Consider the following 57,671-nt stretch of genomic DNA (forward strand, 5'->3'; position numbering starts at 1 on the left):
CGATACCGAACACGCAGCGGACTTGTTTGCGCTGCGGGAGTTGGGGAACGTTTATTCGCGGATCATGAATCCCACACATGACGTGCTCGAAAAGCGGGTGGCGGAGCTTGAAGGGGGCGTCGCCGGGTTGGCGGTTGCTTCGGGGACGAGCGCAATTTTTTACAGTGTGATCAACCTTTGCGGCATGGGCGATGAAATTGTGGCCGCCAACAATCTGTACGGCGGAACCTTCACACAGTTCAACGACATCTTGCCGCAGTTTGGCATCAAAACAAACTTTGTCGATCCTCGCGATCCGGAGAATTTTCGTGGAGCGATCACCGACAAGACAAAACTTCTGTTTTGTGAAACGATCGGCAATCCCGGTCTGGATGTGACGGACATCGAAGCCATCAGCCGCATCGCCCACGATCACGGACTGCCGCTGATTGTGGATGGAACGTTTTCAACGCCCGCCTTGCAGCGTCCTTTGCAGCAGGGGGCGGACATTGTGGTGCACTCACTGACCAAGTGGCTGGGTGGTCACGGCACGGGGATTGGCGGCATTGTGGTGGATGGCGGCAAGTTTGATTGGGCATCGGGAAAATTCCCGCTGATGTCCGAACCCGATGCGAGCTATCACAACATCCGCTGGGCCACCGACCTGGGTGATTTAACACCGATGGCCTACCTGTTGCGGATGCGGGTCGTGCCGCTGCGGAACCTGGGCGCCTGTATTTCCCCGGATAACGCGTGGATGTTCCTGCAGGGCATCGAAACGTTGCCGCTACGGATGGAACGTCACTGCGAAAACGCCGTAGCGGTCGCTAGCCATCTATCGCATCACGACTCCGTCGAATGGGTGACATATCCCGGCTTGGAATCGAATCCAAACTACGAAAAGGTGCAACGCTTGCTGGGCGGCAAGGGCGGAGCAATGGTCGTGTTCGGCATCAAAGGGGGCGGCGCTGCGGGAACGAAATTCATCGAAAGCCTCAAAATGTTCTCCCACCTCGCCAACGTCGGCGACGCCAAGAGCCTAGCGATCCACCCGGCAACCACCACGCATTCACAACTCACCGAAGACCAACAACGCGCCGCCGGCATCACCCCAGAAATGGTGCGACTGTCGGTGGGGATTGAGCACATTAATGATATTCTGGCGGATCTGGACCAGGCGCTGGCGTCGGCGGCGGGGTGATTGTTCGTTTTGGGAATTTTAATTTAGCCACAGATGGAACACGGATAAAACACGGATTGAAAAGGATTTGCGGGCCGCTTGGGTAGATTCTAAGGCCGCAAGTGGCCTGCAAGTGGTGAGCGGTAGTTTGCTGTCTTAAGACTCTGAGGACTGGATCGAATGAGGAGACGGGCTTATGAGCATACGGGCATTGTTGGTTCTTGCACTGGCCGTTTACAGTCCTCTCGAATTGCTCAGTGCGGATGAACCTCCGAAAGTACCGCCAAGTCCGACCGTGGGCAGCGTCTACGGTAAGGCTGTCACGGCGGCAGACATTGGCCTCACCGCGCCGATCGATCCCACCGTTCAATTCGACGCACGCGACACCGCTCGGTGGAAATTGATGGGGCGAATCATAACGGCCTTCGGTGTTCCCGTCGTCGAGCGGTTTGTCAAAAAGCAGAAAATCAATGCAACGGCCGCTGAAATAGAAAAATTTGAACTCAATTTACAAAAGTTTAACGAGCGAAGTCTGCGCCAGTGGGAGGCCCGATTGCTGGAATTGCAGAAAGAGCTTGCCGCGCCCAACCTGTCAAACGAAAACAAGGCGAAACTGAAGAAGGAGCAGGCCATGTACGAGACGATCGTGGCCTCCATTCGCGAACTTCCTAAGGCCGATAAGCCCAACAGTATTGCGAGACACTTCATAGTTGCTTGGAAGACCGAACGTGAGCTACACCGCATGTACGGCGGTCGTGTGATCTTTCAGCAGGCGGGCCTTGAGGCGCTTGACGGCCGCCGTCGATTGTTCGAGCAGGCCGAAAAGAATGGAGATATCAAGTTCGACGATGCTGGCGTGCGTCACCTTTTCTATTACTACTACGCGGATATGAAGCATACGGTTGTTGATGAGAAGGGTTTCGAGCAGCCGTGGTTTTTTGGTGACGGAGATTGAAGCGGGAGGCGAGCGGTCCTGATAAGATGAGGCTGGCCCAGTGAGGTCGATGTGCTCTGGGGCGATTTGATCGGCGGGCCGACAATTTACAAACCCCAGCGGCTGTGCTGCCTTGAAAGAATCTTTCGAGGTCACCCGCACGATAGACCGTCAGACAGACCAGTGACCCGTGTATGATCGACATGACATACAACACGATTTGCACCAACTGTGGAGAGGTCGGTACGTCATGCTACGAGACTCTTCACTTCCCAAGCATCTCAAACCACAACGTCAATAGCTCTTCGTACTGTTACTACTGTCCGATCTGCGGACTGCAAGTTCGCATCGATCAGAAGATCGATGGCCAAGTTCTGGAGCACATTCAAAAGCCGCCGCAATCTTCCAGTAGCTTTGTTGATCCGTACTACCACACGGTCGCGGATCGGCTCTACGCATTTTTTGATCCAGCACGGAAGTACTCTGTGATTTCAATTCCCCAGCTAGATTTGGAGTGCCCGCGTCACAATAAACCAATGCTGCTCTCGGCAAACTGGCTGGCCCAGCCGCCACTTGATTGCCAACACTGTGGTGGCACCCGATTCGTCGTTCCCTTCGATGATCCACCCAACATGTGATATAGCGGGAGAGCGAACTGTTGCATGGGAACCGTGGTCCGCACAATGCGTTACGTTGTCTAACAATGCAGAATCTCTCAATCCTTATCGCATTCGCCATACCACTTCTCGTCGGATGCGCTGACGAAGCGTCCGATCCAATTGCAAAAGACCCAATCGCACTTTCGCTCGTTGACCCACCCGATTTTCCCAGCCAAGCCGTGGTCTGCAAGGAATGGGCAAAGAAAGCGTGTGCGGTCTTTCTACAGACTGGCAAATTGGACGATTCATTGTCCTGGAAGCATTGGCGTTAAAAAAAAGAAGTGATCAGATCACTCTTCGCTGAGAAGCGTTTTCGTGGGTGACCTAGTCAGAATTGGCCGGGTGGCGCAGCGACAGGACGTTGCAGCACGTGTTAATCTAAAACGCTAATATACTTAGCTTCGCCAGTCAGGTCGTTGACACACACTGCACGGATATCCCCTCTCGGGTCTTTTACAACGTAATTTGGATCCGGTGGCGTTACGACTACAAGCTCTAGAACGAAGTTGCCGTGCTCGTGCGGTTCTCCAAGCTCCTCTTGATACATTTCCTTAGTCGCATGCGCTATGTGCGCGCATTCGATCACTGTGTGTCCATCATTTTCCAAAAACTCACGTCCAACCTCGATCGCCCTTGCTTTGTCGATTTGGCACATATCGTGTCTTCCGGCGTCATTGAGATGGTCAAGGAAACGGACGAGACGATGAGCTTCCATCCAGTACATTCCATAGTGACAGATCTCCCCCAACTTTCAATCGTATTTGCCTAAAGTGATTATCATTTTCGCGGACGGCTCATGAGAATTTCGAGGCCATCTACGTTCGCCGCCATCACGCCCGCAACTTCGCACCTTGTTTATCCAGGCGTTGTGGGGAGATGGTGATGCTTGTGCCGAGTTCTTGGACGAACAGTGAGACGCGGAATTCTTCGAGGCTCGGATAATTGTCTCCGCCATACATCACATCTGTGCGTAGCACGTATTTCTTCCCTTTCTCAACAACGGCTCCTTCGTGTAGCTGTGGATGATGAAACACGAGGGCTAATCCCGTTTTAGGTTTTACACAGATCAATTCTGGTTCAAAGAATCTCGTTTCACCGCCATCAAAGTCATCGTTCAAATAGACCAGGAACGTAAACTCGCTGCGTTGTCCATTGGTGCGGGCAAAAGAACCGTCGAAATGCGGTTTGAACGTTTGTCCAACTTCATAGCGGTAGAATCGGAATCTTTCGTTGAATCCGACAGGCTTACGATAGGACCAAGTCGGTACCATATGCTGTTCGGCACGTGACCAGAGGTCCTCCGCTAACGCAACATCATCAACCATCACACGACTGTTATTTCGGACGTCCTTCCGCATTTCGAATCCTGACGACGTGGTGATCGGGGCATCATTGAATCCTCGGATTTCACTCATTCGGATGAGTTCTTTGCATTCAGTGTGCGAAAGAAAATTCTGAATCACAAAAACAGAGTCACCGAGTAATTGCACTTTTTGCATCTCAATCACCTAATTAGGTCATCATCCCGATTTACAAGGGAGCCTAATATCAAGGACCACAGAAAACGTCAATTCCTTAGCGGAAGGAACGGGATGCGAAATTATACGCCCATTAGTGCACGCACATTAGCAGTGCGATCCGGCCAACCGGATCCGGCTACCTTCCGAATACCATTGAGACGAATCTGACGGGCACTAGGTTCATCGAATGCCATAGTTTTTGCAATTTTCTTCTACCGCCATCACGCCCGCACCTTTGCCCCTTGCTTATCCAACCGTTGTGGCGAGATCGTGATGCTGGTGCCGAGTTCTTGGACGAACAATGAAACGCGGAGCTCTTCGAGCATCCAGCGGTATTGGATCAGTTCTGGATCGTAGACGCCGCGCTGGTGATGTTCGGCGGCGCGGGTGCGGTAGGCGTTCCAGCGGGGTTGAATGATGGCGTGCTGCTCTTTGTCACGCGGGGCGCCACCCTGGGCGAGTTTGTGGAGGCGTCGGCGAATGCCTTCGAAATAGCGCGGGTATTGTTGCAACCAGTTCCACTGGGTGCGCGTTAAAAAACCGGCTGTGGTCAATTCCTGCAACTGCAATCGCATGTCCGCAACAGCCGCATCCCATCCCTTGCCGGCGGCCGATTCCACAGCAACGAGAGCCTTTTGATAGGCGGTGAGCATCGGTTCTAATAGACCGGCTACCTCTTGCACGGCCCGTCCAATCCGCTCGCTACCAGTGCGTTGCTGCTGTTCAAATTCTTCGGCCGAACGGGGGATGACATTCGTCGGTAAAAAGGCGCGGTCAGTGAGTAATTCGGCGATGCACTGCCGGAATATCGCAGAATCTGGCAGCGTTGCTGCGTTGAGCAAGATGCGATCGATGTTCGGTAGCCAATCGGCCTGCGCTTTCAATTCGCGGCGCTCCGCTAGATAAAACAACCGCCGCAATCCGCCACGGGTTTCGAAGGTCGCCTTGAGCGGACAATCCAACAACCGTAGATTCACTGCTTCGCCGGTATCGATCAGCGCGGGATACCCATTGAGCGCTAAGCCACCATGCTGAATGTCGACCCGTTTGGGAAGCTCGCCGAAGTCCCACGTCACGATGCCGTCGCGGTTCCAAGTGGGATCGTCGATGGCGGAGAAATTCGCGGCCGCGGCCGCGCCTAGGCTCTTGCGGATTTTCGTCAGGTCCCGCCCCTCGCCAAGCGCTTCGCCTTCGGAGTCGATCACGCGGACGTTCATCCGCAGATGATTGGGCAATTGCACCTGTTGAAACTCCGACGCAGCACAACGGGTGCCGGCGATCTCCGCCAACTTGTCCGCCACCGCCGTTGCGAAATCGCCTTCCCCAAAGGTAATTTCCGCCGCCACCTTGCGAGCTGTCTCGGCCAAGGGATTCAAACTTCGCCGCGAGGATTTGGGCAGCGATTTAATGAGCGCCAGAATCTTCTCTTCAATCAATCCCGGCACAAGCCATTCCAACCGGTGCGGCTGCAATTGATTCAGGCCGGCCTGCGGAATCGTCAACGTTACGCCATCTTCGTCGCTGCCCGGCTCGAGATGGTACTCGAGCGGTAATTGCATTGTGTCGATGGTGATCGCATCGGGGAAATCGGTATCGGTGACAGCTTCGGAATGGTCGACCAACAGATCCGCTTGCGTCATGTGCAAGATGTTTGGCGTGGTCTGCTCAACTTTACGGAGCCACTTCCGCAATCGTGCTCCATCATAGGCATGCGGAGGGATGCGGCTGTCGTAAAATTCGTAGCGGGCTTCCTCGCCCAACAAAAAATCGCGGCGGCGCGACTTGGCGGCCATCTCTTCGAGTTGTTCGATGAGTTGCTGGTTGTGCGCGAAAAACTTGACCGGGGTCTGCCAGTCGCCTTCGACCAGTCCATGTTGAATAAACATCTCTCGCGCCACCGGCGCATTGACGCTGCCGTAGGGAATCCGCCGGCGCGGAATGATCGGCAGGCCAAAGAGCGTCACTTTTTCATACGCCATTACCGATCCGGTTTCAGGAACCCAATGCGGTTCGCTGTGCGTGCGGACGACGAGGTGACCGGCCAGCGGTTCAATCCAATTCGGATTGATGCGGGCAACAACGCGGGCGTAGCGCCGTGTGGTTTCGACCAATTCGGCAGCGACAACCCACTTTGGTTTTTTCTCAAACGTCGCCGACCCGGGCCACAGGTTTAGCTTTTGTCCACCGGCACCGGTGTATTCATAGGTGTCGGTCCGGTTCGCGATCCCGGATAATAATCCGGTCAGCAGGGAGCGATGAATGGCATCGTAGTCATCACGGCGGGGCTGTTGCTTGAGTTTGTTCTGCTCGACGATTTGCAACAGTTGTCGGTGAATTTCCTGCCATTCCCGCATGCGGTTGTAGGAGAGAAAATTCTGCTGGCAGGCCTTGCGCAACCGATTCCGCGAAAGGTCATGTTTGAGACCTTCGTAGAAATCCCACAGTTTCAAGTAGCCCAGAAAGTCCGATTCTTCGTGGACAAATTGTTCATGGCACGTGTCGGCCGCCTGTTGTTTATCGACGGGGCGTTCGCGGGGGTCTTGCAGTTCCAATGCGGCGGCGATGATCAGCACTTCCCGCAAACAGTTTTCTTCGTGAGCGGCCAAGACCATCCGCCCCACGCGAGGATCGACAGGCAGACGGCTCAGTTTGCGGCCGATGTCGGTCAGTTGATCGCGGTCGTCAATCGCACCCAACTCAAACAGCGTGCTATAGCCTTCGCGAATGGCAATGGGTTTGGGCGGATCGAGGAATGGGTATTCTTCGATGGCGCCCAGTTTCAGCGACAACGTCTGCAAAATGACCGCTGCCAGGTTGGTCCGTTGAATCTCCGGCGAGGTGAATTCATCGCGCGTCAGGTAATCTTGCTCGCTGTAGAGACGAATACAAATCCCCGGTCCCAAGCGGCCGCAACGGCCTTTACGCTGGTCGGCCGACGCGCGGGAAATCGGTTCGATCGGCAGACGTTGAACCTTTGACCGGGCGGAGTACCGGCTGATGCGCGCAGTTCCCGCATCGATCACGGAACGAATCCCCGGCACGGTCAACGAAGACTCAGCGACATTGGTCGCGATCACAATACGGCGATGGTTGTGAGATTGAAAAACGCGGTTTTGCTCAGCAGTCGATAAGCGACCGTAGAGCGGAAGGATCTCGGTCCCTTTCCCCATCCGGCTGCCGGCGATTTGTCGTCCGCGCAATGCTTGTGCCGTTTCGCGGATGTCGCGTTCGGTCGGCATGAAGATCAACACGTCGCCATCATCTTCGGCGGTTAGCTCCTCGACCGCATTCAGTACGCCCCGCTGCAGATCGGCCTCGTCGCTGTCATTGTCTCCTTCGAGCGGGCGATAACGGACTTCGACGGGATAGGTCCGTCCCGAAACTTCGATCACCGGCGCCGGTCCCGTCGCCGTGGCAAAATGTTCGCTGAATCGCTGGGCATCGATCGTGGCTGACGTGATGATCAATCGTAGTTCCGGGCGTTTGGGCAACAACCGTTTGACGAAGCCCAGCAGAAAGTCGATATTCAACGACCGTTCGTGTGCTTCGTCGATAATGATCGTGTCGTACTGATTAAGAAATGTGTCCCCCTGCGATTCGGCCAACAAGATGCCGTCGGTCATCAGTTTGACATACGTGCGGGGGCTGGTCGCATCGGTGAAACGAATTTTAAAGCCCACCGACTGGCCGACCGTGCTGCCCAATTCTTCGGCGACGCGGGCGGCGACGGAACGGGCGGCGATGCGCCGCGGTTGGGTATGCCCGATCATGCCATCGATACCGCGTCCCATGTCGAGGCAGATTTTAGGCAATTGCGTCGATTTACCCGATCCGGTCTCGCCGCTGACAACCACAACTTGATGGTTGGCAATCGCATCGGCGATTTCCTGCCGCTTAGCGAAGATTGGCAGTTCTTCATCAAAAGTCACCGTCGGACGGCCTGCGAGCCGCGATTTCCTCAGCTGCACGCTCTGCTGGACCTCGTCCGCCAGCCGGGCCAGATTTTTATCAAACGGCTGTTTGCGCTGTTGGGCTTGGCGAATGGACCGTGCGCGACGGCGCAAGCGATGCCGATCCGCCGCCAGGGCATGCTGGATTTGCCGTTCAAGAGCGGCCAGTGAAGGTTCGGGGGGCGCGGAGGACATCGAATTGATTATTGCAAAAAACGGGGCCGTAGACGTGCGATATGTTAGCGAAGCAGCGCAAGGTAAACAATCAGATCCCGCGGTGGAATTGCAAAGCGGCAGCACAACCGATAGGACAGATGGTGTGGCAATCGTTGTCGACACGTAACGACCGAGAGTGGTTCGGGAGGTGAGGGGATTGTATGCCGATTCATGTGGAGTTATTTGGAATTCCGCGACAACGCGCCGGTGTGAAGGAATTGGACGTTACGGCCGGTGATTTGCAATCGCTGTTATTGGCCATCGGTCGCGAACTTCCGCAATTACTTGATGTTTGCCTGGACCACGACGGTCGCCTCAAATCGGGCTATCTGGCAAACATCAACGGCCGCGCCTTCGTCACCGCCGCCGAAACCCCACTAACCGACGGCGACAACGTCCTCATCCTCTCCGCCGACGCAGGGGGGTAGAACTCGAGGCGATGCGATTTATTTAGCCACAGATTGAACACAGATCAAACACAGATAAAAGAAAAAGATAAAAGCTATAGACGTCTAGTTGATAAATGTCTGCCAATGCATGTTGGCAAATCCCGACCACAAGGCAGCGGATGCACAGATCTGTGTTTGATCTGTGTTCAATCTGTGGCCAAGAGTTCTAATAAAATACGCGTAAAAGAAGAAATCATGCCCTCCACACCGCCCGGTTATCATGGTCGCTATTTGCGTGTGGATTTGTCTGCGCGTACGGCGGTTGCGGTGCCGATTCCGGGGGAGGTTTTGCGGCGGTTTGTGGGGGGGAGCGGGCTGGGGACTTGGATCTTGCTGCAGGAAAGCAGCGATGGGTTCGACCCGTTGGCGGCTGAGGCGCCGTTGTTGTTTGTGTTCAGCCCGTTGGTGGGGAGTCCGCTGACGACGTCGGCCAAGTTCGTGGTGATGGGCAAGTCGCCGCTCACACAGCGGATCAACGATTCGCTCTCGTCGTCGCACTTTGCGATCGCGGGGAAAAAAACGGGTTACGACGCACTAGTGATTGTGGGCGAAGCCGAACAACCGACTTGCTTGGTGATTGAGCCGGAAAGTGTGCGTTATGAGCCTGCCCAGGCGGCGTGGGGCCAGAGCAGTAGCGCTGCCTCGGAAACCTTGAGCCAACAACTCGGCCAGGGCTTTCGTTTTGCTGCGATCGGACCAGCCGGTGAAAACCTGGTGCGGTATGCCACGATTTCGCATGACGGTCGGCACGCGGGACGCGGCGGCATGGGGGCGGTGATGGGGGCTAAGCAACTCAAGGCGGTTGCGGTGCGCGGTGATCGGCTCACTCCGTTTCATGATGCGGAGGGGCTCGTTGCGCTGAGTAAAACGCTGTCGAAAAAATCATTCGGCCCGGCGACAGCCAAGTACCGTGAATTGGGGACAGCGGGAAACTTGTTGGCGTTCAACCGGCTGGCGGTATTACCGACGCGCAACTTTCAGACATCCACGTTCGAGGGCGCAGCCACGCTGGCGCCGGAGGCGATGGCGGTCTCGCACGAACGAACCCGCGCGTCGTGTGCCGCTTGTACCATCGGTTGTGAGCACATTTATCATCGCCACGACAACCAGGCCGGCGTGCGGATGGAATATGAAAACCTGTTCGCCTTGGGACCGCTGTGCGGCATCGCCGATCCTGAAGCGGTATTGGCCGCGTCGGCGCTGTGTGATGAACTGGGCATGGACACGATCAGCGCCGGCGCCACGATCGCTTTCGCCATGGAGTGCGCTGAACGGGGTTTCTTAAAAGCTGCGGACCTGCGTTTTGGAAATAGCGCCGCCGTGTTGTCGATGCTCAGGCAAATCGGAGCTCGGCAAGAGTTGGGGGATCTGTTGGCCGAAGGGTCGCGGATTGCTGCGGCGCAGATCGGACAAAACACGTCGGACTTTGCACCGCACGTGAAGGGACTCGAGTTGCCCGGTTATGAACCGCGGGCGCTACAAACGATGGCGTTGGGTTTTGCCGTCGGGACGCGCGGCGCGGATCATAATCGATCGGGGGCCTATGAAGTTGATTTCAGCGCGCAGTTTGACCGCCTGCATGCCGGTCCGGAGGTCGTCGCTCCGGCGATTGAAACCGAAGACCGTGCTGCGCTGATGGATTCTTTGATCCTCTGTAAATTTCTGCGGGGCGTTCTCGTTGATTATCATGAGGAGTTGGCCGAGATGTTGAATTTGATCACCGGATTCGGTGTCACGGCTGATGAATTGCGGACGACGGCGCAGCGGATTGTGACGGCCAAGAAACTGTACAACATCAAACAAGGCTGGACACCCGCCGAAGATACGCTGCCCGCGCGGTTTCTAACCGATCCGCTTCCGGAGGATTCCGGTCCGAGCGGCGGTGCGAATTTATCACCCAAACAGTTGAGTGAATTGGTGGCGGCGTATAATCTGGGGCGTGGTTGGGATCGCGACGGTTGGATTCCTGATTCACGACTGCTGGAGTTAGAAGTGGAGTAGGTCCTCGTTTTCGCGCAAGTTAGCGCAAGGCCTGTGGGAGACGCTCAGCAAATGTCGCTCAGTTTCGTTGTGGGAAATTTTACCATCTGGCTCTTTGCCGGCGGTTTTGCGCTGTTGCTGGTTGTGCTCGTCGTACAGCGGATCTTCAATCCATCCCGCGAGCTGGAAAAACAAAAATGCCCCGGCTGCAGCCGCGCGATTGCCCGCATCGCCGATTTCTGTCCCGACTGCGGCAAACCATGGCCGTTTGGAAAGACATGAACGCAGTCGTGGCTGCACTGCAGGCAGTCTAGGTTTGCGCGGCGTAAGCGAATTTTATGCAGGGGCTTCCGTTGAACCTCGCGGAATCACACGCGTTGGTCAATCACCCGCCAGCTCGAATCCCATTGGCATCGTTTCGCGAATCACACTCGCGCGTCGTCTGTCACGGAGCGCACAATGCGACCGCAAGCGGTCGGTTTGGGATTGGTGAGAATCTCGCTCAGAAATCTGTGTTTGATCTGTGTTCAATCTGTGGCTAAGAAAATCACGGCTACGTTTGACTGCGGCTCCGTCGCGCTGCGAACTTCTTTACAACGGCGTCTTGTGTAACTCGCCGGCGATTTCACGGACGAATTGCGGCACCGCGTAACCGGGCAGTCGTTTGCGCAATTCCGCTATGATGCCGCGCCCGGTTTGTTCCGGAACTTCAAAGTGAGCCGCGCCGCTCACGCGGTCGAGTTGGTGTAGGTAGTACGGAATGACTCCCAAATTGACCAGACGTTCGCACAGCTCGGCTTGGGACGCGGTCGTATCGTTGATGCCTCTGAGCAGTACGGCTTGATTCAGGACCGTCACACCGCCACGCACCAATTCGCGCAGCGCGGCTGCGCAGTCGCCTTGCAACTCGTGGGCATGATTGGCATGTACCACAACAATCGGTGTCAATCGCGTTGAGGTGATCATCTCCAACAATGTGCTAGTGACACGTTGCGGCAACACGATCGGCAGTCGGGTGTGAATCCGTAAGCGGCGCAAATGCTCGATACGATCCAACCGCTCGATAAACATCGCCAGCCGCGCATCGGTCAGCATCAGCGGATCGCCGCCGCTGAGGATAATTTCGTGCAAGGATGAATCGGCCGCGATATCGGCGAACGCTGGTTCCCAGTCCTCCATCGTTCGCGGTTCTTCGCCGTACGGAAATTCGCGGCGGAAGCAGTACCGGCAATGCACCGCACAGGCACCGGTCGTGATCAATAGCGCCCGCCCGGTATATTTTTGCAACAGCCCGGGCGAGCGATGTGCCTGGGCATCACCAACCGCGTCGGCAGAAAATCCATCGACGACCGTTTCCTCGGCCGCCAACGGCAGGACTTGCAACAACAGCGGATCGCGAGGATTCCCTGGTTCGATCCGCTCTAAGTAGTTTCGCGGGACCAACAGGGGGAATAACCGTGCGGCCCGGCGAGCCGGTTCGCGATAATCATCACCCAATCCCAGCAGGTCAACTAGTTCATCGGGATCACGCACGGCAGCGGCTAAGGCGAGATGCCAATTCGCTGTATCCTGTTGCAGTGAAAGTGTTTGGCGCGTGGTGGCGGGAGGTGTTGGCACGAGGATTCACCTTGCGGGAAAACGCCCAAGGTTTTGAAAATCAGAATGGGTCATGTCGCAGCACTGAAGTGTATGGCAGCATGATCACGGTAGGTCCTCACGGTAGCTAAGCGGAGAGGATTTTGCTATTCTCGCGGCGATTTGTACGACCAAAACAGGTCTTCGGACCGCTTGTTTTACTGATTTAAAAAACAGCGGCGGCACAGATTGCTGTGTTGCTTGGCTTTCATTCACCAGAGTTTTTCGAGTTCAATTCATGCCACAGATCAACGCCGGCGACTTTCGTAAAGGGGTTAAGGTCATCATCGAAGGTGAACCTTACAACATGCTGGAATGCAACTTCGTCAAGCCGGGCAAAGGGCAAGCCCTGTACAAAACGCGGTTGAAGCACCTCTTCAAGGGCACGATTCTGGATCGGACCTACAAGAGTGGTGATAGCCTGGAAGGCGCCGATGTTCGCCAAGGCGAAGGTCAGTTTACCTATCGCGATGGCGACAATCTGGTCTTCATGGACAACGAAACCTACGAGCAATACCCATTGGCCTTGGACGCTTGCGGAGACGCGGCGCAGTATCTGCAAGAAGGGATGACTTGTGGGCTGCTCTATTGGAATGAGCAATTGATCGACATCACGGCTCCTCCGCACGTCGTCTTGGAAGTCACCTATACCGAGCCAGCCGCGCGGGGAAATACTGCCAGCTCCTTGACCAAACCGGCCACGGTGGAGACAGGTGCCACGATCACAGTTCCGGCATTTGTCGAAACCGGCGAGAAGATCAAAATCGATACGCGAACCGGCGATTACATCGAACGCGCTCGCGAGTAATCGATCCGCCGTCTCAGGCGGCTTTGGCCGACGCGGCTTGTGGCGCCAATTTCGTGGTCGCGGCGACTGGTAAAGCCACACGCGGGAAGTGATAGACCACCATCAGCGCCAATCCCGCCGCAACGAACTCCGCGACTTCCTCGAAGCTCCGTCCGGCGAACGTGCTGTTCAACCAGGTGCGATCGGAGATCTGCGAAGCGGTCAATGTGGTGATCCATGCTAAGCCAAAAATGGCCCATGGCTCGGCTCGTTTTAAATCGCGCAGAGTCGGTCCCGCCATCCGCAATACAAATGTCGCAATGATGGCAATGACAGAAATCACAAACGCCCCGAAAAACAGCTTTTGCCACAGAGGGATCTCAGGCATCAGGTAAAATTTCAAAAGCGTATAGTGTTCGCTGAGAAACTCCAGCCGATGCAAGTCGTGCTCGCGACCGGCGTAAATTGCCAAACCACAGGCCAACAAGCCGAGGTTCACCCGATTTTGCGGACAACGAATCGCGAGCGTTGCAGCTGAAAGCGTTGCCACGACTAGAATCACCAATGTTCCCATCTGCACGAGTCCCTCGTCAGCGATATACGCTTCGCCGACCTCCGGTCCGGAATACGTGAGCGCTAGCAGCATCGCGGCGCCCATGACAAACCAGATGGTTATCAACTGCAGAATACGGTCGTATTGTTGTTTCTGTGGAGTTTTCAACTTCTAGAGTCTCGCAGAATTCTCGGTCAGCGGACGGAGTTGGAATTCACCAGCCTGGAGCAGAGGCTCGCGAATAAGGGGCGGGGATCATAATGAGGCGTCCCAACCCCGGCAAGGTGAATTTAACAGGTTCGCCCCATCTCAAAAGAGGCCGTTATCAGGTTGATTCTGCAGAAACGCACCCGCTCCGTATTCTTCCCAAAAAGTGTAGCGTCGCGGTTGAGTTGTTTCGCATTGTCGATTTGGGATAGGATGGCTGTCTTAAAACTCCAAGCCTACGAATTCCACCTGTGGCGCCGTTCGTCGCCACGGATTTACACCAATAAAACACCGATCGATCGAGTGTTGCAGCCTCGCTGAGCGACTAACGACGGCTGCCTGACGGGAAAGAGACAGACACCATGCCGACTGAATTAGAAGATGCCCAACAAAGCCCGGAACGGCAGATGCTCATCGAAGCAGCAGAGAAAGGCAGCGGAGCAAAACTTTGGACCTACCTGCGGCTCTCCGGTCCCGGTTGGTTGCAATCAGCGATCACACTCGGCGGCGGTTCGTTGGCGGGTAGTTTGTATCTGGGAGTGCTGGCCGGTTACAGCCTGATGTGGTTGCAAGTCATGGCCATGGTGATGGGCGTGATTATGCTCAGCGCCATTTCCTACGTGACCCTCTCCACCGGCAAACGGCCATTTCAGGCAATCAACGATCACATCAATCCGGTACTGGGCTGGGGGTGGGCCATCGCCACGTTGGTGGCAAACATCGTTTGGTGCCTCCCGCAATTCAGCCTCGGCACAGCCGCGGTGACTCAAAACCTGTTACCCAACATGACCTCAGATACGGACATCGCGATCATCTGCGCCGTGATGTTGACCATCGCCATCATCATTACGTGGTTCTACGATAGCGGAAGTTGGGGCATCCGTCTCTATGAAGGCATGTTGCGCTTGCTGGTCGGCGCGATCGTGATTTGCTTTTTTGGCGTGGTCATCAAAATCAGCCTCAGCGGCGAAGGTTTGCCGTGGGACGAAATCATGGCCGGGTTCGTTCCCAATCTCAATATGTTGAGCCAACCGGCAGCCACGTTCAAAGAAGCTTTGGCCGCCACGGGAGGCTCCTCTGATTTCTGGTCACAAATGATTGTGGACATGCAACGCGACGTGATGATCACCGCGGTGGCGACCGCTGTGGGGATCAACATGACGTTTCTGCTGCCGTACTCCATGTTGCGTCGCGGCTGGGATAAACATTTTCGTGGATTGGCCGTGTTCGACTTATCGACCGGCATGGCGATCCCGTTCATCATGGCCACCGGCTGCGTGGTGATCGCCTCAGCCAGTCAATTCCATGCCAAGCCGGCAGCGGGGTTACTGGATGATGGATCGGGCGTCACGGCCCCGGCGAAAATGGTGTCCGCCTATCAAGGGATTCTGCAATCCCGCGTTAGCAATCAAGCGGGTGCCGACTATGCCAATCTCAGCGACGACGAAAAACAAAAACTGGCCGATGCACTGCCCGAAGGGGACAAACGGATGGCAGCCATGCTGGTCAAACGCGACGCCTTCAATCTAGCGAATTCACTGGCACCGCTGATCGGTCGTGACTTTGCGAATTATGTCTTCGGGTTCGGCGTACTGGGCATGGCGCTCTCGACGATCACAATTTTGATGCTGATTTCCGGATTTACATTCTGCGAAATCCTGGGACTTCCCCCCGAGGGGCTGCCGCACCGTTTGGGGTGCATGGCGCCGGCGATCGGCGTGCTGGGGCCGTTTGTCTGGTCCGGAAAAGCCGCGTTTTGGCTGGCGGTACCCACCAGTGTGTTCGGCATGGTCCTGCTACCGATTGCCTACGGCACGTTCTTTTTAATGATGAATAGCCGCAGCATCCTGGGCAGTAATCTTCCGCAGGGCGGAAAACGTATCTTTTGGAACGTCCTGATGCTAATCGCCCTGTCGCTCTCCGCCTTCGGCGCAGGTTGGGCGATTTGGTCCAAGTCACAATGGTACGGCGTCGCCGGGGCGGCCGCATTTTTGGGGCTGGCACTGATCGTGCATTTCATCCGTCCGCCGAAACCAGGGCCGATTGCGACCGAAACGCCGTAAGGTGTCGCGAGCATCTCGCAATGGCGCGAGCAAATCGTTTCGGCCGATCGCTCAGCCCCGTGACTAAGCTCAAGAAGGTTGGGCTGCCAAGTCCGCCAACGGATGCGTGCGTGATTCTAAGGGCAGTTGTACGCGCTCGCCGTTTTTAACGTGCGAGGCAAACGCCGCATGAATCATCTCCACGATCGCGCGGCCATCTTCGGCGCTGGAGAGTGGTGGGCGGTCTTCCGATACAGCGGCCAGAAGATCGCGGGTTGCTAGAATGTGCTTCGAGACCAGTTTCCCAAGATTGTCAATCGGCTCCGGCTTGCCGATGCCGGCGCTGCTGATCGGGATCCAAGGTCGTGGCTTGTCCGTCGGTAAGAAAGGATTTCCCGGCACCAAGTGCGCCAAAGGTTCAATATCGATGCGGAAATCCATGAACCCTTTGTTGCCGATCAATTGCACTCCAAAATTGGCTTCCTTGACCCCTTGGTTTTTGATCGAGTCGAAGTACATGGGGATCCCGCTTTCCATTTCGTAACGGGCAAACAGACGATCCCCAGCCAACGGGCCTAGCCCTTCACCACCCTCGACAACATCCTCCTTTGTAACCGGCCGCGTCCCATTTAACAGCACAGCCGAACAGGCAGTCGCGTTTCCGCCGTAATAGTGGGCTAAATCCAACAGATGCGTGCCCAAGACCCAAATGTCCTGCGCGCCACCGCGGTGGTCCTCCTTGCCACGGCAACGAATCTCCAGCAAATCGCCGATCACTCCCTCCTTCAGAGCGGCCATCGCCACCGGAACAGCTGGGTGATAGCGATTGCGATGCGCCAGCCCCAAACGCGTTCCGGACTTTTCGCAGGCCGCCACGATTTCATCCGCCTCCTGCGGGGTACGGCAGAACGGCTTCTCGCAATAAATGCCCTGCGCGCCTGCGTCGATCGCGGCCAGAATCATGTCGCGATGTTCGTGAAGATGCCGCGGGCTGACTGCGACGATATTGGGCTGCGTCTGTTTGAGCATTTCGCGGTAGTCGGCAAAATCCGGAACCATGCCGATTTTGCGATTGCAAGCAGCACGGCCTTTGTCGTTGGCATCGGCCAAGCCGACAATCTCGGTTTCCGGCAGGCTTAGCCAGACAGTATCCAATCCGTGGCCGTAATTCCCCTGGCCGGTATGTCCGATGACGCCCACCCGCCATTTTTTCTCCGGAGCAGCCTGGGCAAAATTCGGAAGCATGGCCGTTGCCGCTGCTGCCGTGGCGGTGGAAAGGAACAGTCGCCGATCGACTCCAGGATCTTGGGCACAAGCTGCTGTGTGGATATCGTTCGTGTGGTTGCGACGGGACTGATCAGGACGCATGAGTCACTCTCCGGATGAACGTTCGAGACGGTGCTATACCGCCGTGAAGTAAGACAACAAGGAATACGCCCCCCCAACGGTCCCTGTTATGGGTTACGCATTGCGTCATGAAATCGTTGAGGTCAATTTCCATTAGCCATCTTTTTGCTGCAGAAAACAAGCGTCGTCGCAATTTTTTCCGGAGCAATTCACGCAACAAGCCGACGGAAATTCACTACGATTTCCGCCGGCTTGGGAAAATGCCAAAAACCTATTTTCGCGGCTTATTCTTTGTGGCCAATGACCGTCAACGATTCGCGGGGGAAGTAGCGGATCGAACCTTGCTCTTCACCGCACAGCAAATCGATCTTGCCGCGGCCGACATCGATCGGGACCGGGGAGCAGGAGTGAATCCCCAGCTTGATCCGTTCGCCGTCAAAGGCCAACTGTTGGATGTACTCGAATTTCGGGTGAGCATTATCTCCGACGTTGCGGAGGAACAAAATCGAAGCAGCACGCTCGTCGCCGTAATCGCTGGGCAAGTGGAACGACTTCGATGCCGGAAACGACAGTCCGCGTGACGTTCCAAGCAACAGATCGACGTCGCCATCGCCGTCCCAGTCATGGGCTACGAGTTTAGCGCGTCCGGTTTGACCAGCGGCTTCGTCGACGTTGGCGGGGATCGGCGAACCATCTTCAAAGGTCAATAACTCACCGCGATCAACGTTTTGATCGTCGACGCGCCAGAATTGACGGAGCAGGTTTTTCTCATCCAACGCAATCAAGCAGAGCGGACCATCGTTTCCCCAGTCCGTGACTGCCGGTTGGTTGCGCCAAGCCAAGTGAAGCTGAATACCGTCGCCATACATCGTCTTGGGGGCGGAAAAGACCGGAGCGTCACCGGACTTCGACTCCTCCTGCAGCAGCAACTTGTAGTCGCCCAGAGAACTATTGAGGATCACATCCTGTCGGCCATCGCCATTCCAGTCGCACACTGTGGGACAGGTATAACCCCACATCGCTTCGCCGGGACCTTGAATGGAACCGCGGTAACCAGGTTTGATATCCAACGGTTTTCCACCGACCATCACGGCCACAGGATTATCGAATTCCGCGCGCTGTTTGGTGCCGATGTTTTTCACGAACAGCAATTTCCCGGCATCATTTCCGGCCATAAGGTCCACGAGTCCATCGCCATCCATGTCTCCCGGACTGATGACCGGCAGTTGGCCCAATGCCAGCCGCAAACCTTCAGCTTTCACAGGCTGCGCTGCGCCATAAATCGGCGAACCGTTTTCGGCGAACTGACCCGTATGCGGATAAAACCAAACCAGACCGGTGTCGGTGACAATCAGATTCGACAGCCCCGTCTCAGGATCGGGAATCGCTTTCACAGCGGCGTTGATGACCGAATGCCGCAGGGCGACGTGGTCTTCGTTATTGACGTACTGTTTGGGGCCCAGTTCGCCAGTTGTGGGGTCGATGGGAAAAAATCGTAACACGCTTTGCTTTTCGGTCGTCACAACACCCGGAGCCCGTTCCTCACCAAGATTGAGGACGTCCATTCCATTCACGCTGAACAGGAACTCACCGGGACCTTCTCCGCTACGATGCACGGTCTCTGTCTTTTTCAAGCGGAGCGAATCAAATCGGGCGTGGTACATCATACGGCGAGGGATTTTTCCCCGCCAAAACCCGGCGCCGTCATAGGGGATGTACGCCGGGGAATGATGATGCGGTCCCGCTGGGCGGTAGGGGACGCCATCCGGAATCGAAAAATAAACGTCCAGCTTGCCATTGTCGTTGATCCGTGCAGCCATGCCGCCACCCACGCCACTGGGAACATTCAATTGTTTCGATTCGGCATAAGGTTGGAACTCTTTTTTGTTGCGGTCGAATTTGGAGACGCGGATTTTACGACGGTGCCCATTCACGCAATAGATCTCGTTGTCCGGACCGGTGAGGATCGCTCCCCCCATCGGTGCGTCATGGTTTTCCTTGATCTTCACCACTTTTCCATAATAGGGCGTCCCGTCTTCATCAAATCCTCGAATTGGAAAAATGCGATCGGGGTAGAGAAACAGGTCATAGGGGCCGTTGCCAAACACATCGGCCGTCCCGATGACACGTCCCATGATGACCGATTCGAATTCTTCGGTATTCCCGATTTGCGTCAGTTTTCGTTGGGGGGAGACGGGAATTGAAGCGCCGGGGGTGAAGACCTGACTCTCGCCGCTTGCGTTTGATTTCGCCGTTGCACGCGGTTTGGTTTTGTCAGCCCCGCTGGCGGGGAGGAGGATGAAACTCAATAGAATCAGTGGTATGGAAATAGAGAGCTGTTTCATTGGGTGGTCCTTATTCACTGCAAGATGAACGTGGGAGCGGCTCATTTAAAGAATTGAGCCCATGAAAACAAATACGAAGCAGATTCGTGCTGAAAGGTGAGATATCGCCCTGCTGTTTTGGCGAAAACTGCGAATTCCGCGACCCGCCTCAACGGCCGATCAGCAAGGTGGATTGCGTCAATCGTCGTGCAGGAAAGCATGAAAACCAACGCAATGTTGAAAGGCTGTGGGCGAGATGAACCACAAAACGGACTTCCCGTTCGTTCTCAAGCTACTGGTGATTTGCCGCTATTTCTATGGGAATTAAGAAAAAATTAAGGAAAATTCGGATAAAACTAAGAAAATCTTGTATTTCTTTTGCGGAAACGTTTATAAGTGTGGATGTTGTTTCAAATATTGCTGGGCATCTCCTGGCTGCGACACTTCCATCTTTCACCGTCGCTCAATCGTCGAAACATCGACAAGTCATGACGCTCAGCTCTACATCACCATTCTTACGGGAGGCACTTCACATGCAGACAAGAAACAGTCGGCGCGGATTCACTTTGATCGAGCTATTGGTGGTCATCGCCATCATTGCCATCTTAATTGCGTTGCTACTACCAGCTGTGCAACAAGCACGCGAAGCCGCCCGTAGAACCCAGTGCCGGAACAATCTCAAGCAAGTTGGCCTGGCGCTGCACAATTACCATGACTTATTCAGTTGTTTTCCCCCAGGATATCTTGGCGATCCTCCCAATGAATCAGCGACTGGTTGCAGCACGATCAATACGAACGCAGTCTCCGGAAACTATGCGAGAAAAGGCTGGGGTTGGGCTGTCATGATCATGCCCCACTTGGACCTGGGGAATTTGTACAAAGAACTCGATCCCGGCAATAACATCGTTGTCTGCGCTTCGGCGACGGGAGCCCAGGCAGCGGCTGGCAATGCCGCTCTTCAACGAACGGTCATCCCCGCTTTTATTTGTCCGTCAGCTGTTGATCCGGACCTGAATCCGTCACGTTGGGAACGCCCGCCCGCGACCCCAGGTGCGCACGGGAAATCAAACTACGCAGCTGTTGCGGGAATTTCCTGGACTGGCTCCGGCATCCATCCGGTGACCGGAAGACAAGTCGAGGCCATGTTCGTGGATGGTACTCAAGTTGGTCCTGTGCGGATGAAGCATATGACAGACGGTTCGAGCAATGTGTTCGCAATCGGCGAAAAAATCCGCATCGATGTCGACGACGATAAGACGCGGGCAGCGGGTGCCTTGTTCGAAAAATACGGAGCCTATTGGGTAGGAATCGCCCCCGACACACGATCTGCATCGTGCGCAATGCGACTGGAACCGGCGCCTTCGTCATTTGGAGTCAATGGTACGTCAGTGAATGCGTTTGCTAGCCAGCACACGGGTGGCTGCTTTTTCTTATTGGCTGACGGCCATGTCTTGTTCATCAGCGAAAATGCGGATCAAGACATGATCTCCAATATTGGTCTAAGAAACGATGGTGAAGTCATCGACGGCACTATTATTTCTAACTGATTTGTATCGGCCTGTATTGGCGTAATCAATCAAGTCTGTTTACGTCTCGCCCGCCAAAGGAGCTTTGGAGAATTCAATGTTCAGCGGTTTGAATCGATTGTTGTTGTCTTGCATTGCCATGATTCTGGTATCTGGTTGCGGTTCAAGTGATCAACCCGAGTTAGGTCAGGTCGATGGAACCATAACAATGGATAACGCGCCTTTGGCGGGTGTTGAGGTCTTGTTCGGTCCGAAGGGCGCCCGCTCTTCGGCCGGATACACAGACCAAGAAGGCCATTACACTTTGTACTATCTTGCCGGAGTGGAAGGGGCTGTGCTCGGTGAGCACAGAGTTGAGGTGCGGACTCCCATTGAGGACGAATCTGATCCCGAAACCGAAGCAAACTTCGTTGAAAATATCCCCCCGAAATACAATTCCCAATCGGAATTAACGGCTGTTGTAGAAGCCGGGGATAATACGTTTGACTTTAATTTGGAATCCCAATGACAATCCTTGGATTGTCCTGTCTGAAGTTGCACTCGTTGCTCGTATGGTGCTGCACTGAATTACTAGAGGAACGAATTCGTGAAAGAAACTGTCACGATTAGGACCGTCGCGGAAGCAGCGAATTGTGCCGTCAGTACTGTCAGCCGTGCCTTGCGCGATGACCCAGCGATTAGCGAAGCGTCCAAACAACGCATTCGTGAAGCGGCCGAAGCGCTGAATTACCGTCGTTTGCGGCGCCCCAGCGTTAAAGATTCGACCAATGGCAATGGCCATAGCCGCAACACGTTAGCCGACAAACGGCTCATCGTTGTTACCATGGGCTTGGACAGATCGCTGACGTCACTACCAGTTGTGAACGCCACTCTGTGCGGCCTGGAAGATGCGCTGTCCGGTTTTGGCCTGCGACTGCAAATGACGCATGTCCCCGACCTGGAAGAAATCCCCGACCATTTAGATTCCAACGAACTCGATGGAGTTTTTCTCATCGGTCCGTTGCAAGGTCGCATGTTGGCCGATTCCAATTGTCGGTTATTGCGAGAATTTCGGGAATTGCCCACCGTCTGGTTGCACGGACGCCCCGATGGATGTGACTGGGGTGACAGCGTTGGTGCTGACGACGTGTTGGTCGGAAAAATGGCTGCGGATTTCCTGGCCGATCATGGCCATCAATGTGTGGCCTTTGTGAGTCCCAAGCCGTACCAATTGCTGATGCTCAACCGGGAAACCGGATTTCTTGCGCAGGCTCATCGCCGCGGCTTACATGTCCAACGGTTTGTGGAACCGCCCACCGGCGGCTGGACGATGCCGATCAAACCGCCGCTCACGATCGAAACCGTGCAACACTTGGTCGATGCAGTGCTCGCTACCAATCCGCGGCCCACAGCCGTGTTCGCAGCCTGCGATGGTGTCGCCACAGGAATCTACGGTGCCCTCACAGCACGCGGCATTCAAGTCGGCAGTGAGATGAGCATCATCGCCGGCAACAACGATTGGGCGTTGATTTCGGGACTCCATCCAGCACTCACTACGTTCGATATTCAGGCGCACGAAATCGGACAATTGGCTGTACGGCAAATGGAATCGCTGCTGCGTACGAAAGAGCAACTGCCCAATGCCTGTCTTTCCATCGAGCCGCGCTTCGTGCGGGGCGAGTCGGTCGGTCATCTTTGAAAGCTCCCACGCATGCGGGGATCTTCGCTGACGTTCGACTTCGTCACCGTGGTGATTGGGCAAAAAGAATGGGCTGCGGTACTTGACGCGAACGTTCCCATTCGCCCAAACTAAAGACCATGAACGAACTCGTAGGTGGAATTGAAGCTGGTGGAACAAAGTTTGTGTGCGCCATCGGGACCGGACCCGATGATGTCCGTGCCATCGAACGTTTTCCGACGACCAGTCCCGAAGAGACGCTGCAAAGAACGATTCAGTTCTTCAAAGACCAGTCCACGGAATTGGGCCCGGTCGCTGCGATCGGCGTCGGCTCGTTTGGACCGGTCGATCCTCACTTAAACTCCTCGACATTCGGCTACGTCACATCCACGCCTAAGCCGGGTTGGAAAGACACCGACGTCGTTGGCCCGCTGTGTAATGCGCTGGGGGTCCCGGTTGCCTTCGATACCGATGTGAACGCGGCCGCTCTCGGCGAATGGCGGTGGGGAGCGGCAAAAAAACTGGATTGTTTCATTTACTTAACCATCGGAACGGGCATCGGTGGCGGCGGGATGATCAACGGCCATTTGATGCACGGTCTGATCCATCCGGAAATGGGACACGTCCGCATCCCGCATGACCTCAGCCGCGACCCGTACCCCGGCCACTGCCCATTCCACGGTGATTGCTTGGAAGGCCTAGCAGCCGGCCCGGCGATCGGCGAGCGTTGGGGACAGCCTGCCGAAGAGTTTCCCGATGACCATCCCGCCTGGGAGCTCGAAGCGGAATACTTAGCGTTGGCACTGGTGAACTTCCTCTGCACCGTGTCGCCTCAACGAATCATCATCGGCGGCGGCGTCATGCGACCGCATCTATTTGAGCCGGTTCGCAAGAAAGTGCAGGAACTTCTCGCCGGTTACGTGGACTCGACCTCCATCACTGATGAGATCGACACGTTCATCGTCCCGCCCGGCCTCGGCAGCCAAGCCGGCGTGCTCGGCGCAATCGCCCTGGGGCAACGTCTCTGTAATTCATGATGAATTACGGTCAACGCAGCGAAGCGGGGATCGATTCCCGGTAGGGAGAATGGCGTTTGTGTTTCTGTAGCGCGAACTAACCTCTCATCCATCCCCATGTCATGCTGTGGAAGACGAAACAGCAGGACGCAGACGTTGTGGATTCAAGCGGGTGCCCATGCCGCGAACGCATACACGATGGTGAGGTAAAGAAACGCCACCGTCAGACCCTGATAGCCAATCTTCAGAAACGTCGTGCTGAGGTACGACGTGGCATCGAAGACAAAAAACTGCACGCCCAACCTCGCTCCCCAGAACATGGCGATGAACAGACAAACGCCTCGCGCCAGCGGTGTACCGCTGGCCAGTCCGCCCGCACAGAACAACGACAGCAACCCAAACCCGACAATCACCAGAACAATAAACGCACCATGCACCCACACCAATTGCCGCGACAGGCCGTCGAGTTTGGCCAGCGAGGATTTCCAATCCAAGACTTGCGGCACGAGCGCACTGGCAATCAGAATTCCAAAGTGCAAGATTCCGCCGCAAAAAATGAGTCGTTCCAGGTTCATTGCCTAACTCCAGTCCAAGCGGAGAATGGTGAGCATCGGTACGATAACGCGCTCTACAAATGGCGGATGGAATAACAAACCGACCGGTGCCAAAATCAGTACCGCACAATAAATTCGGCCGACCACGCCGTGCCGCAGCCCCAGACGTTTTCCCAGAGGGCTACGCTCAAACATCACCCCCGCGCCTTGAATCACGAAATACAAAGTCGGCAGGCCATACCCCGCCCGCGCGGGAAGGGAGATCACCAGATCATGGATCACGCCCGATACAACAAACACCGCCATGGTGGCGACAGCGATTCCCCAGCGGCCCACGCACGTTCGAAAGACATACGTATGCGCCAGATCTCGAAAGGCGAGGTTCCAGCGTTTGCCCCAGAAATCGTTAAGACATGTCGCCAGCAGCGGGGCGTCCATTAATGGGCGTGCGTCGACTCCCGCTTGTCTCCAAGCGGTCGAAAACAGATGAAATGTTCCGAAATGCAAAGCCAGCGTAATGCCCACCATTCCCGTCCAACCGGCCACCCACATCTGCCGATTCACAAGCGCAACCGCAATTCCGATCAACACACATCCAATAACCATTTTTGCGACGGCAGCGCGCCATTCCCACGGGTGAGGTGGTGCAAAGCTTGGGCTTGTACTTAGAAATGACTTCGCATCCATTCCCGGCCACGCGACCAGATAACCGATGGATCTCCGGACTGTGCAGAAATGGTTTTCAACGTATTCGGAGTAGCTCAGCCATTTGAGTCCCGCATAGATTGAAAACGCGAGCGCCCACATGCACAGCCAAGCCGCGCTGTTACGCGTCGACCACACAGCAACGACCGGCAAAACAAACAGTGGCAGCCATGCGGCAAGTTTTGCGTGGTGATTGGATCTCAAATTGGTGACGGATGCCATTCGAATTCCCCAGTGAAAAAAGACAACCACTGGGAGAGAAACCGCAACGCGATTCTAAGATTAACGCGAAACCGTCCAACTCCTTACTGATGCTCACCTTCCAATCCGCCGGGGTTGTCTGTGGCTTGCATCGAAGCCCGATTGCCGGGTTGGCACACGTCTTGACAGTCTTGCCAAGGCTGTATTACACGATTCCCGTTGCTCACCTGCTGCTGCGTCGCTCCGCATCTCATTTGTTCCCATCCGCGTACGCCGCACGGATTTGGTCAACCAACGCGTGAATCTAGTCCGATACTACCGATTGTAACGGCTGCTTCGATTCCGGGCGGCTGGATGCGCTGAGCTTGGGAATTGTTATCTCCTAACCGTACCGTTCGCTTTTCTGAGAGAAGTTGAGTCATCATGGCGACGCAAACATCGACCGGGAATAATCTCGACAACCTCACGCTCAAAAACCGAGGTTGGCTGGATACGATTTTCATGTCCCCCGTGCTCTGGGGAGCAGCGCTGACCGCCGGATTCTATGCGGTGTTGCCTTATCTACCCGTACAACAGGCGCTCGCCCGACGGTATTGCACGGGACATATTTTGTCCTATACAGAAACGACGTTGTTCTTTTTGGGCATCGCGATTTTGGCGATGAAAGCCCTTTCGCTCAGCACGCAACGACGGGCTTTGAAATTACAACAACTCTATGAGTTGCCGGGTGAAACCGACGACGCTGTTCAAAATGCCACGCGGATGATGGTCGTGGTTTGCGAACTCCCCCGGCGGATTCAACGTACATTTTTGGTACGCCGCATCGCCGAAGTCTGCCAAAACGTGCGGGGGTTGCGCTCGACAAAAAACTTGTACGAACATCAACAGTATCTTTCGGACATCGGGTCGGAACGCTTACACGAAAGCTACAGCCTGATCCGCACCATCACTTGGGCGATTCCCATTTTGGGATTTCTGGGTACGGTGATGGGGATCACGATCGCGATTGCCAATGTCAAACCGGAGCAACTCACCTCCTCGATGGACAAAGTCACCGGCGGTTTGGGAATTGCTTTCGATACCACCACACTCGGTTTGGGGCTGACGTTAGTGCTTGTGTTCTTGACCTTTTGGGTTGAGAAATCAGAACAGAACATTTTGCACGAAGTCGACGAACTCGCTTTCAATCACATTAGCAGTTGGTTCCCGGAGCCGGATACGACCAGTCCGTTGCTGCAAGCCGAACAACAGGCAGCTGCACAGTTGCTGACCCAAACAGAAGCAATCGTCGCCCAGCACGCGGACGCATGGCAAACGAATCTCGGGCAATTGCGTGAGCGGTGGTCGGAGACTATGGAGAAACAACAATCCTCCCTAGCCGCCTCGCTGCACGCCGGGACGGAGTCGACGTTGGCTGACCATGCCCGGCAATTGGCAACGGCTCGCGAAGAACTGCTCAGCGGGTACCAAGGGGTCTCGCAGCAGATTGCGAGCATGATGGATGCCCAGCGCGAAGCGATGACGGAACAACAACAAGCCGCGCAGGAATCGATGGATGAGCAACGACAAGTCTTGTTCAATCAAATTGCCACTGTGCGAGATGATCTCAAGGTGCAAACCGAACAGATCACCACTTCGATTTCTTCGACTGCTGAACACTGGAATTCAGAACTGAGCACCGCTTCGCAAGCGATGACGGCCCAGGTCGGACAATTGCAGCATCAAGGGGAGTTGTTGTCCCGCATCGTCGAACAGGAAGAAAACCTGGTGCGTCTGCAGGGAACGTTGGCCGAAAATCTCAGCGCCATTCGTTCCGTCGAAGCGTTCGACGAAACGCTGCACAACCTCAGTGCTGCGGTGCACTTGTTAACGGTCCGCAGCAAAGCGGCGTAGTGTTTCGAGTCTTGAAGTCGCGAATTGTCCCCAGCAGGTTGTCTCAGACTTTCAACATCGCTCACACAGCTTGCCTGCCAGAGTGATGTCCTCCCTCCATAGCGGAAACCGGAATGAGCCGCCGTTCATCACGCTCTAATTTGACCGTCTCGCTCTTTCCGTTTCTGGCGGTTTTAGTGTGCGCGATGGGAGCGCTGATCTTCCTGCTCATCGTCACCACGCAAATGATCGGTGACGAGTCGGCGCAGAAGAAGAAAGTTGTGGAGGTCAAAGCCCCGGAGCCCACCCCCGCACCCAATCCGTTTATCGAGGTCGCTCCGTATGAATCACCGGATCGCGAGACGCTCGACGCCGCGCCGGAGTTTGTTGTGGTCCTGCCCAAAGTCGAACCGCCGCCGGAACCCAAACCGATCCCGCCGCTCATCACCGTGCCGGATCCCAATATCAAACTCCGCCGCCAAATCGCGGATTTGAAAATTCAGCAACAGCGCCGTCGGCAACAACTGGCCGAACAGTCCGCGGAATTGTTAGAAGCTCAGCGCGCCTTGGATGCCGCGCGGCAGGATCTGAAGCAACAACAAGCAGCGCTGGACGAACTACAAGACGATCAAGCGAGCGTTGGCGAAAAGAGCCAGGAAATACAAGCGGAGCGGAAACGGCTGTTGTTGAAAATCCGCAAAACGGAAGAACAATTAGAGAAACTGGAAAACCGCCGCGCGACGATGCCCAGCAAATATGCGTTGATCCCCTACGATGGGCGTCAAGGAACGACACGGCGGCCTATTTTTGTCGAATGCACCAAAAAGGGTATGCGTTTTCTGCCGGAAAACGTCTATCTCGGACCGTCGCAATTAGAAGGATTCACCGATGGCTACAACCCATTGCTAGCCGGGGTCCAGGCGCTCAACGATTATTGGACCCAGGTAGCTAAGACGCCGAACGCTCTGAACGCGGACAAACCGTATGTCATGTTGATCGTGCGACCCGAAGGCAGCGTCACCTATTATATGGCCCGCAAATTCCTCACCGAATGGCAAGAGCCCTACGGTTATGAATTGATTGAAGATGACTTTGCCTGGGAATTGCCGCCCGCTGATCCTCAAGCACAGCAAGTTTTGCGACAAGCCATTGCGGAAGCACTCAAAAACCGTCGCGACGTGATTCGCAAATACGCGGTCCGCGGCAGCATGGATGCATTGTCCGAGTTTCCTAACGAGGAAGATATGGCCGACCCGGAACTGCCGTTCTCTCAAGGGACCTCCAACGCCTCACGCTTCGCGGCAAAAGCCCGTCGGCATCGTCGTCGCATTGCCGAACAGGGAAATGCTTCGGTCGGCCGAGGGTCAGCTGGTCGCGGGACTGAGGGGCGCGGACCAGGCGGAAGTCGCTTGCAGCCAACGCAACCGCAGCAGTCGACACGGAAATCGCAATCATCATTGCCAGGGTGGGATGAGGTTCCGTCGCAGTACGGGCAAAACGGCTCGAAGAATCCGGGCGGGGGCTCGTCCCCAGCAACCCGTGCCCCGGTGGAAGATCCGACCGACGCCTTCCAACATGCCGGTGAAATTCCGCGACGCTTTCTCTCCCCGTCCGATGCACAGACCTTGGAACCGGGGTGGAGTCGGGGAGCGGCGAACGAAGACCAAGCGGCGAGCCTCGCTGGAATGGGAACTAAGGGGAGTAATCCACAGGCCTCCGGCAGGAACCAGCAATTCCCCGGCGGGAATCCACAGTCCTCTGGGGGCAACCAACCACCCTCGGGTCGCGACAACGGCACCTCTTCGCTGTTCGATGATCTCGATCCCACGCAGGCGGGAACAGGCAATCCGCTGGAGCAGAAAGTAACCGGCAACAATAGCGGACAAACCGGCTCGGCCGAGCAGGGGGGGCAACCTGGAAGTCCGGCTCAAACCAGCACAGCGGCCAATGCGCGGGGACCGCAATCTCCTTCGAGCGATGGAAAACCGGGCCGCGGACAAGCTGGCCCTCAAGCACATCCCACCGGAAACGAATTGGCCAAAGCGCCCTACGTCGGCCGCTCGACTGGGTCGCCGGGGCAGAATTCTGCACGGAATTCCGCACAGAATTCTCCGCAAACCGGCGGAACGTCGTCGCAGTCGGCTATTGGAGAGCAAGGCCAACCTGCTTTGCCGCAGTTAAATATTAACCAACAACGGCAAATGGATCGGATGCAAAAAAATCTATCCAAACGAGGCTGGGGTTTATCACGCCGCGCGGGGATTGGTATCGAACGATCCGTCAACGTGGTGATTACGCCTGATCGTATCCAAGTCGGGAAGTTGGAGATGGCGATTGTTCTGGGGCATGGAGAAACAGAGCAACAAGTCGTGCGTGCGGTGATCGTGGACATTGATGAAAATGCCAAAACATGGGGCGATCCCCCTTCGGGATTTTATTGGGTCCCCTATGTCAGGTTTCGCGTGTCGCCCAATGCGGTCCATATTTCCAAGCCGATCGAACAGGCGCTCCGCAAGGGAGGACTTTCGACCAAGACGACTTACGGAGAGGCCACCGTTGTGAGTCCGAAACAGGAGGTCTCCCGATGAGTCGCCGTCGCAAAAAAAGTGATCTGGAATCGGGATCCGACTCGTTTCTGGATATCATTGCCAACATCGTTGGTATCTTGATTATCCTCATCGTGATCGCCGGGGTCCGCGTGAGCCAGATGCCGGCCACTCCGGAGACCGAAACGGCGGCGATCCCCGCCGACCCCGTGCCCGCGACGATTGTCGTGGAACCGCCACCCAAGATCGAAGTGGCTTTGGGGGCTGCCACAGAATTGCCCAGCGAGGAACTGCTGCCGCCCGAGCCGCCACCCCTTGTTGTTAAAGTCGAACCCAAGCCCGAACCGGAGCCGGTCCAGCCGCCGCAACCTTCTCCACAATTGCTGGCCGACATCACGCAATTGCAGCGAGACATCGACAAACTCGATCGCGACGTCGCTGAGGTCACGCCGCAGCTGGCCAGTGCCATTGCCTCGCAAGACGAAATTGCGGAAGCGGCAAAAGCAGCGCGGCAAGAGTCGGAAGAGGTCCGCACTCAACTGGCTCGGTTGAAAGCAGAGCTGGATGCACACAAGCAGGACGTTGCGGACGACATGACGCATTTGGCGATCTTGGCCGACGAAATCAAAACCCGCGACACCCAACGGCCGCCAGTCAAAGAAATCATCCACAAGCTGACGCCGGTCAGCCAAATTGTCGAGGGAGAGGAGTATCACTTTCGTCTCGAAAACAATCGTATTTCCTACGTTCCGCTCAAACAGTTAATCGATAGTTTGAAAACCCATCTCGGACACCGCCGCGCCTTGCTCTCGCGGACACGCACGCATCAGGGGTTCATCGGACCCATTGAAGGATACCGCATGCGCTACCTCGTCGAACGCAAGCCGTTGTCCATGGTGGATGAGTTAAAGCACGGCCCGGGAATGTTCCGTGTGGCAGTGACGGCGTGGCAGATGCAAGTCACCTCGGAGGTGGAAGCAGAAACTGCCGAGGAAGCACTGCGCGTCGGGTCGCGGTTTGTGGAGGTCCTCAAAGCCGCCCCGCCTGAAACGACCCTCACCATGTGGGTCTACCCCGACAGCTTCGGGTTGTTTCGCGAATTACAAACGGTTGTGCACGCCAACGGCTTCAACGTCGCCGCTCGCCCCTTGCCCGAGGGGATTCCTATCGCCGGTTCGCCCGACGGTAGCCGCTCCGCAGGGCAGTGACCGCTGGCGCGTTGTTCAGCGCAAGTGCAGCAACGTGGGCGTTCGATAAAAAAACAGCCACCGCAAGCGAATGGCTTACGGTGGCTGGAATCTGTCATTGCTGATCCGGCAGTTGCCTAGGCGTCGGCGGTTACCGGTTCGCCTTCGGCTTCAGCGTTTTGGAACTCTTGGCCGGGCAGGTCTTCCACAAACCCCTTGAGCTGATTGCTGCGGGTGTGGTGCTGCAATTTCCGCAATGCTTTGGATTCGATTTGCCGAATCCGTTCGCGGGTGACTTTGAAGATCCGGCCGGTTTCTTCCAACGTGTAGCTATAGCCGTCTCCCAGCCCGTAGCGGAGTTTGATAATCTCCCGCTCGCGGTAGGTCAAGCTTTTGAGGACGTGGCCAATTTTGTCCTTGAGCAATTCGTGCGTCGCCGAATCGAGCGGATTGACTTCGGCGCCATCTTCGAGGAAGTCGCCGAAGCTGCTGTCCTCGCTTTCCCCGACAGGAATGTCGAGGCTGATCGGATGCCGCCAGGTCTTCATGATCCGTTCGGTCTCTTCGGTCGACAGTCCGACCGCTTCGGCCAATTCTTCGCTCGTTGGTTCGCGACCGGTCCGCTGCCGCAACTCTTCGCTTTTGGCTTTGAGCGTCGAGATGCTTTGGAACATGTGCACGGGAATCCGAATCGTACGGGCATGGTCGGCAACCGCCCGCGTAATCGCTTGGCGAATCCACCATGTGGCGTACGTCGAGAATTTATAACCGCGACGGTATTCGTACTTTTCAACGCCACGCATCAACCCGGCATTGCCTTCTTGGATCAAGTCCAGGAAGCTCAAACCGCGGTTACGGTATTTCTTGGCAATGGAGACCACCAACCGCAAGTTTCCACCGGAAAGCTGCTGTTTGGCTTCGGTCCATGCTTCGAAGCGGCGATTGACCTCTTCGACCCGCTTGAGCATGCTGTCAGGCGTTTCGAGAGTCATTTCCATCAGCTCGTCCAATTCGCGTTGGGCGAGCTGCAATTCGGGATTGTGCCGCGTCTGTTTCCGCATGCGCACAACTTGCGATTGCAGATCAAGCATCCGATCGCAGATCTGTTTCATGCGTTTGGTGATCGGCTGCAGCCGTTGCGTCCGCAGGCTGAGTTCTTCAGCCAACGTGGCGGTTTTGCGGCGGCTGACAATCAATTCTTCGGCGAGTTCGCGCTGGCGTGAGGCGGATGCCGTGCCGGCTTGAATTTGGTGAAACGTATCGGCGTTTTGTTTCATCAACCGCGCCATCGTTTTCAGATTGTGCGGCATGCGGCCGAGGATTTGTTCCTTCTCGACGTTTTCGGTTTCCGATGTCCGCAAGGTGCGTTCGAAGGGGAGTTCCCCGTCGAAGACTTTTTGCAGTGTGTCGATGGCGATCCGCAACGAGAAGTCGCATTCGAGGATCGCGCGGCGGAACCGTCGACGGGTCAACTCGATTTTTTTCGCTAGAAAAATCTCGCGGGTCCGCGACAGGAGCGGAATGTCTCCCATTTGACTGAGGTACATCCGGATCGGATCGCGCGACGACAAAGACGCGGAGGGTTCTTCGGTAACGACCGGTGTCGAGTCCGACGGCGGCGGTTCCGACGGGGTCGGGCGAGCCTTGACGATCGTCGGGTCTTCGATGACCGAAATCTTCAATTCCTCAAGCGCTAACACAAGTTCATTCACGGTGTCGACACTACCCCCCTCGTCGGGTAGGTATTGATCGACCTCTTGAAAGGTGATGTAGCCCCGAGACAGCCCCTGTTCCATCAAGACCATTAGTTTGTCATTAAAATGATACACCGGTTGTCACTCCCTTTCTGGAAAGTGGTCTACGCACGTCCGTGTACGGCCCCTGGTGTGCGGCCTCACTCTTTGATACGTCGGTTCCCAAAGTTCCATTCAATCTGTTAGTTTCAGTCGTTTCCGATCCAACGACAACGTGCTGTTCACCTGTCAATTCGTTGTCAGGTGCGGCGCGTGGCCAGCGGTTGATCCCGTGGTCCAATCGCCATTATTGTCAGACAGAGTATTGTTCTGTTTGTTCATCCAGAGAGTCAGCCATGTCCCTTGAGGGGCTTGCGGAGCGCAATCAATCTGTTCTTATCGCACCTCGGATGTAGAAACTCTGCGCCTCCCCTTTGAGGAGCCGCTTAATTTCCTTCGCCTCCCCAGACGTGCGGCCACGTCGAGTGGGGCGGTTTTTGAAAGGGTCGCATCGTCGCTTGGATAGCGTCCATGTCTCTGTCGCGAAAACCGTATCACCCTTCTTTTTGATGTTGGGGGAAATCCAAAATACCCAGACTGTCGGACTACCATTCCGATCATAAATTCTGGGCATTTCCCGTCCAGACTCAGACCCGGCATCACATTCGGCGTGACGAATCTCAATAGTTGGTGCTCCAATCACCGGCCGGACATCCCAACTCTGCCGCATTCCATTATTCGCAATTTGCAACTCACAAGTCAACCGGCAGCATTAACAACTTTACCTGACCGTGCCCAATTCTTGAGGAATTGTCAACCGAATGGCTCGTTTTTCTGATCTTTTTCAACAGATCCTACGAGCCTAGGTGAATTGGCACCGTTGTGGAGGTTCTCTCCGGCAACATCGGCTACCGGCATCTCAATAAACCATTCTGGAGTTCTCTGCCGTAGCGTTCCCCGCCCCGATGCGCAATTCCGGGCTGTCGCCCAGTTATTGCTAAAGTTCTCAACGACACTTGGGGCTTTTCGAGTCCCATGGCAGCCTGCTGTTCAGTGAGCCTTTTTACGTAACGGCCCTTTCAGCGGATGGTCGCCCACGTGTGCCGAATCCTGCAAGTGCGGCGGGGTACGGGTCGTTCGACGGGGACCTGATGAACCGGCCGGTCCACGCCCCTCCTCGTCCGCTGCACCGTTATCCAGTGAGATTACGTTTTCTTCGCTGTAGCCGCCAACCACCTGCAGTGCGGTCCGCTGTTGAGACTGCACATGGTGCAACTTGCGATACAGCTCGCAATCCTGGAGCAGCTCCTCGTGCGTCCCCATCGCTGTCAATTGCCCGTGATCCATGACGGCAATCCGCGACACCAGATTCAACATGCTTTGCCCCAGGGAATGGGTGATGATGAACGTCGTCCGCCCCGTGGTGAATTCCTCCAGCGTCTCGTGGATTAACAATTCGCTGTGGGAATCGATGGCGCTGGTTGCTTCGTCTAAGATCAGAATCGACGGATTTCGCAAAATCGCACGTGCCAGGGCGATCCGCTGCCGTTGCCCACCAGAGAGCCGGCAACCTTTTTCTCCCACACGGGTCTGCATTCCATCGGGAAGCTTGGCTAGAAACTCCATCACGTGCGCTTGCCGCGCCGCTTGCTCTACCTCCGCATCGGTCGCCCCGGGGCAGCCGTAACGGATATTACTCTCGATCGTTTCGTCAAACAGCAACGTTTCCTGGGTGACGACGCCAATCTGGGCACGCAGGTCCGCCAGCCGCACATCGCGAATATCAATGCCGTCGATCATCACACTGCCGTGGTCTGGGTCAAAAAATCGCGGCAACAGATTGATCAAGGTCGATTTTCCCGATCCATTCGATCCCACCACAGCGATCGTTTCACCAGCCCTGACCGACATGTTGATCTCCCGTAGAGCCAACGGCGGTGTATGCTCCGCTTTGGAGTGATAGGCAAAATTCAAATCGTTGAACTCGATCGAAACGCTATGCCGGGGCAATTGTTTCGGTTGCCGCGTTTCCACGACAGCCGATCGCCGGTCCATGAATTCAAAAATACGGTCCGCCGCAGCTGAGGCGCGTTTTAATTTTGCGTAAATGCTCGACATTTTCCGCGCCGGGTCACTAATCCCCACTAAAAAGGAGTACAACACCGCCAATTGTGCGAGCGTCATCGGCCCGCTGGCCAGTCGTATTCCCCAAATCGATTCTTTGTTGCTGAGCACCAAATAGACAGCCGGAAACAAGCCGAGCGAAACCGCCACTAGGCCTAGAAACTCTGTGGTGGGACTGGTCAGCGCATCGATTTTGACCAGCTTCATCGATTTTTCAAAAAACGTCTTGTTCTCGTGGTGAAATCGCCGTCGCTGCGCGCGCTGTCCGTTGAACGCCATGACAACTTTCAGTGAGTCAAACGTCTCGCCGATGACCTTGTACATCCGCGCCATGCTCTCAATCGAGCGATGGCTGGCCTTTTTCAGCGTGCGGCCGAAACGATAAAACACGATGCCCGCCAGCGGCGCAATAATGAATGAAAGCACCGTCAACCGCCAATTGATCCACAACGCCCCGCTCAAACAGACGACAGCTTTAATCGGCTCACGGATCACCTTGCCCCCCAACAGGTACAAGCCGTTGGTCAGCACATCCATGTCATAGGTGAAGCGCGACGTCAATTCCGAGGTCCCTTCGGCCGAGAGAGACTGATAATCCATCGCCAATGTATTGCGAAACAGCCGTTTGCGGATGCTCATAATGCTCAATTGCACAACGCCGCCGACGAGATATTCCTGAATGAAGACGCAGATCCCTTTGAGGACCGTCGCGAATAATAACACCCCCATGATCGCCGCAAACGCACTGAAACGGTTCTCAGACAGATGTTTGTAGACATGCGCTAGCAGCCAGCGTTGCCAGGCCAGTTGGGTTTCCGTATCCGACAGTTTGTCCGTATGGTCTTTGATTTCGGACTCAATTTTTGATTGGGCTCGACTACTCCCCGCCAGTTCCATCTCCTCATGGAGTTCGGCAATATCTTGCCGATGCTTTTCTTTGTCCGCTTCCAGGTCCGCGATCTTCGACAGAGCATGCTGGTCCATATTTTGTTCACCCAGCAAGATTTCAAATGCTGGGTACACAACGGACAGATTGGCCCCCCAAAAGATGCCCACGGCAAAGGCAAAGACGACCGACACCAGCAAGCGGCGTCGGTAGGGCCAGATGTATGGAAACGTGCGGGCTATGCTGGTTAACACCGGTGAGTCGTCCTTGACTATGGCAAACCGAAGTCGAGGCGCGGCTTCGCTGCCGCGCGCATTTGAGATGGGGTTTTACTATGTCCGCCCAAACAGGGCAAGACGAGGTTTCCCCTAGACCCGCGACAGTGACGCGCCATGGCTGTGAAATCAGCAACCGTCTTACTCGGGAATCGATCGCCCCATTCACGGCTAACCCGGTCTGGACCCCTCCTCGACACTTGGCATACTATCCCGCCGCCTTGGTCCCGCCAACGATTTGGCGGTCAGCCTCCTATCTCAAAACTAAGCAACTTTAAAACGTGGAAACCAGCCTGCACCGACAACTCAAATCGCTTTATTGCGCCGACGAGTCACAACAAGAAGTGACGCTCGCCGGATATCGCATCGACGGCATCGTGGATGAGATGCTGATCGAAATCCAATGCGCATCGCTCGGCGCCATTCGCGACAAAATCCGCGCCCTGACGAAAAAACATGACGTGATCGTCGTCAAACCACTTGCCGCTCGCAAACAACTCGTCAAATACAATCGCAAGCGGGGCAAAATCATCTCCCGCCGCGCCAGTCCCAAACGCGAAACGTTCCATGACTTGTTTCTAGAACTGGTGCACTTCGTCAATGTCTTTCCGCATCCGCGATTGACGCTGGAAGTGCTGCTCACCGAACAACAGGAGCATCGCCTCCCTCCGCTCAAATCGCGGCGGACGCGCAAGAAATACCGTGTCCAGGACCGTTCGCTCGAACGCGTCGTCAGCAAACTCGTGCTGCGGACCAACAACGATCTGCTCACCATGCTCCCCCCCGACCTGCCGGCGGAGTTCACCACCGCCGACATCGCCCGCGGCAGCGAAATCCCCCGCTGGCTGGCGCAGAAAATGGCCTACTGCCTCCGCAAAACCGGCGCGGTCTCAACCATCGGCAAACAGGGCAACGCCATGGTTTATCAACGCCAGCAAACCAAACGCAAAGCCGCATAAAGTCGGGTGCGTCGCGACGCATCTTTGGAGCGTAGGACGACAGATTGTCTTTTCGCAATGTGGTGACGTTTGACAACTGTTGTGCGAAAACCCTCACCCCGGCCCTCTCCCAGAGGGAGAGGGAGCTTGTTGGTCCGTGCCTGTCACGGTTGCAAATAGGCTGGGTGGTTGGCGAAACGTTTTAGCCCGATCTCCAACCGTCCCACGCCACTGGGGACCAAATGGACCTGAAACGTCGGGGCGTCGACTTGGTAGAACTGGTGCGGGTAGTGCACGATTTGGCGGACGGTTGTGATCTGGTGTTCACCGTACGCGCCTCCTTGGATGATCACATTCCTCGCCTCAGTCGGATGCAGGTTGACCAGTTTGAGCGAGATTCCCGCATCGGTCACGCGATCTACCAACACCGCCACGTTGGGCGGAACTCCCGCGCGATGCCGGTCCGCATCGAAATACCGCACGCTGCAATTCACCAACCCGCCATGATAAATATGGTTCGGGCCGCCGAGCATCGTCTGCACCAAGCCCTCTAATACCACCGGGTTCAACTTTTGCCAGTGATGCACGTCTTGTTCGTGCGGCGTCGTGTGGTCGTTGCGGATTTCCTTTAATCGCCGCTGCGTCTCCAGCCAGGTGCTCTTGAGAATCTGCACGGGATAGTCGGGATTCTCACCACGGAGAAATCCCAGCCAGGGCACAATGTGTTCGGCATCCCCTTTGGCTTTGTGGTAGTTGAGCGTTTTGAAATCTTCCGGCTTTGTGAATTTTAGCAAACGTTGCCAGTCGTCCTCGTCACGCGACAAATACCACAACTGCGCCGGGTACTTGGGGTTGATCGGGCGGTAGTCATACCAACCATCATCCCCATGCCGATGCGGGACGACGATCTTGCCGTCTACTTCTTTGGCTTGTTGTTCCACGAGACGAAACACGTCGCGGGGCAATTCCAGATAATCGGCATTGCCGGTCACCAGATACGCATTGCCGCCGCCAATGATTGTCGCTTCCAGTTGGTTAAACAGTCCGTGCGGCCACCGCCAACCGTAATAGCCGCCCCACCATTTGCCCTGCATGTTCTCGCCAATTTTCCCCGACAGCCCGACGTTGTCCGGCAGGATGCCGTTGTTCTGTTTCGTTCGCTGTTGCCAAGCGGCGACGTAATCGGCGATCCACGTTTTGTATTTCTCATCGCCGGTGAGCATGTATGCATTGGCGATCAGGCTCGTCGAGGTCAGGTTCAGGGGCACGTCCCCTTGCATCATCCGTTTGTTGAGTGCTTCCAGAATGAATGGAAACTTCGCATCATCATCCCAGTCGGCGCTGCTGGAGATATTCGGGATGTCGTCGAAGGGCAGGGGGTACTCGGACAAAATCGGCCGATGCGTGACCCAATCCTCCGCCGTATTCACATGCCGCGGCCCCCGACTTCCGGTCAGCGGCGAACGAATCAGATGTTTGACCGGGTCATAGTTTTTCGCCTCAGCGTCTTCGCCAAGGTACAGTCCAGCAAACCGCGCCGCCCGTTCTCGCAGTTTCTTGTTCGTCGGATCGGACATGCTCAAGAAGTAAAAGTAGGTGTAACTTTCTCCATGATGCATCCAATCGTAGTAGGCGTCGAATTCGTTGTGGACTTGCCCGTACGTGGTGAACTGCCGGGTCACCGCATCCCACAATTTGTCCGAGAGGTCTCGGATTTCCGCAGGGCCGCCCAGTGCATAATACAGCGGAAAATTGTAGAAACTTTCGTACCCATCATCCGAGCCATCCATGCCGGGCCATTCGTCGCGCCAAATCAGCGTCCCGTCGGGCCGCGTGTATTTGTGGACGAACTCCATCGCTGCCGGCGCGAGTTTGTTAATCAACTGCCGCTGCCAAAATGCCCATTCGGGCGGCGCATCGGTCGTCCAGATCTCGACCTGTTTCAACGGTTGCCCAGTTGCCGGAGCTTCGTCGGCAAAAACATTCCTGGCCTGCACGACGCAGGTCAGTGCGGCAATAAAAGCAACGACAGCAAATCGTCTAATACGGCAAATCTTAGAAATACGAATCACGGTCGGCCTTCCTGCTACGGCGAGGTCTGATGAAGATCAAAGATGCAATTCTTCATCATACCCGCATTCACAGGCAACAGCACGCAAAAACGGAATGGTCGTCGAGAAGGTTCAGAGAGTGGGTGGCCGCGATAGCTCCGCTATCGGGGCGGGCGCAGCCCGCAAGAAGCCGCAATTCCCGCGCTCTGAAACGAGCAAAGTCTCATCGGCAGGGACAGCTGAAACTGCTGCTTCTTGTGCCTACGGCACACCGATTGCCGTTGGCAATCGCTGCCACCCGATGATTGGTTCCCCTTGTATAGATGCAATTTGTTGCTCTGGGAAAGGGGGAAACAAGCGGTAGCCTAAACTCTCCCCTCTCCCCCTGGGAGAGGGGCCGGGGGTGAGGGCCGGCGCAACGTGAGCCGCAAATCGCGCACTCACAGCGACCACGAATGCAAAAACCACAGATCCAGACAACAACCGCTGAACAGCGTTAGGGGCCAGCGTCAGTCTCCCGGATTCTCACTAACGCTCTACCCTCATTCATCATCCTTGTCGCGACGGCCGCGCTTGAAGGCTTCTCGCAGTTCCTCGATGGTGATCATATTGTCATCATCGAGGTCAATTTTCTTGAACCGGCCCCGCAATAACAGCGGGACTTCGCCGACCTCAATTTTTTCGTCCTGGTTGGCATCCAACTTAGCCATGATCGATTCCGGTGTCGGGCCGCGATTGCGCTTCGGGGGAGGGAAGGGCATCTCTTTTCCCGATTCCACCGGAAAGGCGACGTCGAAATAACCAATGAACATTTCGTCCCAGGTCTGATCGCCCCAGGCGACCGACTGAGTGGGGTCCGGATTATTGAGGTTTTGTTTCGAGTTATCGAAAGCCCCCACGCAATGGATCGTCGTACCGGCCGGGAGTTCCTTGTGATTCACCAATCGATACGAAGTCTGCCAGTTGAAATCGTAATGCGGTACGTCCAACAACGTTTCTGTTTTTCCATCGGGATATCGCACTTCATAACGGAATGATTTTCCGCGGAGGTGCATGTGCGGCATCATGTTGAGCAGTTGGCTGGCGAAGGATGACTTCGAGGTATCCGCTTCGACTTGATGGTTCGATGCACCGGGAGGAATCAAAAATTCGTTCGTGACCGCGCTGTGCGTACGGACTTCGTGCGTGACCGATTCAGGATCCGCAAAGATCATCCCCAGGGAACTCATGTCGAATTGTTCGGTGCCGATCGGTGTGTAGTGCATTTGAAACACGATCTCCGAACCGGCGGGAATCTTTTTGGCCATCCCCTCGGGAAACGGCTCCGCTCGCAAACCCGGGACATAGGCTGCTAAAAATCCAAGTGCCCCGCCACCCATACCGACGCGGCGTTGGCCCGGTTCGCGCGTCATGATCAAAATGTGATGCACGACCGCGCGGTTGCCCGGCGCTGCCTGGAAAGCGGACACCCATTTGTCTTCTTTAAAACCAGGGTCGACGGTGAAGTATTTGTATTCCACCGTCCCCGTGGCCGGCACGCGATACGGTTCTTCGCGCATGTTCACCACTAGGTCAGGCTCGCGGGGCAATTCCCAGCCCGACACGAATTCCCGCGGGGGAGGAAGTTGTTCCTTGTCCCCTTCCGGAGCTCCGTTTTTGACCCAGGTGAAGATCTGGTCTTTTTCTTCTTGGGTCAGCGCGCGGTCGTTTTTGAATTCGCCATGTTTGGGATTCGCATGCCAGGGGGGCATCCGTTGTTCATCCACGACCTCGGCAATCATCTCCGACCAACCCACGACCTCATCATAGTCGGTCAAGGCAAACGGGGCGATGTCCCCCTCGCGATGGCATTCGACACAACGATTTTGCAAAATGCGTGCGATCTGATTTGAATAGGTCACTTCGCTGTTTTCATTCGGCTGCTTGACGCGGCCAATGTGACAGCCGACGGCCGCGGTCACCGGCGTCGAGACCGGCTTGTCGGCGAGTAACTCTTGCAGCGCCAGTTCAAGATCGTTCCGTTCCGGTTTGTCGCGCTGATAGCCCACGCCGTATTGATCGTCAACGCGCCCCCAATACCGCACCGTCCGATCTTTGTCGAGCACGAACACTTCCGGCGTACGGACGGCATTCATCTGATCGGCGACTTTGTTTCCGGCATCTTTGAGCATCGGAAAATCAATTTTGTGCAGCCGTGCATAAGCGGCCATCTCGGTGATCGAATCTTGCGAGTTGGCATTTACGGCAATAAACGCGACGCCCTGATCGGCGAATTTTTTATTCAAGGCCACTAACCGCGGAGCGTACAGCTTGGCCAAAGGGCATTCGGTTCCGAGAAAAGCGACGACCACCACTTTATCTTTGCCAATCTCCGAGAGCGACTGCTCCTTACCTCGAAAATCGGCAAGCGTGAAGTCGGGGATGACCTTCCCGATCGGCGACTTGGCGGGTTGGGTCTCAGCAGAGAATGCGGAACTCGTCAGTGTCAATAAAACCGCCATTGCGGCAAACGGCAAATAATTCGAAGCGAGTCTCATCTGCAATTCTCTCAATTAGGCCATGGAATGCATGAGCGAATAACTCTGTACGATCAGCGTCAACGGTTAGTATGCGAATCAATGCGTGCGTTGGCGATAGGGAAAAATCGGATGCCGACCGTGGAATTTCGGCAAAACGCTGCTGGAGAACAATCGATACGCTAACCAGACTAACCGGTCGGATGGTTTTGGGGAAGCACGATTTTTTTACAGTTGTGTCTGGGTAAGCAGTGTCGCTCGTCTCGGCTGATCGCCGACCAATACTCTCTGGTTCGTGAGCCCAGCCGAAATCTTAAGCTAGATTTCTCAGATTTATCCTCACAGTCGCATGCCACTGACTTGGGCCATTCAAGGGATTCTCAACCGGCGATTGTGTCACGACGACGACACCGGCCGGGCATGTGACCCGACCGGTGTCTGCGTTTGCCAAATTGGAATTCCGAAATCGCTAGCCATGTGTCCATCAGATTCGACGGGTGGCATGCAATGGTGGTGGCGACGGATGACTATTCGTCGTTATTCTGTCGGTCTCGATTGCGGCGCGGCCGATCTCCGCGTTGTCGGTCTCCCCGCTGTCGATCTCCCCGTCCGCGACCACCAAACCGGGGTTGCGGCATGTCGAACTTCTCACCCTGCATGGCGGCAAACTGTGCTTGTTGTTCTTTGGTGAGAATCTCCAGCACGCTGCTTTCGGCCGATTTCCGCAATTCTTCCATCTTTTTCATCGCAGCTTCGCGATCTCCGCTATCGCGTCTCCCACGACGTCCTTGCATCGCTTCTCGCATTTTTTCGCGGTTGGCTTCTTCGGCCGCTTCGATCTTGCCCTGTTGTTCGTCCGTGATTTCCAACTTGGCTGCCACTTCGTCGTCACTCAGCGCGCGAACGCCCTCGACTTGGATTTTGATTTGGTTGAGCCGTTTCATTTGCTGTTCGTCCAGGACTCCGGCCAGCATTTTTTTTGCTTCGGCAGCGCGTTTTTCGGCGGCTTCGCGGCGTTCGGCACGCATTTTGGTCCGTTCTTCTTCGGAAAGATCACGGAGGTTTCGCCGGTCACCACGTTCACCGCGCTCGCCCCGCAGTTTCTTGGCGATTTCATCGACCGATTCCTCTTGCCCTTTTTCCAGCTTGATTTCCGTCCGGACTTCTTCAATCCGCAACAGCGAAAGCAAGTCGCCCCCGCCACGGGGACCAGCGCCGCCTCGTCCACCGCGACCTTCACGTTGTCCGCCGCGGTCACGCCTCCGCCGTTGCGGGCCTTCGTCTTGGGCTTCGACTAAGGTTGTGACAATGAACGTCGTAAACACCACACCTGCCAGCAAGGGAAACCAGCGTTTTTGCATTGTTCTGCTCCTGTATTAGATATGTCGCAGCCACATGACCGGTCGGAAAGAGCCGATTCCGTATAGGGGCCCGAGCGGGTTGAACATTCGCCAAGTCGGCACGATCACCAGACGTAGCAACCCCGCATCCAATAGAAACACCGCACCCGTAAAAAAGATTCGCCAGCAATAACAAAAAACAACGTTTTCCGTAGCTTTCCCAACAATTTCTTCCCACGCCGATTCAAGGCCGTCCTCACTCGAGCCCCAAACCACCAAAGGCTGCAAAACAACCCCTGGCCACCGGCCACTGACCACCGGCAACTTTTTCAGTACGGCCACGGCCCTTGCGACCAAAGCCCCCCATCCACATAGACGGTCTGCCCGGTGATAAAGTCCGCGCCGTCGCCGGCGAGATAAACCACCGCTTTGGCGACGTCGTCGACTTGGCCGACGCGGCGCATGGGCGTTAGTGGACTCCACGTTGCCGAATAATCACCACTTTCGAGTTTTGTCCGTTCGATTTCGATCGCACCGGGGGCAACGCAGTTCACGCGAATGCCGTGCGGACCTAACTCGACTGCCGAGACGCGCGTAAGATTCTCAACGCCTCCTTTCGAGGCGGAGTAGTCGACCAAATTGGGAAAGGGGGTTTTGTTCGCCCCCGAGCCGATGTTGATAATGCCCCCACCCCCTGAATCCTTCATTCGCAGCGCGGCTGCTTGGGTGCACAAAAACGTTCCTTTGAGATTCGTGCGAATCGTGCGGTCGAAATCCTCTTCGGTCAGTTCCAACAGCGGCGCCCAGGTTTGCACGCCGGCATTATTGACCAGCAGGTCGAGCGTCCCGGCTGCAGCTTCAAGTTCGGCAAACATGCTCTCGACTTGGTCGCGATAACCAATGTCTCCCTGGAGCACCCAAGCCTGTCGGCCCAGTTCACTGATGGCGGCCGCGGTTGCAGCGGCGCCATTGCGGTCCCCGTTGAAATTCACGGCCACATCCCAACCGTCGCGGGCCAATCCTAAGGCAATCCCCCGGCCGACCCCTTTGCTGGCCCCGGTAACGAGGGCGATTTTACGATCCGTATTCATGTTCGTCGTTCATGTCAATTTGTTGATTGAAGAGTTCGTTCTGCTGTCGGGCTGCAATCTATCGAAACGCATCCGCGCGGAATGATTTTACATTGCCAACAGTGATCCCGTCCACAAGGTGCCGCCGAACCGGATCGGTTAAAAAAATCAGGTGATCTGTAACACCTTCTCGGTCGAGCGGCACCGATCATTTGGTTTGCTCAGAAAGAAAAAGAAGAGGAACCATGTGGAAACTAAATCGCCAGTGCGGAGTTCACCCGCAATGGTAGAAAAAAATTTAACCACGAAAACGACGAAAGACACGAAAAAGAACTGACGTTGTTCACCCGACTTTTTTTCTTTGAGTTCAACAGAAACGACACAAGACGACGTCCCCGCCTCAGTCTTTATTTTCGTGTGTTTCGTGTCTTTCGTGGTTAGTTTTTTAAAAATAGGGTGAACACAAAATTGCCGACGTTGGCAGCACGAGTACAGCTGCGCTTAGTCCCAGTCCTCTGTGCCCGCATCAGCAAATTCGTCGAGAGTCGTTGTTCGCAAGATCTCTCGCCGCCAACCCGGTTCGTGCACTGGCCAGCATTGGACTTGGAGGCCGCTTTGGCTATGCGTGCGGGACTTTTGGATGTGGTGCACGTCTTGCCAACAATTCTTTTCCAACGTTTCCAATTGCGGCGGACTAAATCCGGTATTCGCGCGGCGACTGGTGATGTGCCCTTGGTCAAATATCGTAATCACCGTCGGTCGCGGCAGGTCCAATAACCGCCAGGCGATTGCTTCATGACTGCTGGTGCGATAGATCGTTTTCAATTCCAACACGTCTCCATTCAGTCGCGTTGCATCTTCAAAAAACCATTGTCGGGGCAACATCAACCGTGCGGCTAAGAGATTGGCCCATGTCTCTCGGTCCGCTGCGGACACCTCCTCGTCGGGCAGCATCAATTTTTCACAAACACGATAGGCGGTCGATTCCCCCAGTTCGTGTGCGACGGCCCACTGCAGGCGCTCCGGGCGGTTGTCCGGTCGGACGAAAATCGAGGAGCGTCCCGACAGCCGTTTGTGGACTCCCCGCGGTTGTAAGGAGCGATCGATTGCCACCGTAATCCGCAACCGCCGCGCGATGAGGGCCGCATCCACCGGCGGAGCGATGATTCCTGCTTCGTCCAGCAATTCTTCTGCGACAGCTTCCAATGCCGCATTCCACTCAGCGATCGTTGTCTCTGTTTGCATGGGTTTAGGGCTTTCGGGAAGGAGGATGAGTGTATGTATGTACACTATCTAGCGCGGGGTTGGATATCCAGTCGAAAACCAAGGATTTGGGTCATGATCATCGAAAACATTAATTGGACTGTGACGATTATGCGGATTATGCGCGATGGACCGACTCCGGAGTTCAAAACCCTTATAGGGCGCGCCACTTGGTTTCGTGTTGTGATTAGTCGATTTGTGCCGAATCTAATCAATCGAGGCGTCATTCCGGCCGATCCGAATGATGCTGTGGAATCGATTGCGATGTCGGGAATGCCGCCCGCTTTACGAATTCCGATATGTATGGGCCCAATGAGACGTAGCCGCAAAGACTTGAAACAGTAGGGTGCGCAAAGTTGACTGATAAGCAAAAAACACGGAGGCAACTCCAAATGCACAAACCCGTCATCGAAACCGAACAGGTTGTCCAAGAGGATGATCAACACCTGCATCCCCGCCGGCCGCTCTTGGTGCTGGCCTTGGTGCTCGCATCGATCGGAACCGGATCTGGATTGGCGCTCTGGGTGCAACGTCCCAGTGACGCCGAGTACGTGGGCTACCTACACGTGGTCTCAAAACCGGTGATCGCCGGACGCAATGCCCGTATTTCCGAAGTGTTGGTTAGCGAAGGCCAATGGATCGAAACCGGTGACCCGATGTTTGTGCTTTCCGATGCGCAGTTGGATGCGGATCGGCTCAAGGCGGAAAATGCCGTGGAACAACTTGACGCCGAGTTGTCCCAAGCTCAAGCGCGGGCCGTCGTCGAATTGCAGTGGCGGCTCGATGATCTCGATCAAGAGATTTTCGAATCACGTCTCAAATCGGCGCGGTATCTGCAGGACAAACTTTCGCGCGAAGTCGATCAGATCGCTCACAAACAATTGATGAAGAAGTTCCAAGATTCCAATCGCCAGCGGACCCCCGTCGGTCTTATCCGGCAGATTGGGCAGGACGAACTCTCCTTTGTCGACGAACAAGCCCGCGTTGCGACGATGCTCAAGGTGCATGAATCGGAAAACGCGATCGAAGTTGCCTCCGCTCAAATCGATTTGTGCGAAGCCCGCGTGGCGGAGTTAAAACGACTTCAAGCCGAGCTACCGGATAAAGTGCGGTTGTCGATGGGAATTCACGTCGCCGAAGCCCGCTTGGCCGAAGCACAGGACACCCTGCGGCGGTTGGAAGCCACGCAAGCGGATCTCACCGTGCGAGCCACCTTGCCCGGCACAATTGGCGTCGTCGCTGGAGAAGCAGGCGACACCGTCTCTGCCACCGAGCCGTTGGTCGAAATCTTGGATCCCGAGCAGCGATACCTCATCGTGAATATCCCCTCGACCCAAGTCAACAAATTCGAGAAGGGAAGCGAGCTCGATTTGGAATTCCCCAACGACGTGCACCGCGTCGGTCGTGTGGTGAAAACTTCGTCCCAGGCGCAGCATGCCGCCGGATCCAGATCGCGCAACAACTGCGTCACCGAAGTCGCTGTGCATGTCGAACAGGCCGGCAAACTGTGGCCGACCGTACCCTACCGCACCACGATCAAGGTCCGCCCGCAGGATTAATGGCCACGTTCTGGACTGTCTGCTGAAAACTGCCAAAACAGCTAGCGCTCAATGACCGCGCTAAGAATTCGGGTGCCATTGGCTTTGCCAGTGTTTTGTAAGTATCGCACTCATTTGAAGTTGCACTGGAAAAGTCAGTGGTACCCAACCGTAGAAATTAGCCGTGACGAAGCACGAGGGTCCCAAGTTTGGGGGTTTATTGATCCCAGAGCCGAATTGGGAATTAAACGTGCCCTCTTTTGAGGTCACTGCCTCCGCCGCTGCTGCAAACGTGGAAAACCTGGTAAGTTTCGCGGTGGATTCGCCAAATGGGCTGTCGCTGCGTAGAATACGCGGGTTAAGGTTTTCTAGGCTTCAGCGGAGCGAGTTTCACGGTGGTGGCAAAACGTGTTGTGTTGGCGATGAGTGGAGGCGTCGATAGTTCGGTCGCGGCGCACCTGTTGCGTAACGACGGCTACGAAGTGATCGGGCTGTTCATGCGGTCGGGTGTGCATGAAGAGACGACCTGTGCCGTGGGGAGCGATGCGCTGCCGATTGTAGCCAGCCACAAACAGGGCTGTTGTAGTGCCAGCGACGCCGCCGATGCGCGCCGCGTGGCCGATGCACTCGATATTCCCTTTCATGCGGTCAATTTTCGCGACGCGTTCGGGCGGATCAAGGACTATTTCGCCGACGAATATCTCTCCGGACGGACCCCCAACCCCTGCGTGATGTGCAACAACTGGCTGAAGTTTGGCAAGTTGTGGGACTATGCGCGGCAAGTCGGGGCTGAAAGCATCGCCACCGGGCATTACGCACGGCTCGTTTCCGCCGAGGGAGAAGAACGGCCCGCGTTAGTGCGTGGGGTGGATGACAGCAAGGATCAATCCTACGTGCTGTTTGGGTTGGATCGCGATTTGTTGTCGCGTGTTCAGTTTCCTGTGGGGGAATACAACAAAACCGAGATCCGCGATATCGCCCGCGAGGTGGGGTGCCGGTTAGCGGAGAAACCGGATAGTCAGGAGATCTGTTTCGTTCCCGATCAGGATTACGCCGGATTCATTCGCCGCTACCGTGGGGAATTTGAGACAGCCGGTGAGATTGTCGACACGGCGGGCAACGTCGTGGGCCAGCATGCGGGTTATGAACAATTCACGATTGGTCAACGCAAAGGATTGGGAATTGCTTTCGGCAGCCCGCGTTACGTGGTCTCCATCAATGCTGACTCAAAACAAGTGGTGATCGGCGAACGCGAAGACTTGGCCTGTCACGAGGTGGTCGCGGACCGGTTGAATTGGTTGATCGATGACCCGCCGGGCAAATTCCGTTGCCGGGCTAAGATCCGCTATCTGCATCAACCGGCCGAGGCCGAGGTGCAAATCACCGCGGCGGACCGCATGACCGTCCACTTCGACGAGCCGCAATATGGCGTTGCTCCCGGTCAAGCCGTTGTCTGTTACGACGACGATCGTGTTTTGGGCGGCGGTTGGATTGCGTAGCGCGCGTTATTTCAAAACGCGATCGCATTGCGATATCCGGTTCCCCAGTAAAATGATTGTGCCGCCCTTTCAGGGCTGGATTGTCGCCGGTCTCTCTACACCCAGGGCGGCGGTGCGTTCGCTTTGCTCACGTACCTTGCCCTGGGCTGGCTTGTTTGGCCCCTACGGGGCGGTGGTCTGGTCCCTCGATTGCCCCCCTCTATAGCATTCGTGTTTGACTGGTCTTGACCCGTTCTGCAACTGTGCGTATTCTCCCGCCACTTCTCACCTCTCTCTTTAGACATTTCACACAATTCCGATCTCAGTTTGCGACTTTTTCGGCGATGGCCGTGGTTGTGCGCTGAGCGGGCGGATGTGACATCGATTTGCGGTTTCGCGAAAACGATGGCCAATTCGCCGTGTATCTGGAATCAGGCTTACTCAAAATCGACGGAGCGATTTCGTGACCCGATCTACAAAAATGTTGTTGTGGGGCCTGTTGTTCTCAATCACGCTGACAGGCTGCGCCGAGATCATCAACTTTCGGTCTCAGACGCCTGAGGACGAAGAAAATATCGACCTCAACAACAATGCCGTCGAGACCGATTACCTCGCCAAAATGATTACCATTGCTGGAACGCAGGCGATGGAAGTCAAAGGGGTCGCGTTGGTGACCGGCTTGGACGGTACCGGCGGAGATCCGCCTCCGTCGATTTATCGCTCCTGGTTATTGGACGACATGCGTCGCCGCAAGGTGCGCAATCCCAATCAAATCCTACGTTCTCCCAACACAGCCTTGGTGCTCGTGCGGGCCTATATTCCGCCGGTCGTGAAGAAGGGAGACATTTTCGACGTCGAAATCGCATTGCCTCCCAACAGCGACGCCACGAGCTTGCGGGGTGGTTGGATGATGGAATGCTTTTTGACCGAACAAGCGATCGTTTCTGGTCGTGCCCCGATGAAGGGTCATACTTGGGCGACCGCCAAAGGCCCGGTTTTGGTCTCAGCCAGTTCGGTCGAGGATAGCGACGCTTCCACATTGCTCAAACGGGGACGCGTCCTGGCCGGCGGGAAGGCCCGCAAGGAACGGACACTCGGCGTTTATCTGCAAAGCAAGTACATCAGTTTTCGTAACGCACGCCGCGTGGAAAACCGCATCAACCAACGGTTCTTCGGCTACAAAAACAGCCAACGCAAAGGCCTGGCTACGGCCAAGACCGACGAATACATTCAATTGGATGTGCAGGAAAGTTACAAAAATAACCATTCACGGTACCTGCAAGTCATTCGCCAAATCGCTTTCCGTGAAAACGCCGTTCAACAGCGGGAACGGTTAGTGCGATTGCAAGAAAAAATGATGACCCCTTCTCTAGCAGCGATGTCGGCCTTGCGGTTCGAAGCGATCGGCAAGCCCTCCATTCCGTTTTTGAAGCAGGTTTTACAAGACAGCACGAGTCTGGAAGTTCGGTTCTATGCCGCGGAAGCATTGGCCTATTTGGGTGACAATAGCGGAGCGGAGACATTGGTCGAAGCGGCCCGCGAGGAACGCGCATTTCGCGTTTACGCCTTGGCAGCCTTATCAATCATCGACGATACGGTTTCCTATTATGGTCTGCGGCAATTGATCAACGAAGAGAGTGTCGAACTGCGTTACGGTGCTGTGCGAGCCTTATGGACGCTCAACAAAGACGACCCCTTTATTCGTGGGGAACATCTGAACGATCAGTTTACGCTTCGCGTACTACCTTCGTCGGGTGAGCCGATGGTGCATCTGACGCGTTCGCAACGCTCTGAAATCGTGGTGTTCGGCGATGAACAACGCATGCAGACTCCGGTCGCGTTGACAGCTGGACCGCACATCATGGTGAATGCACGATCCGGGGACGACACAATTATGGTCAGTAAGTTCAAATTGGGTGAACCTGATCAACGCAAAGAAGTCAGCACACGTGTTGCCGACGTCATTGCGGCAGTCGCCGATATGGGTGCGAGTTATCCCGATGTGGCTCAAATGTTGTCACAAGCCAGCGTGCAGTACAACTTGCCTGGCCGGTTAGAAGTGGATGCCTTGCCCCAAGGGGGACGTGTTTACATGCGTCCCGTCGCCGGGGGCGAATCGGGGTCCTCCAGCAGTCGCCGCAAGGCACGGGTTGGCGGCGTGAATCGCACACCAAACCTGTATCCGGTCATTCGTGACTCAAGCGGCGAAATCATTGTCGAAGAAAAAGAATCTAACGACGTCGAGGAATCGGACGAAGCCGGCGAGGCCTCGGTGACGGATGTACGTCCCGACGAGGACAAAGAACCGGAAGTTCTCAAAAAGCCGGGATTCTTTAGTGGAATTTTGAATTTAGACGACGAGTGATCGCCGTCATCATCGGACAAGCCTCTTGGTCAACGGGAGTGGCGAGGCTTTCGCGAAACTGTGGATGCACCAGACTGATGCAGAAACAGCAGATCGAGAACTTCGCCCATCCCCGTTTTTGTGCGGAAAACAATAGATCAACGCGCGACCAATCCTCGACCAAGTCACGTTGCATCTCTGATGCAGACGTTCTCAATCATGTTTCCAAGTGTTAAGGGCTGCAGATGTTGAAGTCGCTCGAGATGTTCGGCTTCAAAAGTTTTGCCGACCGGACCCGATTCGATTTCGCACCTGGTGTTACGTGCGTTGTCGGTCCCAACGGGAGCGGCAAGAGCAACGTCGTCGACTCGATTAAGTGGATTCTCGGCGACCAAAGCGCCAAAAGTCTGCGCGGCAAGGAGATGACAGACGTCATCTTCAACGGAGCCGCCGGCCGTAAACCCTCAGGATTCGCCGAAGCGACACTCAGCTTCGATAACTCCACGCGGTTCCTGGGGATCGAGGCGGATGAAGTCCAAGTCGGCCGCCGGTTGTATCGCAGCGGCGAATCGGAATATCTGATCAACAAGGCGCCCTCGCGCCTGAAAGATGTCCGTGACTTGTTGATGGGCACCGGCACCGGCGCTTATAGCATCATCGAACAAGGCCGCGTCGACCAGTTGCTGCAAGCCAGTAACGTCAACCGCCGCGCGGTCTTCGAAGAAGCCGCTGGAATCAGCCGTTTCAAGGCCCGCAAAGTCGATGCGCAACGCAAATTGGAACGGGTCGATCAAAACCTGTTGCGGTTAAAAGACATCGTGCAGGAGTTGGGCGGACGTCTCAATACGATGCGGCAACAGGCGAAAAAAGCTTCGCGGTATCGCAAGTACTCCTCGGAATTGCGTGAGTTGCGTGTCGGTTTTGCCGCCGACGAGTATCGTGACTTGACGGCGCGGCTGGGCGCGATTTCGCAAAGCCATGACGGTTGGCAATCTGAAATCGACGAGCTGAAAGCCAAATCGGCTGAAATTGAAAAACAACAAGCCGCGCTCGACATCCGACTGACCACGGTTGAAGATGCGCTGCAGGAGTCACAACAACGGACCGCCGCCAATCGAGAAGCCATCGCCGGTTTTCAGGCGACCTCTCGACATCAAAGCGGCCGTCGCGACGAACTCTCAGCTGAACTTGAGCGGTTGATGTCGCAACAATCCAATCTCACGCTTCGCGCTCGCGATATCGCCGGAGAATTGCAGCAGACGCTCGCCAGTTTGGAGGACTACGAGCAAAACTACGAAGCCCGCAATGCCGCTTTGATCGCCCGCGAGGAGGAGTTGTCACAGTTCGGTCAAACCTTGGCCGAACGGTTGCAGCAATTGGAAGCGGCTCGGGAACAAACATTAGAAGCAAAACAACGTGTCGCCGTGCTGGGCGGCCGGATGGCCACCAACGATGCGCGGATCAAAACCATTGAAGCTGCGTTGGCCGAGGACGAAAAACGCATCAGCGCCCGCCAACAGGAATTGACAGCGGCCAACTCAAAACTCGAAGTGCATCACCGCGAATTGCAAAAATCGCAAAACCGGCAAGCCGAATTGCGGACCCGGCTGACCGAAGAGCGGACGCGGCTTGAAGAATTGTCCCAAGCACGCATGGACGCCGAACATGCATTCAACACGCACCGTGAACAGCGGACTGGTTGGAAAGCACGACTACAGGTTCTGGAGGATTTGGAGTCACGCAACGAAGGCATCGGGGTCGGTGTCCGAGAGATTCTAACCCGTGCACGGGAAAGTCATCTCGCCCCGTGGAATCAAATCCGCGGAAGCGTGGCGGATCTGTTGCAAGTCGATTTGGAACATGCGGCCTTGATCGAAGTCGCCCTGGGAAGCCGCTCACAATTGATCGTGCTGGAAGATGCCGATCCGTTGTTGGAATATTTGCAAGGCACAGCCTGCCAGATTTCCGGGCGCGTCGGGTTCTTAGCGGTCACTGAAGGTACTGGACAAACTGCCGAAAACGGTCCCTTAGCGACGGTCGATCTGTCGGACCGACCCGGCGTGATTGCACGTGCGGACCAATTGGTCAAATCGGCCGCAACGGTTCCCACCTTGCCGGCGGCGTTGTTGCGAGATACGTGGATCGTCAATTCGCTCAAAGAAGCATTGGATTTAGCGGCCAGCGACGGTCGCGGTTGCCGGTTCGTCACGCTGCAGGGCGAATTGCTGGAAGCCGACGGACGCGTCTATGCCGGGACGTTTCAGGGAGAAACGACCGTGGTCTCGCGGCGCAGCGAATTGCGGCGTCTAAAAACCGATTTGCAACGTCTGGATAATCGGATTGAGGAAGCAGAGCAGGAATTCATACAAAAGCAGGCCGAACTGGAGGCTTGTACCGCGGAATTACGAGCACTCGAAGCGGAGCAGGAAACGCACGCCGAGACCTTGGCGGAAACCAAATCCGCCATGCTCAGCCAACAGATGGAATGCGAGCGTCTGGAGCGGAGCGTCTCCGATGCCCGTGAGTCGGTTGTGGAGAAAACCAAAGAACTCGAAACGTGCCGCGCGGAACGCGTGGCGGCCGCCGAAGCGCTGGCGCAAGTGGAGTCGCAACTGGCCGACGAGCAAAAGTTGATTCAGAACGGCGAACGTAAGGTCGAACAAATGGAACAGGAGTTGACCGCCCGCCGCGAGCAACTCAGTTCAGAAAAACTGGAAATGGCCAAGCAGGAAGAACGGTTAGAAAACCTGCAATCCGCGCGGTCTCGCCTGGGCGAAGAGCAATTCCAGCGCGATGCGCATCGTGAGGAAGCGGTGCGGCGGTTGCAAATTGTTCGTGAAAAACGAGACAACCTAACGTTAGGACTGCTCAATTCAACCGCGGCTCTGTCAGAGCATGCGTTGATTCAAGAGAGCCTGTCCGTGGATCTCGCGCAACGGGAACGCGAGCGGGAAGAGGTCCGCGCGATTCGCAGCCAGCTCTCAGCAGAGGAGCTGAAATATCGGCATGCGCTGCGCGAGTTAGAAGAACGCGCGCATGAACAGGAAATGAACCGCCGCGATTTACGGCACCAGATTTCAAATGTCGAGGAGCGGCTCCAAGAAGAATTCGGCGTCAGTGTCGCGGAAGTCGCCGAACAGGGCGTCTCCGCGATTCAGCTGTATGTGGACGAAGCCCGACACGAACAAGCTCCCGACACCGCCGCAGCGAGCGAAGCAGAGGCCGGCCACGACGTCGATTCAGAAGAAACCGTACCGGAGACAGATTCGGCCGACGAACCGGAACAACATCTGGATGAACCGGAACAGCATCCAGATCAAGCACAGCAGCATCTTGATGCCGATCAGGAGCAAACCGAGGAGACCACGAACCGCGAACCGAGCGAATCGTGGGAAGCACAGCCGCCGGAAGTGATTGCCGAGATTCGCAAAGCGATTGAATCTCGAATCTCCACGTTGCGCCGCAAACTCAAGTCAATCGGCAATGTCAGCGTCGACAGCCTGCAGGAACTGGAAGACTTAGAATCGCGTTACGGTAAGCTCAGCGAACAACTTCAGGACCTGACAGACGCCAAAAGTTCGTTGGAAGAGATCATCCGTCGCATCAATTCCGAAAGCCGGCGGTTGTTTAAGGAGACATTTGAAGAAATCCGCGGACATTTCCAAGGCTTGTTCCGCAAATTATTCGGCGGCGGCGATGGCGACATCATCTTGGAGGATGCCGAGGACATTCTAGAATGCGGCATCGATGTGGTTGCGCGACCGCCGGGTAAGGAGCTGCGGAGCATCTCGTTGTTGAGCGGTGGAGAAAAAACGCTCACTGCTGTCGCGATGTTGATGGCCTTATTTCAAAGTCGTCCCAGCCCGTTTTGTATTTTGGACGAAGTCGACGCGGCTTTGGACGATGCGAACATTGAACGCTATGTGGGTGTGATTGAGGAATTCCAAGACACAACCCAGTTCATTGTGATCACACACGCCAAACGGACCATGGTCGGGGCGGATGTGTTGTATGGGGTGACGATGGAAGAGTCGGGTGTCTCCAAACGGATGTCGGTTCGTTTCGACGATGTCAGCCCCGATGGCCATTTCAAGATTCGTCCGCATGGCGATATCGACGAATCCGAAACGAGCAGCGATGCCGCTTGAGGTGTGAACCTTGGTCGTCGTCGGGGTGTCTGACGAGCATCGGTACGTTGTGCGCGACTATTCGGCCCCGTTAGGGCCGTTGAAATTGATTCGCGCCTCAAAATCCGAACAAATTCCCAGACCTCTCTACCTTTGTGCGAGTTATCCGATTTGGTAGGGGAAACCGCCCCTGTTTCGAGTCGGAAAACCGCCGCTATCCTCGTTGCCGACAACACGTTGCGGTTATTCGGGCAAGCCGCGTCAATCGACAGGTCCCCGTCGATGGTTCCAGTGGAAAGCGTTGGTACTTTCGGTGTGGTCTTCAAAGAACCTAAAGTCGCACCCCCTCTTGGATCGAAAGTAGTACTCAGACGGTTTGGTTTTTCAACTCCTCGACTCAGTGCCAGAACGCGATTGGCGGCATGCAGGTCGAAGAGTCTGAAAAGGCAAGACGTCTGAAGGGGGGAAGTTTCAGTATGGCATACCAGTCCTACCGCAGCAGCCGTGCGCCTAGACCTTTAGGCATTCGGTCCCGCCTTCAATTTCCAACACACGACGTGTTTTACGAACACATTGCGTTCTACACCACGTAGAGCGTGCGTAGTGTGTGGAAATCCCACCTGACGGCACTGCCCGTCACCTTCCGACTACGTAATTTGTTCCCAATTGATTCCTTACCTCATTGAAGCGCAAGATTGGCCTGGCGAGAAACCTCAAGGCCGGTCTTTGACCAAGAAGCATGCCCCGACCCAGCCGTGACGGTTCGCCACTAGGACCCGAGGGCTAGGAAAGCCGGTCGTCATGGCGGAGTGTGATTCTGGAGGGCCCGCAAGACCCTCTGCGTTTGCATACATTGAACAAGTGATTGGAGAGCCGGCAATGAAGACGATCTTCACTACTGGACAGGTAGCCAAGATCTGTAAAGTTGCGCCCCGCACCGTCAGCAAGTGGTTCGACTCAGGTCGCCTTCGAGGTTATCGCATTCCCGGATCGCAAGACCGGCGAATTCCCCGCGAGCACCTCATTCGGTTCCTGAAAGAACACGGGATGCCCTTGGGCGAGCTAGAAGACGAAGCCGTTGGCAAAGTCTTGCTCGTCGGGTCTGACACGGTGATTCGCAACAACCTGACCGAACACATGCCCCCTGATGTGTTTAAACTCGAATACGCCAACAGCGGCTTTGAAGCGGGCATTCAAGCCGAATCGCTGCACCCTGACTGTGTCGTTATCGACTTTGTCATGGGACGTAACGATGCGATCATGATAGCACAGAACCTTAAAAAGAATAACGAGTACGCCGAAACGGTTTTGATCGGCCTACTCAACGATGAAGATAATTCGGCCGGATTCGACCGTACGATCTTCAACGAGACCTTCCGTAAGCCTTTCGACGCTGCCTTGCTCGCGGAACGTATCCGCACGCTGGTCGGTCGTCGCAAGCAACTTGCTTAGGCTCGACGACCAGACTCCAGCGTTGCAAGGAAACTGGGAACAACCGGGAATGCGGAAGTCGGAACGCCGGCTCTCAACCAACGGTGCTTCCAATCGCGACCTCCCGGAGCCGAACTGAAGATAATCGACAACGTGTCGCTATTCATATCCAAAAGCACGAAACTCCGGTTTCGTGCTTTTGGCGTTCTTTGCCAACAAGTTTCCCTAAGAGTTGCCCAGTGGGTGTCGGGTGCGTCGTGACGCACCTTTCTCTGTAGGACGAGAGATTGCCCCACTGGAAAGTGGGGATGATCGTCAACGGTAGCGCGAAAACCCTCACCCCGGCCCTCTCCCAGAGGGAGAGGGGGAAGAAATTCATCGTGCGCCTTACGGCATGGCGGCGATGGCGGCTTTGCGTTCTTTGATCACTGTGTCGTAACTTTTCGGTGTTTGCTCCGCGTCGACGTATTTAGCCAAGTCCCGCAGTGGAATCACCTTGTATTTGTGCAGGTGCAAATACTTCATGAATGCGCGGAAGTTCGCTTCCGGGGTGTGCACCCAGGGGTGTTCGTTGTCCGGCACGCCGTGAAATTGAAGCACTGCAATCTTACCGTCCCGTGCCTGTTCCACAGCACGGATTAAATCAGCCAATTGCCAATCGGGACGTGCATCGCCGGCAGAGGGAATCAACAGTGGATGGTCGCGTCCCGGTTCGTAGGCAAAGCCCCGTCCATGATCATAAGGATACTCCGGAGCGCCGCCGCGGCGGGCGAATTTGATGCCCGCCTTTTTCAACAGCGCAAAGCCGGCCGGGTCAAATGCATTGCCGGGATAAGCAAAGCTGACGGTCCGTGGAATGCCATGTTCTTTACAGCGAGCATTGATCGCTTCGAGTTGTTCCTGCACCTGATCCAGACTCTTGGCAGTCACCCCCTTGTGATCGCGGGTGTGATTGCCGATTTCAAATCCATCGCGATGCAACTGGGCGATCTCTTCCCACGTCATATAATCCCGTTTGTTTGTCTTAAACGTAAACCCTTCGGTGATGAAGAAAGTCGCGCCGAACCCATAATCCTTGAGAATTGGCCGCGCAATTGTGAAGTGCGATTTCACCGAATCGTCAAATGTTAAAACCACCAGCTTATCCGGGATCGGTTCCAAGGCGGCAGCATCGTTCGCTAATGCGCAGACGATCGCTGCTCCCCAAATGACCGCCGACAACCAACGCTGTTGGATTCGTTGTCCGTTATTGCCAGACATCTATTCCTCCTCCCCCGGATCCGCATCATCAATCCCTAAGACTTCCATCCGACGATACAGTTTCGCGCGATTGATTTGCAACAGGTCGGCCGCTTGGCTTTTGTTTTGCTTGCATTGTCGCAATGCCCGTTGAATCAATTCGGTCTCGTACTCGGACGTCAATTGTTCCAGAGGAATGCTGGTGAACTGTTCCACTGGTGGAAGATGTTGTGCATCGAAACCGGTGCGGAATCGAAACGGCAAGTCCGCCGGGAGGACCATCTCCCCGGTC

General features: G+C 55.6%; 39 protein-coding genes (2 of these 39 cut by a window edge). 21 read left to right on the forward strand and 18 right to left on the reverse strand.

Features of this window, described 5'->3' with window-relative positions:
- Both Mal52_RS02740 and Mal52_RS02745 read left to right on the forward strand, forming a co-directional pair.
- Nucleotides 1-1,180 carry the 3' portion of an O-acetylhomoserine aminocarboxypropyltransferase/cysteine synthase family protein gene (locus tag Mal52_RS02740; RefSeq protein WP_145374171.1) on the forward strand. The gene continues 101 nt to the left of window position 1, outside the view, so the window shows 1,180 of its 1,281 coding nt (coding positions 102-1,281); its start codon lies beyond the left edge, outside the window; it ends in the stop codon at nucleotides 1,178-1,180.
- Nucleotides 1,181-1,355: 175 nt separating this feature from the next.
- On the forward strand, nucleotides 1,356-2,114 hold the full coding sequence (locus tag Mal52_RS02745) for a hypothetical protein (protein WP_145374173.1): 759 nt from the start codon (nucleotides 1,356-1,358) through the stop codon (nucleotides 2,112-2,114).
- A gap of 1,011 nt (nucleotides 2,115-3,125) precedes the next feature.
- Here the strand turns inward: Mal52_RS02745 and Mal52_RS02755 are convergent.
- From Mal52_RS02755 to hrpA, 3 genes are all read right to left on the reverse strand, one after another.
- The gene (locus Mal52_RS02755) at nucleotides 3,126-3,467 is read right to left on the reverse strand and encodes a hypothetical protein (protein WP_145374177.1); all 342 of its coding nucleotides are present in this window, start codon (nucleotides 3,465-3,467) and stop codon (nucleotides 3,126-3,128) included.
- A gap of 115 nt (nucleotides 3,468-3,582) precedes the next feature.
- Nucleotides 3,583-4,167 (reverse strand): prolyl hydroxylase family protein, encoded by a 585-nt coding sequence (locus Mal52_RS02760; RefSeq protein WP_197534620.1) that lies wholly within the window; start codon nucleotides 4,165-4,167, stop codon nucleotides 3,583-3,585.
- A gap of 326 nt (nucleotides 4,168-4,493) precedes the next feature.
- Nucleotides 4,494-8,417, reverse strand: coding sequence for an ATP-dependent RNA helicase HrpA (hrpA, locus tag Mal52_RS02765; RefSeq protein ID WP_145374179.1), 3,924 nt, complete (start codon nucleotides 8,415-8,417; stop codon nucleotides 4,494-4,496).
- 182 nt (nucleotides 8,418-8,599) lie between these two features.
- On the opposite strand from hrpA, the gene Mal52_RS02770 reads away from it, so the two are divergent.
- From Mal52_RS02770 to Mal52_RS02780, 3 genes are all read left to right on the forward strand, one after another.
- A complete protein-coding gene (locus tag Mal52_RS02770; protein ID WP_145374181.1) occupies nucleotides 8,600-8,866 on the forward strand; it encodes a MoaD/ThiS family protein in 267 nt (88 codons plus the stop codon).
- A 216-nt stretch (nucleotides 8,867-9,082) separates the two neighbouring features.
- The gene (locus Mal52_RS02775) at nucleotides 9,083-10,888 is read left to right on the forward strand and encodes an aldehyde ferredoxin oxidoreductase family protein (protein ID WP_145374183.1); all 1,806 of its coding nucleotides are present in this window, start codon (nucleotides 9,083-9,085) and stop codon (nucleotides 10,886-10,888) included.
- A gap of 51 nt (nucleotides 10,889-10,939) precedes the next feature.
- Nucleotides 10,940-11,149 carry a hypothetical protein gene (locus Mal52_RS02780; RefSeq protein ID WP_145374185.1) on the forward strand — a complete coding sequence of 70 codons (210 nt, stop codon included), beginning with the start codon at nucleotides 10,940-10,942 and terminating at the stop codon, nucleotides 11,147-11,149.
- 309 nt (nucleotides 11,150-11,458) lie between these two features.
- Here the strand turns inward: Mal52_RS02780 and epmB are convergent, their stop codons facing one another.
- The gene (epmB, locus tag Mal52_RS02785) at nucleotides 11,459-12,490 is read right to left on the reverse strand and encodes an EF-P beta-lysylation protein EpmB (protein WP_145374187.1); all 1,032 of its coding nucleotides are present in this window, start codon (nucleotides 12,488-12,490) and stop codon (nucleotides 11,459-11,461) included.
- A 250-nt stretch (nucleotides 12,491-12,740) separates the two neighbouring features.
- Between epmB and efp the strand changes: the two genes are divergently transcribed.
- A complete protein-coding gene (gene efp, locus Mal52_RS02790) occupies nucleotides 12,741-13,310 on the forward strand; it encodes an elongation factor P (RefSeq protein ID WP_145374188.1) in 570 nt (189 codons plus the stop codon).
- Nucleotides 13,311-13,323: 13 nt separating this feature from the next.
- On the opposite strand, the gene Mal52_RS02795 is transcribed toward efp, so the two are convergent.
- Nucleotides 13,324-14,010 carry a hypothetical protein gene (locus tag Mal52_RS02795; RefSeq protein ID WP_145374190.1) on the reverse strand — a complete coding sequence of 229 codons (687 nt, stop codon included), beginning with the start codon at nucleotides 14,008-14,010 and terminating at the stop codon, nucleotides 13,324-13,326.
- A gap of 401 nt (nucleotides 14,011-14,411) precedes the next feature.
- Between Mal52_RS02795 and Mal52_RS02800 the strand changes: the two genes are divergently transcribed.
- Nucleotides 14,412-16,112, forward strand: a complete 1,701-nt coding sequence (locus tag Mal52_RS02800) for a divalent metal cation transporter (protein WP_145374192.1) — start codon at nucleotides 14,412-14,414, stop codon at nucleotides 16,110-16,112.
- 69 nt (nucleotides 16,113-16,181) lie between these two features.
- Here Mal52_RS02800 and Mal52_RS02805 read toward each other — a convergent pair whose 3' ends face one another.
- Both Mal52_RS02805 and Mal52_RS02810 read right to left on the reverse strand, forming a co-directional pair.
- Nucleotides 16,182-17,459 carry a Gfo/Idh/MocA family protein gene (locus Mal52_RS02805; RefSeq protein WP_145374194.1) on the reverse strand — a complete coding sequence of 426 codons (1,278 nt, stop codon included), beginning with the start codon at nucleotides 17,457-17,459 and terminating at the stop codon, nucleotides 16,182-16,184.
- Between the two features lie 263 nt (nucleotides 17,460-17,722).
- On the reverse strand, nucleotides 17,723-19,783 hold the full coding sequence (locus Mal52_RS02810) for an FG-GAP-like repeat-containing protein (protein ID WP_197534621.1): 2,061 nt from the start codon (nucleotides 19,781-19,783) through the stop codon (nucleotides 17,723-17,725).
- A gap of 512 nt (nucleotides 19,784-20,295) precedes the next feature.
- Here Mal52_RS02810 and Mal52_RS02815 point away from each other — a divergent pair.
- From Mal52_RS02815 to Mal52_RS02830, 4 genes are all read left to right on the forward strand, one after another.
- Complete coding sequence (locus Mal52_RS02815; RefSeq protein ID WP_145374198.1) at nucleotides 20,296-21,309, forward strand: DUF1559 domain-containing protein; 1,014 nt, start codon at nucleotides 20,296-20,298, stop codon at nucleotides 21,307-21,309.
- 76 nt (nucleotides 21,310-21,385) lie between these two features.
- Nucleotides 21,386-21,796, forward strand: a complete 411-nt coding sequence (locus Mal52_RS02820; RefSeq protein ID WP_145374200.1) for a carboxypeptidase regulatory-like domain-containing protein — start codon at nucleotides 21,386-21,388, stop codon at nucleotides 21,794-21,796.
- A 78-nt stretch (nucleotides 21,797-21,874) separates the two neighbouring features.
- Nucleotides 21,875-22,966, forward strand: coding sequence for a LacI family DNA-binding transcriptional regulator (locus Mal52_RS02825; protein ID WP_145374202.1), 1,092 nt, complete (start codon nucleotides 21,875-21,877; stop codon nucleotides 22,964-22,966).
- Between the two features lie 119 nt (nucleotides 22,967-23,085).
- Entirely contained in the window at nucleotides 23,086-23,982 is an 897-nt protein-coding gene (locus tag Mal52_RS02830) for an ROK family protein (RefSeq protein ID WP_145374203.1), read from the forward strand.
- A gap of 143 nt (nucleotides 23,983-24,125) precedes the next feature.
- Here the strand turns inward: Mal52_RS02830 and Mal52_RS02835 are convergent, their stop codons facing one another.
- Entirely contained in the window at nucleotides 24,126-24,536 is a 411-nt protein-coding gene (locus Mal52_RS02835; RefSeq protein WP_145374205.1) for a hypothetical protein, read from the reverse strand.
- Between the two features lie 3 nt (nucleotides 24,537-24,539).
- Nucleotides 24,540-25,442: an MBOAT family protein gene (locus tag Mal52_RS02840; RefSeq protein WP_145374207.1), complete on the reverse strand. Its 903-nt coding sequence runs from the start codon at nucleotides 25,440-25,442 to the stop codon at nucleotides 24,540-24,542.
- A 402-nt stretch (nucleotides 25,443-25,844) separates the two neighbouring features.
- On the opposite strand from Mal52_RS02840, the gene Mal52_RS02845 reads away from it, so the two are divergent.
- The 3 genes from Mal52_RS02845 to Mal52_RS02855 all read left to right on the forward strand — a co-directional run bounded on the left by Mal52_RS02845 (nucleotide 25,845) and on the right by Mal52_RS02855 (nucleotide 31,047).
- Nucleotides 25,845-27,314, forward strand: coding sequence for a MotA/TolQ/ExbB proton channel family protein (locus tag Mal52_RS02845; protein WP_145374209.1), 1,470 nt, complete (start codon nucleotides 25,845-25,847; stop codon nucleotides 27,312-27,314).
- Nucleotides 27,315-27,427: 113 nt separating this feature from the next.
- Complete coding sequence (locus tag Mal52_RS02850; RefSeq protein ID WP_145374211.1) at nucleotides 27,428-29,881, forward strand: hypothetical protein; 2,454 nt, start codon at nucleotides 27,428-27,430, stop codon at nucleotides 29,879-29,881.
- Nucleotides 29,878-31,047: a hypothetical protein gene (locus Mal52_RS02855; protein ID WP_145374213.1), complete on the forward strand. Its 1,170-nt coding sequence runs from the start codon at nucleotides 29,878-29,880 to the stop codon at nucleotides 31,045-31,047. The genes Mal52_RS02850 and Mal52_RS02855 overlap by 4 nt, the downstream gene beginning before the upstream one ends.
- Nucleotides 31,048-31,163: 116 nt before the next feature.
- Here Mal52_RS02855 and Mal52_RS02860 read toward each other — a convergent pair whose 3' ends face one another.
- Complete coding sequence (locus tag Mal52_RS02860; protein ID WP_145374214.1) at nucleotides 31,164-32,855, reverse strand: sigma-70 family RNA polymerase sigma factor; 1,692 nt, start codon at nucleotides 32,853-32,855, stop codon at nucleotides 31,164-31,166.
- A gap of 954 nt (nucleotides 32,856-33,809) precedes the next feature.
- On the reverse strand, nucleotides 33,810-36,023 hold the full coding sequence (locus Mal52_RS02865; protein WP_145374216.1) for an ABC transporter ATP-binding protein: 2,214 nt from the start codon (nucleotides 36,021-36,023) through the stop codon (nucleotides 33,810-33,812).
- 302 nt (nucleotides 36,024-36,325) lie between these two features.
- Between Mal52_RS02865 and Mal52_RS02870 the strand changes: the two genes are divergently transcribed.
- Nucleotides 36,326-37,003, forward strand: a complete 678-nt coding sequence (locus Mal52_RS02870; protein WP_145374218.1) for a DUF8091 domain-containing protein — start codon at nucleotides 36,326-36,328, stop codon at nucleotides 37,001-37,003.
- 143 nt (nucleotides 37,004-37,146) lie between these two features.
- Here Mal52_RS02870 and Mal52_RS02875 read toward each other — a convergent pair whose 3' ends face one another.
- The 5 genes from Mal52_RS02875 to Mal52_RS02895 all read right to left on the reverse strand — a co-directional run bounded on the left by Mal52_RS02875 (nucleotide 37,147) and on the right by Mal52_RS02895 (nucleotide 45,204).
- Complete coding sequence (locus tag Mal52_RS02875; protein ID WP_145374220.1) at nucleotides 37,147-39,054, reverse strand: DUF8034 domain-containing protein; 1,908 nt, start codon at nucleotides 39,052-39,054, stop codon at nucleotides 37,147-37,149.
- Between the two features lie 521 nt (nucleotides 39,055-39,575).
- Nucleotides 39,576-41,570: a redoxin domain-containing protein gene (locus Mal52_RS02880; protein WP_231962510.1), complete on the reverse strand. Its 1,995-nt coding sequence runs from the start codon at nucleotides 41,568-41,570 to the stop codon at nucleotides 39,576-39,578.
- 506 nt (nucleotides 41,571-42,076) lie between these two features.
- Nucleotides 42,077-42,910 carry a Spy/CpxP family protein refolding chaperone gene (locus tag Mal52_RS02885; protein WP_145374222.1) on the reverse strand — a complete coding sequence of 278 codons (834 nt, stop codon included), beginning with the start codon at nucleotides 42,908-42,910 and terminating at the stop codon, nucleotides 42,077-42,079.
- Between the two features lie 308 nt (nucleotides 42,911-43,218).
- Nucleotides 43,219-43,980 carry an SDR family NAD(P)-dependent oxidoreductase gene (locus Mal52_RS02890; RefSeq protein WP_145374224.1) on the reverse strand — a complete coding sequence of 254 codons (762 nt, stop codon included), beginning with the start codon at nucleotides 43,978-43,980 and terminating at the stop codon, nucleotides 43,219-43,221.
- Nucleotides 43,981-44,460: 480 nt separating this feature from the next.
- Nucleotides 44,461-45,204: an ImmA/IrrE family metallo-endopeptidase gene (locus Mal52_RS02895; RefSeq protein ID WP_145374226.1), complete on the reverse strand. Its 744-nt coding sequence runs from the start codon at nucleotides 45,202-45,204 to the stop codon at nucleotides 44,461-44,463.
- A gap of 93 nt (nucleotides 45,205-45,297) precedes the next feature.
- Here Mal52_RS02895 and Mal52_RS02900 point away from each other — a divergent pair, with 93 nt between their 5' ends.
- The 6 genes from Mal52_RS02900 to Mal52_RS02925 all read left to right on the forward strand — a co-directional run bounded on the left by Mal52_RS02900 (nucleotide 45,298) and on the right by Mal52_RS02925 (nucleotide 56,161).
- On the forward strand, nucleotides 45,298-45,567 hold the full coding sequence (locus Mal52_RS02900) for a hypothetical protein (protein ID WP_145374228.1): 270 nt from the start codon (nucleotides 45,298-45,300) through the stop codon (nucleotides 45,565-45,567).
- A gap of 47 nt (nucleotides 45,568-45,614) precedes the next feature.
- Nucleotides 45,615-46,781 carry an HlyD family secretion protein gene (locus tag Mal52_RS02905; RefSeq protein WP_145374230.1) on the forward strand — a complete coding sequence of 389 codons (1,167 nt, stop codon included), beginning with the start codon at nucleotides 45,615-45,617 and terminating at the stop codon, nucleotides 46,779-46,781.
- A 377-nt stretch (nucleotides 46,782-47,158) separates the two neighbouring features.
- Nucleotides 47,159-48,259, forward strand: coding sequence for a tRNA 2-thiouridine(34) synthase MnmA (gene mnmA, locus Mal52_RS02910; RefSeq protein ID WP_145380519.1), 1,101 nt, complete (start codon nucleotides 47,159-47,161; stop codon nucleotides 48,257-48,259).
- Nucleotides 48,260-48,701: 442 nt separating this feature from the next.
- Entirely contained in the window at nucleotides 48,702-50,603 is a 1,902-nt protein-coding gene (locus tag Mal52_RS02915; RefSeq protein WP_145374232.1) for a flagellar basal body P-ring protein FlgI, read from the forward strand.
- 224 nt (nucleotides 50,604-50,827) lie between these two features.
- Complete coding sequence (smc, locus tag Mal52_RS02920; protein WP_145374234.1) at nucleotides 50,828-54,730, forward strand: chromosome segregation protein SMC; 3,903 nt, start codon at nucleotides 50,828-50,830, stop codon at nucleotides 54,728-54,730.
- Nucleotides 54,731-55,588: 858 nt separating this feature from the next.
- The gene (locus Mal52_RS02925; RefSeq protein WP_145374236.1) at nucleotides 55,589-56,161 is read left to right on the forward strand and encodes a helix-turn-helix domain-containing protein; all 573 of its coding nucleotides are present in this window, start codon (nucleotides 55,589-55,591) and stop codon (nucleotides 56,159-56,161) included.
- Between the two features lie 366 nt (nucleotides 56,162-56,527).
- Here the strand turns inward: Mal52_RS02925 and Mal52_RS02930 are convergent, their stop codons facing one another.
- Both Mal52_RS02930 and Mal52_RS02935 read right to left on the reverse strand, forming a co-directional pair.
- Nucleotides 56,528-57,400, reverse strand: a complete 873-nt coding sequence (locus Mal52_RS02930; protein ID WP_145374238.1) for a polysaccharide deacetylase family protein — start codon at nucleotides 57,398-57,400, stop codon at nucleotides 56,528-56,530.
- A protein-coding gene (locus Mal52_RS02935) for an AAA-type ATPase lid domain-containing protein (protein ID WP_145374240.1) crosses the window boundary here: on the reverse strand, nucleotides 57,401-57,671 show its end. The gene runs 1,121 nt beyond the window's last position; 271 of the gene's 1,392 nt are visible here — the last part of the coding sequence; the start codon falls outside the window, past its right edge — the gene reads right to left on this strand; it ends in the stop codon at nucleotides 57,401-57,403.

This window comes from Symmachiella dynata, assembly GCF_007747995.1.
Classification (GTDB): domain Bacteria; phylum Planctomycetota; class Planctomycetia; order Planctomycetales; family Planctomycetaceae; genus Symmachiella; species Symmachiella dynata.

What these genes read in the sequence shown, in the direction of transcription:
- Mal52_RS02810 (WP_197534621.1), bottom strand. Translation starts at nt 19,783, where the DNA reads ATGAAACAGCTCTCTATTTCCATACCACTGATTCTATTGAGTTTCATC.
- Mal52_RS02850 (WP_145374211.1), top strand. Translation starts at nt 27,428, where the DNA reads ATGAGCCGCCGTTCATCACGCTCTAATTTGACCGTCTCGCTCTTTCCG.
- hrpA (WP_145374179.1), bottom strand. Translation starts at nt 8,417, where the DNA reads ATGTCCTCCGCGCCCCCCGAACCTTCACTGGCCGCTCTTGAACGGCAA.
- Mal52_RS02890 (WP_145374224.1), bottom strand. Translation starts at nt 43,980, where the DNA reads ATGAATACGGATCGTAAAATCGCCCTCGTTACCGGGGCCAGCAAAGGG.
- Mal52_RS02800 (WP_145374192.1), top strand. Translation starts at nt 14,412, where the DNA reads ATGCCGACTGAATTAGAAGATGCCCAACAAAGCCCGGAACGGCAGATG.
- Mal52_RS02745 (WP_145374173.1), top strand. Translation starts at nt 1,356, where the DNA reads ATGAGCATACGGGCATTGTTGGTTCTTGCACTGGCCGTTTACAGTCCT.
- Mal52_RS02845 (WP_145374209.1), top strand. Translation starts at nt 25,845, where the DNA reads ATGGCGACGCAAACATCGACCGGGAATAATCTCGACAACCTCACGCTC.
- Mal52_RS02760 (WP_197534620.1), bottom strand. Translation starts at nt 4,167, where the DNA reads ATGAGTGAAATCCGAGGATTCAATGATGCCCCGATCACCACGTCGTCA.
- Mal52_RS02770 (WP_145374181.1), top strand. Translation starts at nt 8,600, where the DNA reads ATGCCGATTCATGTGGAGTTATTTGGAATTCCGCGACAACGCGCCGGT.
- Mal52_RS02855 (WP_145374213.1), top strand. Translation starts at nt 29,878, where the DNA reads ATGAGTCGCCGTCGCAAAAAAAGTGATCTGGAATCGGGATCCGACTCG.
- Mal52_RS02930 (WP_145374238.1), bottom strand. Translation starts at nt 57,400, where the DNA reads ATGTCTGGCAATAACGGACAACGAATCCAACAGCGTTGGTTGTCGGCG.
- Mal52_RS02885 (WP_145374222.1), bottom strand. Translation starts at nt 42,910, where the DNA reads ATGCAAAAACGCTGGTTTCCCTTGCTGGCAGGTGTGGTGTTTACGACG.
- Mal52_RS02830 (WP_145374203.1), top strand. Translation starts at nt 23,086, where the DNA reads ATGAACGAACTCGTAGGTGGAATTGAAGCTGGTGGAACAAAGTTTGTG.
- smc (WP_145374234.1), top strand. Translation starts at nt 50,828, where the DNA reads ATGTTGAAGTCGCTCGAGATGTTCGGCTTCAAAAGTTTTGCCGACCGG.
- Mal52_RS02900 (WP_145374228.1), top strand. Translation starts at nt 45,298, where the DNA reads ATGATCATCGAAAACATTAATTGGACTGTGACGATTATGCGGATTATG.
- Mal52_RS02895 (WP_145374226.1), bottom strand. Translation starts at nt 45,204, where the DNA reads ATGCAAACAGAGACAACGATCGCTGAGTGGAATGCGGCATTGGAAGCT.
- Mal52_RS02840 (WP_145374207.1), bottom strand. Translation starts at nt 25,442, where the DNA reads ATGGCATCCGTCACCAATTTGAGATCCAATCACCACGCAAAACTTGCC.
- Mal52_RS02880 (WP_231962510.1), bottom strand. Translation starts at nt 41,570, where the DNA reads ATGAGACTCGCTTCGAATTATTTGCCGTTTGCCGCAATGGCGGTTTTA.
- Mal52_RS02925 (WP_145374236.1), top strand. Translation starts at nt 55,589, where the DNA reads ATGAAGACGATCTTCACTACTGGACAGGTAGCCAAGATCTGTAAAGTT.
- Mal52_RS02805 (WP_145374194.1), bottom strand. Translation starts at nt 17,459, where the DNA reads ATGCGTCCTGATCAGTCCCGTCGCAACCACACGAACGATATCCACACA.
- Mal52_RS02835 (WP_145374205.1), bottom strand. Translation starts at nt 24,536, where the DNA reads ATGAACCTGGAACGACTCATTTTTTGCGGCGGAATCTTGCACTTTGGA.
- efp (WP_145374188.1), top strand. Translation starts at nt 12,741, where the DNA reads ATGCCACAGATCAACGCCGGCGACTTTCGTAAAGGGGTTAAGGTCATC.
- Mal52_RS02775 (WP_145374183.1), top strand. Translation starts at nt 9,083, where the DNA reads ATGCCCTCCACACCGCCCGGTTATCATGGTCGCTATTTGCGTGTGGAT.
- Mal52_RS02815 (WP_145374198.1), top strand. Translation starts at nt 20,296, where the DNA reads ATGCAGACAAGAAACAGTCGGCGCGGATTCACTTTGATCGAGCTATTG.
- Mal52_RS02905 (WP_145374230.1), top strand. Translation starts at nt 45,615, where the DNA reads ATGCACAAACCCGTCATCGAAACCGAACAGGTTGTCCAAGAGGATGAT.
- Mal52_RS02820 (WP_145374200.1), top strand. Translation starts at nt 21,386, where the DNA reads ATGTTCAGCGGTTTGAATCGATTGTTGTTGTCTTGCATTGCCATGATT.
- Mal52_RS02780 (WP_145374185.1), top strand. Translation starts at nt 10,940, where the DNA reads ATGTCGCTCAGTTTCGTTGTGGGAAATTTTACCATCTGGCTCTTTGCC.
- Mal52_RS02755 (WP_145374177.1), bottom strand. Translation starts at nt 3,467, where the DNA reads ATGGAAGCTCATCGTCTCGTCCGTTTCCTTGACCATCTCAATGACGCC.